The following is a 53,239-nucleotide window of genomic DNA, read 5'->3' on the forward strand; positions in this document are numbered from 1 at the left end:
TCGCCCGAACCGGTGATCAGAACCGGAATCCGGTTCAGCGGCGAAATGGCGCGAAACTCTTCGGGGATCGGAAAACCGGGTGGCGGGGCAATGATCTTGAGCGGAACGTCCTTGATGTAGGCCAGAGCCCGCACGATCGACGAATAGGGCGACAACGGCCGCGAATACAGTTTCATGACCGTCTCTCTCCCCAATGAAGCGGACTTGCCCAATAAAATGGGCTGGAATGCCCGGCTGTTTTCAAGGCGTTCGCCTCGACGACGTCAGGCGGCAATGCCGAGCGCGCTCTCGAACAGCGCGCGGCCGTCGTTGCCGCCATGCGCTGCCTCGATCAGGTTTTCCGGATGCGGCATCAGGCCGAGCACATTGCCGCGCTCGTTGATGATGCCGGCGATGTCGTTGATCGAGCCGTTCGGATTGGTGCCTTCGGCGTAACGAAACACCACTTGGCCTTCGCCTTCGAGGCGGGCAAGCGTCTCGGCATCGGCGAAGTAGTTGCCGTCGTGATGCGCGACCGGCGAGCGGATGATCTGGCCCGGCTGATAGCGGCGGGTGAACATGGTGTTGGCGTTGGCGATCTGCAGCTTGACCTGCCGGCAGACGAATTTCAGTGAAGTGTTGCGCATCAACGCGCCAGGCAGCAGGCCGGCCTCGACCAGGATCTGGAAGCCGTTGCAGACACCGATGACCATCACGCCCTTGGCAGCCTTTTCGGCGACGGCCCGCATCACAGGCATGCGCGCGGCGATCGCACCACAGCGCAGATAGTCGCCGAAGGAGAAGCCGCCCGGAATGGCGATCAGGTCGACATCGGGGATTTCGGTGTCGGTCTGCCAGACGGTGGCTGGCGCCTTGCCGGAAATCTTGGTCAGCGCCGCGATCATGTCGCGGTCGCGGTTGAGGCCAGGAAGAAGGACGACGGCTGATTTCACGTCAGGCAATCTCCACCGCGTAATTCTCGATCACCGTATTCGCCAGCAGCTTGTCGCACATGGCCTTGAGATCGGCCTCGGCCTTGGCCTTGTCGCTTTCCGCCAGTTCGACGTCGAACACCTTGCCCTGCCGCACAGCGCCGACGCCTCCGAAGCCCAGCCCGGACAGCGCGTGTTCGATGGCCTTGCCTTGCGGGTCGAGAACGCCGTTTTTGAGGGTGACGGTAATGCGGGCCTTGATCACGCTGGACATGCTCCTGTTCTGGGTATCGGGGCGCAAGCCGCTATCAGTGCGGCTTGCCTTTGACGCCTTCGGTCGAGGCGACAAGCACCGGGCCCGTGGGGCGAACGGGCTCGTTCTCGTTCATGATTCCGAGGCGGCGGGCAACTTCCTGGTAGGCTTCGACGAGGCCACCCATGTCGCGGCGGAAACGGTCCTTGTCGAGCTTGTCATGCGTGGCCACGTCCCACAGGCGGCAGGAATCCGGCGAAATCTCGTCGGCGACCACGATACGCATCATGTCGCCCTCGAACAGGCGGCCGCACTCGATCTTGAAGTCGACGAGCTGGATGCCGACGCCCATGAACAGGCCGGAAAGGAAGTCGTTGACGCGGATGGCGAGCGCCATGACGTCGTCGATCTCCTGCGGGCTCGCCCAGCCGAACGCGGTGATGTGCTCTTCCGAGACCATCGGATCGTCGAGCGCGTCGGCCTTGTAGTAGAATTCGATGATCGAGCGCGGCAGGACGGTGCCTTCCTCGATGCCGAGGCGCTTGGACAGCGAACCGGCGGCGACGTTGCGCACCACCACTTCGAGCGGGATGATCTCGACTTCCTTGATCAACTGCTCGCGCATGTTGAGCCGGCGGATGAAGTGGGTCGGAATGCCCATGCGGTTGAGGTGGTTGAAGATGTGCTCGGAAATACGGTTGTTGAGCACCCCCTTGCCGTCGACGACCTCATGTTTCTTCTTGTTGAACGCGGTTGCGTCGTCCTTGAAGAACTGGATGAGCGTACCCGGCTCGGGTCCCTCATAGAGGATCTTGGCCTTGCCTTCATAAATGCGGCGGCGATTTTTCATCTGATTTTTCTCTGGATTTCCGGACAGGCGGCAAGCGACCATTTCCTGTCCGTCTGCCTGAAATAGTGCGGCTACGGTAGGGTTCAATGCCGGGTCTATCCCAATCACACCATTTGCTCAATCGGCAAATCCTTCCAATCAACCGCTTTCGGGATCGAAATGCCGCAGCGCAGCATGCGACGAAGCGTATTGACCGGCTCGCGACCTTTTGGTTTGTGCTTCGTCAACACATATAGATCATCACCAGCGAATCGATTTCCACCGGAGGGATGCCATGAGCAGCATGAAGGACCGCGAAGAGGGCTTTGAGCGCAAATTCGCATTCGACGAGGAACTTCGGTTCAAGGCCTCGGCGCGCCGCAACAAGGCGCTCGGCCTGTGGGCCGCCGAAAAACTCGGAAAGTCGGGCGCCGACGCCGAAGCCTATGCCAAGGAAGTGGTCGTCGCCGACATCGAGGAAGCCGGCGACCATGACGTGTTCCGCAAGATCCGCAAGGATTTCGATGCGGCCGGTGTCGACCAGTCGGACCATCAGATCCGCCGCACCATGGACGAGTTGATGGCGCAGGCGATCGAGCAGATCAAGAACACCTGATCCAACGACACTCTGGACCAATCGACCGCCTGGCCTATCCGGGCGGTTTTTCTTTGCCTTTGCAGCGGTTTCCGGCTGAAACTGCTGACGTTAACGAGGAAAGACCAGATGTCCCTGAAGTCCCGCCTTGCGGCCGATGAAACGCTGTTCACCGCATGGTCCGGCGTGCCGGATGCCTTGACTGTCGAGATCGTCGCCAAGCAGGGTTTTGATGCCGTCACGCTCGACATGCAGCATGGCGGCCACCACGAGGACAGCGTCTTGCGCGGCCTCGTGCCGGTGCTCGCCACAGGCAAACCGGCGCTGGTGCGCATTCCCGTCGGCCGCTTCGACATGGCAAGCCGCGCGCTCGATTTCGGCGCCGAGGCTGTCATTGCGCCAATGGTGAATTCGGTGGCCGATGCGAAGCTGTTCGCCGCCGCCATGAAATATCCGCCGCTCGGCGAGCGCTCGTGGGGGCCGACCTATGCCTTTCCGCGCCATGGCAAGGGCGACCAGGCCGAATGGCTGCGCGACAGCAACCAGCGCACCATGGCCTTCGCCATGGTCGAGACCCGCGCGGCTCTCGACGCGCTCGACGGCATCCTCGACACGCCGGGCATAGACGGAATCTTCCTCGGGCCATCCGATTTCTCGATCGCGTGGAGCAACGGCGCCACGGTCAATTCAACGCTGGAAAGCATGATGGAGACCGTCGCCTCGGTCGCCGAACGCACCCGCAAGGCCGGCAAGCACGCCGCGATCTATGTTGTCGAGCCGGCGATCGCCGGCCGCGTCGTGTCGATGGGCTACCGGCTGCTGGCCATGGGCTCCGAACACGCTCTGATCGGGCTCGGTGCCAAAACCCTGCTGAAGAGCGTCAGGGATTCGATCGGCTCCTGAGTGAGGGAGCCCTGGCCAAACAACTCAGGCCTTTAAGTCCGTCAGGAACTTGGCGAAGGTCATCGAGCCCTCGGGCCACGGCCCGAAGCCGGAATCGACGTTGAGATGACCGGTTTCGCCGGCATCGATGAACAGCGAACCCCACGCGCCGGCAATGTCCTCCGCGACATCGAACGCGCAGAACGGGTCGTTGCGGCTGGCGATCACCATGGAGGGAAACGGCAGCGGCTCGCGCGGGTAAGGGCCGAAGGTCATCAGGTGCCTGGGCCGCATCTCGGGATTGGCAACGTCGGGCGGTGCCACGAAAAAGGCTCCCGCAACCGGTTTCTTGAAATGCGGAATGGCTTGCACCGCCGCGGCGACGCCGAGCGAGTGAGCGACGATGACAACCGGCCGCTCGGCCTCGTTGACCGCCTTGGCCACGTTCGCCGTCCAGTCGTCGCGCACCGGCTTCGACCACTCCGCCTGCTCGACCCTGCGCGCCGTTGACAATTTCGACTGCCAGCGGCTTTGCCAATGATCGGGGCCGGAATTGGTGTAACCCGGCACGATGAGAATATCTGCTTCCTTGACCTTCATGGCGCTGAGATAGCGAGCGGCGCCGCTTCATGCAACGGTCATAGCCTGCGCTCTTGATCACAATGGTGAACACGATGTTCGCTTCTTGCCATCTTGTGTGAACGATGCCGATGGACGATCTGTCATAAGGAAAAGAAACAGCCGTGTGCGAAAACCCCGATTTTTGGGACTGACACGACGTAAGATGATTGGCGGCGCGGGGCTCTTGACCTTGGGAGTTTCACCGCGGACCGGCCGAACGGAGCATTTGATGAGCGAATTGCCTTTTGCCGCCACCACCCCGGTCAGCGTTGCCCGCGTCGGGTTGAAGGCGCGCGACGCCGAAAGTCTGGCCGCCTATTATCGCAAAGTCGTCGGACTGCAGGAGCTTAGCCGTGCCGACGGCGCGATCACCTTGGGCGCCGCCAACCGGCCGTTGCTCGTCCTCGAGCCGGATCCTTCGGCGAAGCCCGACGATCCGCGCGGCGCCGGCCTGTTTCACACGGCATTCCTGTTGCCCAGCCGTGCGGATCTCGGCCGCTGGATCAACCATGCCATCGCCAACAAGATCGCCATCGATGGTGCATCCGACCATCTGGTCAGCGAAGCGCTGTACATGACCGACCCGGAAGGTAATGGCATCGAGATCTATTCGGACCGCCGTCCGCAGGACTGGAAATGGAATGGCGACAAGGTGGCCATGGCGACGGAGCGGCTGAACATCCCGGCCGTCGTTGCCGAAGTGCCGGCGGGTGACGCCGGTTGGCAAGGCGCGCCGGAAAACAGCATTGTCGGCCATGTCCACCTGCGCGTTGGCAGGCCGGAAGACGCCGAAGCCTTTTGGAACAAGGAATTCGGCTTTGACACGGTGGCGAAATACGGCAGCCAGGCGGTGTTCCTGTCGTCGGGCGGTTATCACCACCATATCGGCGCCAATGCCTGGCAGAGTGCCGGCGCCGGCCGCCGCGACGCCGCTCGCTCGGGCCTTGCCTGGGTCGAGATGCGTTCGGACAATGTGACCGGCGAAACGACCCGCGAGGACCCGTGGGGCACGGTGATCAGGACCGTTCCCGGCAAGGCCTGATCCGGCACTGGCAACACCAGGCAAAAGAGGCCCGCCGGCCAGTGGCCGGGGCGGGCCTCTTTTTTATGCTGGACGGCTCAAGCCTCCCCAAACACCCGATTGAAGATCGTGTCGACATGCTTGGTGTGGTAGCCCAGGTCGAATTTCTCGCGGATCTCGGCTTCCGGCAAGGCAGCGGTCACTTCCTTGTCTGCCAGCAGTTCTTCAAGAAAATCAGCGCCTTGCTCCCACACCTTCATGGCGTTGCGCTGCACCAGCCGGTAGGAGTCTTCCCGCGACAGGCCGGCCTGCGTCAGCGCCAGCATCACGCGCTGCGAATGCACCAGGCCGCGGAACTTGTTCATGTTCTTCAACATGTTCTCGGGATAGACGAGCAGCTTGTCGACGACACTGGTCAGCCGTGACAAGGCGAAATCGAGCGTCACGGTGGCGTCCGGCCCGATCATGCGCTCGACCGAGGAGTGCGAAATGTCGCGCTCATGCCAGAGTGCCACATTCTCCATCGCCGGCAGCGCCATGGACCGCACCATGCGGGCAAGGCCGGTGAGGTTTTCGGTCAGCACCGGGTTGCGCTTGTGCGGCATCGCCGACGAGCCTTTTTGGCCGGGCGAAAAATACTCTTCCGCCTCAAGCACTTCGGTGCGCTGCAGGTGGCGGATTTCGATCGACAGCCGCTCGATCGAGGAGGCGATGACGCCGAGAGTGGCGAAGAACATGGCATGGCGGTCGCGCGGGATCACCTGCGTCGACACCGGCTCCGGCTTGAGCCCGAGCTTTGCCGCGACATGTTCCTCGACATAGGGGTCGATGTTGGCGAAGGTGCCGACCGCGCCCGAAATCGCGCAGGTGGCAATGTCCTCACGCGCATGCACCAGCCGCTCGCGGCAGCGCGAGAACTCGGCATAGGCTTGCGCCAGTTTGATGCCGAAGGTCGTCGGCTCGGCATGGATGCCGTGGCTGCGGCCGATCGTGACAGTGTCCTTGTGCTCGAAGGCTCGGCGCTTGAGCGCCGCAAGCAGGCCATCGATGTCGGCGAGCAGGATGTCGCTGGCCCGGCTGAGTTGCACGGCAAAGCAGGTGTCGAGAACGTCCGACGAGGTCATTCCCTGGTGGATGAAGCGGGCGTCCGGTCCGACGAATTCGGCAAGATGGGTGAGGAAGGCGATGACGTCATGCTTGGTGACGCGCTCGATCTCGTCGATGGCCTCCACGTTGAATTTCGCGGCACTGCCCTTTTCCCAGATGGTTTTCGCCGCTTCCTTGGGGATGACGCCGAGCTCGGCCAGTGCGTCGCACGCATGGGCCTCGATCTCGAACCAGATGCGGAACCGGGTTTCCGGCGACCAGATGGCGACCATTTCCGGTCGGGAATAGCGTGGGATCATCGGTCGGTCCTGACGTGTCGAGGAGTTTGCCCGCGTCCTAACAGAGGCAGACAAAATGCTCAACGCCGCTGCCGCGCAAACCAGACGCTCGCGGCAAACAAGGCGACGAAACCAATCGGAAAATACAGCCGGATGCCCAGCACCACGAACTGGTAGAGCGCCACCAGCGTGGTGAAGACGAACTGGAAGGCCCAGGTGAGGGTGAAAGCGGGCGCATGCCATTCGGCATAGTAGGAGCGGTATTGCAGGGCAAACAGTCCGCCGGTGAGGCCCATGGTCGCGGCGGCAAGGCACACGAATGCCGCCGCGAAGGCGACCTCCCGGTGCCTTCCGAGCGAGAACAGCCGCGCCGCGAACAGGCCAACCGGAAAGCCGAGTGCTCCGCCGCTTGCAAACAGCAACGACACGGTGCGGATTTTCTCCGGCGTCTCCCAGGCGTCAAGGTTGACGAGCACGCTGGCGCCCATCGTCATGGCCCACAACAAGGCGCCGAAAAGAGCTGTCTGCCACCTTGGCAAGGCGCGGCGGATGCAGTTCGGGGCGCGGCTGCGGGTGGCGGCGTGCGGTGTCACAGGCGGTCAGTCACCGCGATCCAGCGAAAGTCCGGCCCCTCGAAGCCATATTGGCGCACCGCGATCAGCACCGCATAGGCGCTGAGACTATCCATTGAAAACGTCTGCACCGCGCCGATCCGGTAGCCGTTCGGGCATCCCCGGCTCTTGGGGATCGACTTGTCCTCATGCAGCAGCTTGGTCGTGCCGCCATCCTGCGCCTCGATGCGCAGCAGCCGAAAGCCGTTGATCTCGCCCTGGCTCTCGCAGCCTTCAGTGTTGTTCATGCCGATCTCGTCGAGCCGAAACTCGAGCGGTGGGTCGACCGGTGAAAAGATCGGACGCGGATTGACCACCATCCGGTGCGGATCGGCCGAAAGCTCGGTCACCGGGTTGAAACCCGCGGTGATGCCCTTGTTGGCGGTCAGCTCCGCCTCGCTGACAATGGCCTCGCCTTTCTGCCGTGCCTGAAGGCGCGCCGCGTCGAGCTTGGCATTCTCGTCGTCGAGCCGGACCCGGATCGGGGTGCCCTTGAGAAAACTGTCGGTGCTGGTGTCGATGTAGTAGCGGTTGGCGTAAGGGAAGCCAGACCCGTCCTGCACGCCATATTCCTCGAAGGCGAACACGCCGCCATCCTTGGTGAAACCGAGGATTTCGAGCGCGGCGACGTCGCCGGCATGGGCGGCGATCGACGTCGCAAACTGCGCAAGCAGGAAGACGGCAAACGGAAAAAGCAGTCGCATCGGTTCGTCACTCCGGCAGCCGGTGACCGTGTCAATCCCCTACCACGACGGAATCAAAACGTCGTGCGGTCTGAAAGCAGATGCATCCAATCGGCCCGTCATTTGTTATTGTCGGCAGTCCCAATGGAGAACCACCATGACCGACACCAGCAAAATTCGTGAGCATATGGAAGTCGTCGGCGCCGATGGCGTGCATGTCGGCACCGTCGACAAGGTCGATGGCAAGCGCATCAAACTGACCAGGGCCGACAGCGGCGAGGGTGCCCACAAGGGCCATCACCACTACATTCCCCTGAGCCTTGTTGCCGAGGTGGATGGCAAGAAGGTGTGGCTGTCCGCGAATTCGGATGTCGCGGTGACGTTCGAGGAAGAAAAGTCCGATCCGGTCTGATCGACCACTTCACCCCAGGCGTGACGACCAGACGGGAAACAGGTCGCCGTCGGCTGGCCTCGCCGCGTGGACGCCGCGGCTGATGGCGCGCGCCATGGTGGCACCGGCCGCTGCATAGAGATCGATTGCCGCGTCCGCGGTGAGTTCGATGCCACTCTGGCCGGTTGCCAGCGCGAACACGAGGTCGCCATCGGCAGGCGTATGTGTCGGCCAGATGGCGCGCACGAAGCCGTCATGCGCTGATATCGCCAGGCGTTTCGCTGCGGCCTTGGTGAGAACCGCGTCCGTGGCAATGACGGCGATGGTCGTGTTGCCACCGGTCTCCATCTGCCTTTCGACATCCTTGTCGCGGAATTTCAGCAGGATCTTTCTGGCGTCATCCGGCATTGGCGAGGGGTAGCCAAGTCCGCCGAATTCGTCACCGATTTCGAACGGAGCGGCCCAGAAATAACGGGTTCGGCCGACGGTCACCGAGCCGGTCGGGTTGACGGCCGCCAGAGCCCCGACCGTGACGCCGCTTTCCAGCAGCGTCGAGGCCGAGCCGAGGCCACCCTTCAGTCCCGCAGTCAAAGCCCCGGTGCCGGCGCCGATCGTGCCGAGCTGGAAATCGGCTGTGGCGGTTTGCGCCGCTTCATAACCGAGGTCGCGATAGGGTGGATAGCGGCCCCAATCCTTGTCGCCGCCATTGCGCAGGTCGAACAGGATCGCTGCCGGCACGATCGGCACGCGGAAGCCGCCCACCTCGAAACCGATGCCGCGTTCACGCAGCGCCGCCTGCACGCCGGACGCCGCGTCGAGGCCGAAAGCCGAACCGCCCGAAAGCACCACGGCGTGGACCGCCTCGACCGAATTGTGCGGTTCCAGCAGATCGGTTTCGCGGGTGCCCGGCGCACCGCCCAGGATTTGCACCCCGGCCACCGCCGGTTCATCGCAAAGGATGGTCGTGACGCCGGATTTCAGCCTCGCATCGGAAGCATTGCCGACGCGCAGGCCGGCAACGTCCGTGATCAGATTGCGCGGGCCGGTGCGAACCATCAGTCGCTTTCCAAGGGTAGGAAACGCGTGCCATCGAAGCGGAAGACGCGGTAGGGGCTCTGGCTGAGGTCGCCTTTCGCGTCGAAGCGGACCGGCCCGATCGCGGTGGTGAAATCCTGTCCGGTCAGGGCTTCGGTCAGCGGCTTGCCCGAGGTTTCGGACAAGCCTGATGCCGCCTTGGCGACCTCGACCGCCGCATAGGCCGGTAGCGTGTAGCCGTCCGGCACGATCTTTCGGCCAGAGAAGCTCTCCAGCACTTTTGGATCGGCGACATCGGCCCATTCAGGCGGCGCGATCATCAGCGTGCCGGTGGCATATGGAACGTCGCCGGCTGGAGTGCGCAGATTCTCTCCGCCGGCAAAGACGATGCCGGCGGAGAGTTGCGCTGCATCGCGGCCCATGATGGCGATGTCCTCGCCGTCGCCGCCGGCGAAGACATGCGTCGCGCCGGCCTTCTTCAGCCGGCCAACCATCCCGATCTGGTTGTCGAGCTGTGGCCGGAACGTGTCGATGAACACCGGCTTCAGCGCCGCTTGCTCGGCCGCCGCCCGGAGCGTCTCGGCGATCTCGCGGCCATAGATGGTGCCGTCGTCGATGATGGCGAACAACTCGTTCTGCCACAGACGGGTGAGGGCAGAGGCGACGGCATTGCGCTCATCGTCGCCACGTGGCCCGAGGCGATAGACCGGCCAGCCGGTCTTGGCGCGGCGGTCGGTCAGGCTTTCGGTTCGCACGCCAACGGTAATGACCGGAATGTTGGCATCCTTCAGGATCGGCATCGCTGCCTCGATCGCATCGGTGCAGAGAAAGCCGACCACGACATTGACCTTGGCCGCCGCGAATTCCTTCGCCGCGGCGCTGCCGCCATCGGCGGTACAGGCATCATCCATGATCTTGAGCTCGATGCCATTTGCTTCGGCCGCCAGGCTGGTGCCGGCCTCGATCTGCTTGCCCAGGATCGCCGATGGTCCGGACAAGGGTGCTGCGACGCCGACCAGCAGCGTCTGGGCGCTGGCGGCGCTGGCCAGGAGCAGCCAGACCAGTGCGGCAGATATCGTTGCCCCGGATCGCATCCTGTCGAAGAGTTCCTCCAAGCTGGCGACATCTCGCTGGCGCCAGTTCCCGCCAAGACCTAAAGGCTGGCTGGCCTTGGTGCAACACGCGAATTTCAGGAGATGGGCCAAGCACTTCGCTTGTGGCATGTCATATGTCGCCATATATAGCGGTAGGGTTCTGGCTGTGGAAAATTTCCGGTGCTGAAGAAGAACGACATTGGGCCACAGGCCTATCGCGACGCGATGAGCCATTTTGCCGGCCACGTGCACGTGGTTACCACCGACGGTCCGGCCGGCAAGCGCGGCACGACGGTCATCGCGGCCTGTTCGGTGTCGGACACGCCGCCGACCATTCTGGTGTGTCTCAACCGCGAAAATGCCAAGAATGAGCTGTTCGTGAAGAACGGCAGATTTGCCTTGAACACGCTGGCGTCACACCAGGAGCCACTGTCGGTCGGCTTTTCCGGTATCACCGGACTGCCGGTCGAGGAGCGTTTTGCGCTCGGCGAATGGGATGTGATCTCGACCGGCGCGCCAACGCTGAAGGGTGCGCTCGCCGTTTTCGACTGCGAACTGATCGACACCAAGGATCTGGCCACCCATCGTGTGCTTTTTGGCAAGGTGACAGGTCTGCGTATGGGCGATAATTTGCGGCCGCTGATCTACCACGCCCGCGGCTACCACGTTCTGGAAAGCGGAGCGGCGGCGTTCACGGAGAAAGAATGAGCGAGCTGAAACCGCGCGCCGCGCCGCGGACGATCGACGAGACACTCGATCTCCTGACCGGTGCGGACTATGTGGCGGACCGGTCCCTGGCGACCGTGCTTTTCCTGTCGCTGCGCATGAAACGGCCGCTGTTCCTCGAGGGCGAGGCCGGCGTCGGCAAGACCGAGATCGCCAAGGTGCTGGCGCAGGCGCTCGGCCGCCGGCTGATCCGCCTGCAGTGCTATGAAGGCCTCGACGTCTCGTCCGCCGTCTACGAGTGGAACTACGCCGCGCAAATGATCGAAATCCGCATGGAGGAGGCGGCGGGCAGGGTCGATCGCTCCGACATGGAGCGCAACGTCTTCTCCGAAAAATACCTGATCCGCCGTCCGGTGCTCGATGCGCTGACCGGCAAGGCTGGTGCTGCCCCGGTCTTCCTGATCGATGAGCTGGATCGCACCGACGAGGCCTTCGAAGCCTTCCTGCTGGAAATCCTGTCCGACTTCCAGGTAACGGTGCCCGAACTCGGCACCATCAAGGCGGAAGAGCCGCCGATCGTCATCATCACCACCAACCGCACCCGCGAGATTCACGACGCGCTGAAACGGCGCTGTCTCTATCATTGGGTCGACTATCCCAACGCCGAGCGCGAACTGGAGATCGTGCGCCGAAAGGTGCCGCAAGCCAACCAACGGCTTTCGGCCGAGGTGGTTTCGTTCATCCAGAAGCTGCGCCAGATCGAACTGTTCAAGGTGCCGGGTGTTGCCGAGACCATCGACTGGGCCGGCGCGCTGACCGAACTCGACAAGGTCGCACTCGATCCGGAAACCGTGTCCGACACGATCGGCGTGCTGTTGAAATACCAGGACGACATTGCCCGCATCGAACAGGGCGAAGGCCGGCGCATCCTCAACGAGGTGAAGGCCGAGCTTTCGGCGGCGGAGTAAGGCAGGGCCATGCCGGTGTCTCGCCCCGAACCCAAGGAAGCCCGGCCGGACGGACGTATCGCCGACAACATCGTCTATTTCGCCCGCACCTTGCGCAAGGCCGGCATGCGGGTCGGTCCGGCTTCGGTCAAGGACGCCATCGAGGCGGTGCTGGTTGCCGGCATCGGCTCGCGCGACGATTTCTACTGGACGCTGCACGCCGTGCTGGTTTCGCGGCACGAGGATCACGCCATTTTCGATGAAGCCTTCCGGCTGTTCTGGAAATCGCGCGAACTGATCGAAAAGATGCTGGCGATGTTTTCGCCGGTGGCGCCCGACGTCAGGGAGAAGCAGAAACCGCGCGCCGCCGAGAATCGCGTCAGCCAGGCGATGTTCGAGGGCCATCAGAAGAACCAGCCGGCCCAGGAGATCCCGGAGGTCGAGGTCGATGCCCGCTTCACCTTCTCTGGCAACGAGGTACTGCGCGGCAAGGACTTTGCCCAGATGAACGCCACCGAGATGGCGGATGCCAGGAAGGCAATCGCCCGGTTGCGCTTGCCCTTCGACATGGTGAGGACCCGGCGTTTCAAGGCCGACGCGCATGGCCGCCGCATTGACCCGCGCGCCATGATGCGCTCGGCGGCGCGAACCGGCGGCGACTTGATCCTGCCGAAATTCCGCTCACCGCGCGAAGTTCACCCGCCGCTGGTGGTGCTGGCCGACATTTCCGGCTCGATGAGCCAATACACGCGCATCTTCCTGCATTTCCTGCATGCGCTGACCGAAAAGCGGCGGCGCGTGCACACGTTCGTCTTCGGCACCAGGCTGACCAATCTGACCCGGCAGATGCGGCATCGCGATCCCGATGCAGCACTTGCCGATTGCTCGGCGGCGGTCAAGGACTGGTCGGGCGGCACGCGCATCGGCGACACGCTGGCCGAGTTCAACCGGCTGTGGTCGCGCCGCGTGCTGGGGCAGGGCGCGGTAGTGCTTCTGATCACCGACGGGCTGGAGCGCGACGACGTCGCCGGCCTGTCGGAGGAAATGGAGCGCCTGCACAAATCCTGCCGGCGGCTGATCTGGCTGAACCCGCTGCTGCGCTTCGACGGTTTCCAGGCACGCGCCCGCGGCGTCAAGGCGATGCTGCCGCATGTCGACGAATTCCGCTCGGTGCACAATCTCGATGCGCTGGCCGATCTCTGCGCGTCGCTCGACAAGAAATCGGTGCTTTCGGTCGATCCGCGCCGATGGATGGAAGCTGGCGCGAGGCACGCCGCATAACCATATTTCCCCGGGAAACGCGTGTTTCCCGGGGAAGAACGGACTCCTAGGAAACGGTCATGGAAAACAGCATCTATCTCGATGAAGCCCGCGACCCACTTGTGATAGCCGAGGGCTGGATGAAGGACGGCAAGGACGTGGCCATCGCCACGGTGGTCGAGACCTGGGGGTCGGCGCCTCGCCCCGTGGGCAGCCATCTGGTCATCGACGCCGACGGCAATTTCCACGGCTCTGTTTCGGGCGGCTGCGTCGAAGGCGCGGTGGTGACCGAAGCGATCGACGTGATCGACAGCGGCAAGGCAAGGATGCTGGAATTTGGTGTTGCCGATGAAACCGCCTGGCAGGTCGGCCTGTCCTGTGGCGGCCGCATCAAGGTGTACGTGGAAAGACTGGGCTGATCTGCGATGGATCCCTATGCGCTGAAAACCCTCAATGCCGAACGCCGCGCCCGCCGCGCGGCGATCCTTGTCACCGACCTTGGTGATGGACGCGACCGCATCGTGCGCGAGGGCGATCAGGTCGCCGGTGATCTCGGCGCCGCGATCGCCAAGGCGTTCCGCACCGGTAATTCCGGTTCGGTCGAGGCCGAAGGGCGGACCTTCTTTCTCAATGCGCATCTGCCACGGCCGCGCCTGGTGGTGATCGGCGCTGTCCATATCAGCCAGGCGCTGGCGCCGATGGCGAAAATCGCCGGCTACCCTGTCGAGATCATCGATCCGCGCACGGCCTTCGCCACGCCCGAGCGCTTTCCCGATATCGCCTTGCACGCCGAATGGCCGGAGGATGTGCTGAAGCGCCAGCCGTTCGACAGTTACACGGCGCTTGCCGCCGTCACCCATGATCCGAAGATCGACGATTTCGCGCTGAAGGCGGCGCTCGACGCCAACTGTTTCTATGTCGGGGCGCTTGGCAGCCGCAAGACGCACGCCAAGCGCGTCGAACGCCTGCTGGCACTGGGCGCGACCGCTGACCAGATCGCCCGTATTCACGCCCCCATCGGGCTCGACATTGGTGCCGCCAGCCCGGCCGAGATCGCTGTCGCCGTTCTCGCCCAGACCATCCATGCCTTCCGCTCGCGCGGCCTCGACGTCAAGGGCGCGGCGGCGTGAAATTCGGCCCGATTCCGATCGAGGCGGCTGAAGGGGCGGTGCTGGCCCATGCCACCACCGCCGGAGAAAGGCGCTTCCGCAAGGCGCACCGCCTGAGCGCGAATGATTTGTCGGAGCTGAAAGCCGCCGGGATCACCGAAGTCGTCGCGGCCGTGCTTGCCCCCGATGATCTCGGTGAGGATGCGGCAGCTGAAAAGATCGCCGCCAGCATGCGCCATCGCAATGTCGAGGCAAAGCCTGCGGCCACCGGCCGGGTCAACCTCCATGCCGAAGCGGCCGGCATCTTCACCGTCGACGCGGCGATGATCGACGCCATCAACGCCGTCGACCCGACCATCACCATAGCAACGCTTGCTCGGCATGCGCCGGTCGAAAAAGGCCAGATGGTCGCGACTGTGAAGATCATTCCCTTCGCCGTCGGCTCTGCCCTGGTCGATGCGGTCATGAAAATCTGTGCCGGCGGTGAGATCTTTGCCGTCAACGCCTACCAACCAGTGCGCGTCGGCGTCATCCAGACGGTGCTGCCGGGGATCAAGCCGAGCGTGCTCGACAAGACGCTTCGCGTTACCGAAGCGCGGCTGGCGCGCTCCGGCGGCAGGCTGACGGCGGAGCGCCGCACGCCGCATGAGATCGCGCCGGTGGCGGAGGCCGCGGCCTCGCTGGCGCGCGACAACGACTTGGTGGTGATTTTCGGCGCCTCGGCGATGAGCGATTTTTCCGACGTCGTTCCGGCGGCGATCGAAAGGGCGGGTGGTACTGTTATCCGCGCGGGCATGCCGGTCGATCCCGGCAATCTGCTGGTGCTCGGCACGCTTGGTGGCAAGCGCGTCATCGGTGCGCCCGGTTGCGCCCGCAGCCCGAAGGAGAACGGCTTCGACTGGGTGCTTGACCGGTTGGTCGCCGGCCTCGACGTCACCGCGAGCGACATCGCCGGCATGGGGGTAGGCGGGTTGTTGATGGAAATCCCGACGCGGCCGCAGCCGCGCGAACCGCTGCCGCCCAAAAGCCAGCTCAAGGTCGGGATCGTGCTTCTGGCGGCGGGGCGGTCGAGCCGCATGGGCGGGCCGAACAAGCTGCTGGCGCTGTTCGACGGCAAGCCGCTGGTGCGCCGCACCGCCGAGCGCGCACTCGGCTCGAAGGCTTCGGGCACGATTGTCGTCACCGGCCATCAGCGCGAGCGGGTGCGCGCGGCGCTGGCGGGGCTGGATGTGACCATCGCCGACAATCCCGATTTTGCCGACGGCCTGTCCACCTCGCTGAAAGCCGGCATTGCCTATCTGCCAGAAGACTCCGCCGGCGTGATGATCGTTCTCGGTGACATGCCGGGTGTCTCGTCTGATGACCTCGACAGGTTGGTCGATGCGTTCCGCAAGGCCGGAGGCAATTCGGTGGTCCGCGCCTCGCACCAGGGCAAGCGCGGCAACCCGGTGCTGTTGCCACGCTCGCTGTTTCCGGCGATCGCCCATCTCGAAGGTGATACCGGCGCGCGGCATCTGGTCGAGGCCGAGGGGCTCGATGTCATCGATGTCGAGATCGGCGAAGCGGCGTCCGTCGACGTCGATACCCGCGAAGCGCTCGAAGGTGCCGGCGGCGTGCTGCAGGATTGACAAACCCAAGCCGAATTACGCATGCCTGCTGGCATGTCTTTCCGTTTCCGATTTTTCTGTGTCCTTGCAACCGCGGCAGCATTGCTGTCGTCGGCCGCCCAAAGTCAGACGCTGTCGCTGAAACCCTTCAAGGACGATCTCTTCGCGTATCCGGCCACGCTCTCGTCCGACACCAACGGCGCCTACACGGTCATCGACTATCGCGAGATGCGCGACATCAACCAGCGCGACGAGGTGCCCGAGCGCCGCGTGCGCCCTCAATACACCGACACCGGCGTGCGCAAGGTGCAGCAGGATCTGCTGCTGAAGACCGATGCCGGCGATGTCAGACATATTGCCGTCGGCAAGATCGAGGGTGCCGGCATCATCGTGCTTTATCTGCATGGGCAGGGTGGCAGCCGCAAGCAAGGCGTCGACGACTTCACCTTCGGCGGCAATTTCAACCGCCTCAAGAACCTGATGGCCGAAAATGGCGGCCTCTATCTGTCACCTGACTTTCCGGATTTCGGCGATACGGGCGCCGCACAGGTCGCGGCGCTGATCGATCACTATGCCGAACAGTCGCCAGCCGCGAAAATCTTCGTCGCCTGCGGCTCGATGGGCGGCGCGCTGTGCTGGAAGCTCGCCGCCCGCAAGGACACCGGTGGCCGTCTCAACGGCTTGCTGCTGCTCGGCTCGCTATGGGACGAGAGTTTTTTCGCCAGTCCCGCCTTCAAGCGCCGCGTACCGGTGTTCTTCGGCCAGGGTAGCCATGACGTGGTTTTTCCCGTGGCAACCCAGGAAGCATTCTTTCGCTCGATACTGGCCAAAACAAAGAGCTACCCGACCCGCTTCGTCCGCTTCGAGACGGGCACGCACGGCACGCCGATCCGCATGACCGACTGGCGCGGCACATTGAACTGGATGCTGTCGAAGGCGCCCTGACCAACGCTGCCCGGAAGGCCCGTCCGGCCTTCAGGGCGCGGTGTTGTAGTCGACGACCGTCTGGGGGTTCTCCTCGCCGTCATAGGATGCGTCGACATCGTACTGAACCAGCGAAAAATCGCCGTTGCGGAACAGATAGGTGCCCGATGACGAGGCATCTCCGACGCCGCGCCATTTGTTGAAGGTGGTGATCGTGTGGGCATCCTGGTCATAGTCCGAATTGGTCGCCCAGCCAGTCGTCTGGAAGCCGATGACATGCATGGATTCGACCTTGCCTTCGCTGTCGTTGTTCACGTAGCGGATATCCATCTCCGGTTCGGTGAACTGCAACTGCCTTACGCCAGATACATCGTCGCCTATGTAGTAGATGGAGTTTTCATTGTAGGCGGCGGCCGAACAGGAGAAATGGAAAAGCCGCGTTTCCCTTTCGGGCGCGCTGGCAGCCGCATCCTTGTCCTTGTACTTGATCGAAAAAACATCCGGCGCATTGGCGAGAAGGTTCTTGTCGCACTGGCCACCATAGGTCGCCAGAAAGGCCTTCCTGGCCTGCTCCAGTGCCGCGTCCTTCTTCGGTGGCGGCGGCCCGTCGCCACAGCTTGATGGCAGGGCTTCCTCGAAATCGGCAGTGGAGGGTTTCAGCGCACCTTTTTCGATGTGGATCGGATCGAACGGCGGTGCCGCCTGGATCTGCGCATTCACCTGGCGCAGCGTATAGCAACCGGCAAAGATCTTTTCGCCGCCGGTCTTGTCGGTGGCACGGATGGCGACAGGCACGTTGTAGAAGATACTGCCGGCCGCACCTTCGTCGGAGACGCTGCCGGTCTCGACCTCGACCTTGTCGGTGCCGTCATAGCCCTTGACGAAACTGTCGAAATCCTTCGCCGGCTTCGTATCGCCGAAATAACCCCAGGCGCGAGCGAATTCGTGCCGGTTGATGGCGCTGTAGAGCGAGCGGATGACCGCGTCGGCGCTCGATCGATCGTCGACATAGGGTGCTTCGGGAGTATCGTCGGCGGCCAGTGCCGTCTGGCCGGTCGGGGCAAGGGAGAGAAAGGCAGTCGCTGCGAATAGGGCGCGTCTCATCGGGAATCTCCGCTCGATGGGGAGATTCTACTATGGCGATTGCGGCAGCGTGGTGACGCTGTGTCAGGGCGCTTGAAGAATCGTGCACGAAGGCGCTAGGTCCTGTCCTCCGGCGTTCCGGCCGGATGGGAGATTTGACGTGACGATATCGATGTACGAGGCCTCCGTGCCCGTGTTTTCGGCAAGACTGAAAGCGCTTTCCAGCGTGCTGGCGGCAGCCGAGCAGAATGCGCTTGACCGCAAGATCGACCCACAGGTGTTTCTGACGGCGCGGCTCGCGCCCGACATGTTCGCCCTGACCAGGCAGGTGCAGATCGCCACCGACCATGCCAAGGGGGCACCGTCGCGGTTGGCTGGCCGCGAAGTGCCGAAATACGAGGACAATGAAGCGAGCTTCGCCGATCTGGAGGCGAGGATCGCCAAGACGGTCGCGCATCTGGCGACTTTTTCGGCCGCCGACATCGACGGCTCCGATAACAAAGTGATCGAGCTGAAGCTTGGCGGACGCGAAACCTCGATGGCTGGCATGCAGTATCTGCTGCATCTGGCCATGCCCAACTTCTATTTCCACCTCACCACCGCTTACGACATCCTTCGCCACAATGGCGTACCGCTGGGCAAGGCCACATTCCTGGGCACGCGCTGACGATTGCGGGCCGTCGAGGTTTCCCGGCTGTTGCCGGGAAACCCTGGCAAGCGTCTAGCGAATGGACATTTCGCGTGCGATGCGCGGAAAATCGGCGGGTTTGATGCCGATGTCGGCACGGTCCGCATTGCTCGTCGAATGAAGCAACGCGAGTGCCGTTCTATACCTAAGATGTTCCTGCGGGCGCGGCCGGGCGAACATTTCAGTGAAGAAACCCATGATTCAGGCTCCTGATTGGTCCTCCACGACTACCAATATAGGTGAATCGTGACAATTGTGCAGTGCAGCATTTGCATGCCTGCCATGTGCTGGTGATTTTTTTGGCCGTATTTGCGCGGCCGGGTGAAACTTTTGCCCGGCGCGGACCGTATCGTTGAACGCTGGCACATGGCCGGCTTTTCCTCGCCACTCCTGGCGAATTCCGGACTGCATGAAAATGCAGTCCGGCTTTTTGTTCAAGTGTTCAAGGATGGCAGCTGCCCGAGAAGCGGTCTGGGGAACGGCTAAATTCATCAAGATCGATGGCATGCATTTTTAACGAGCCGGTTCTATGCTCTGAAGCCTGCATGGTCGGGCAAGGGGAGGCTGACATCGTTACCAGCGCCAAGCGGGATTTCGCTTCTTTGCTCGACGACCTCTTCGTCGCCTCCGACAAGAGCGACGAGGGCGACGAGGCCGGCGCTCGTCCGTCCATCCCGTTCGACTATCTCTCCGTTGCCGACGAGCTCCATTCCGGCCGCATCAAGGTTTCGGGCAGCGGCTTTACCACCGAGTATCGCGAGGCTGGTGCTGATCTGGCGACCGAATTCGCCGCTTTGCTCGACCACGCCAAGCTGGCTCTCGCAGGCGAAGAGCCAAAGCCTGAGGAGAAATTGCCGCCGATCGATCCGGAATCGATCGCCGTCGAACTCGGCCTTGATCAGCCGAAACAGGTCGCCGATTTTGGCCGCATGCGCCGCAGCTTTGCCTTCGCCAACCACCCTGATCGTGTCGCTCCGCATCTGCGCCAGCGCGCCATGATCCGGATGCAGGTGGCCAACATGCTGATCGACGAGGCCAAGCGCCGCGCGCTGGCTGGCGCTCGCCGCTAAACACCTCCGGTTCACGCAAAAGTCGGCCCGCCAAGGCTTGGAGAGCGCCTCTGCTTTCCCTATAGATGCGAATTCCTCCCCGCGCAGCCGCGCCAGCTTTCCCTCCGGAGCAGAATTCCATGCACAAACGCCGTCTCGGTCGGACCGATCTTCTTGTTACCCAGATCTGCCTGGGTTCGATGACCTGGGGCCAGCAGAACACCGAGGCCGAGGGCCACGCCCAGATGGATCTGGCCTTTTCGCGCGGCGTCAACTTCATCGACACCGCCGAACTCTACCCGATCCCGCCCAAGGCGGAGACGCAAGGGCGAACGGAAAGGATCATCGGCAGCTGGATGAAGGCCAAGGGCAATCGCGACAAGGTGATCCTTGCCTCCAAGGTCGTCGGCCGCACGGCCAACAGTTGGTTTCGCGGCGACAGGCCGTCGCAATTGGTGCGCGCCGATATTCTTGACGCCATCGACAAATCGCTGGCCAAGCTCGGCACGGACTATCTGGACCTCTACCAGATCCACTGGCCGGAACGGGACATACCCTGGGGCGCCAATCCGACGCGCGTCGGGGCGGTGGCTCGGCGCGCCGATGCCGACGGCGCCCCGACCAACGAAACGCCGATCGCCGAGACGCTTGCCGTCTTCGATGAATTGGTGAGGGCGGGAAAAATCCGTCATTTCGGCCTGTCGAACGAAAGTTCTTGGGGCGTGATGCGGTTCCTTGCCGAGGCCGACAAAGGGATCGGTCCCCGCGTCGCGTCGATCCAGAACGCCTACAATCTCGTCAATCGTACCTTCGAGGTGAATCTTGCCGAAGTCTGCGAGCGCGAGCAGGTGTCGTTGCTCGCCTACTCGCCGCTGGCGCAAGGCTATCTGACCGGCAAATACGACCATGGCGCGCGCCCGCAGGGCTCGCGTTCGCAGCTGTTCAACCGCGGCCAGCGCTACGAGACGCCAAATGCCGCCGAAGCGCTGCTCGAATACAATGAACTGGCGCGCTCATTTGGCCTGGAGCCGGCGCTGTTCGCCAATGCCTATGTGTCGAGCCGGCCCTTCGTCACGTCGAACATTGTCGGGGCCACGTCGGTTGCACAACTGGACATGGCGCTGTCCTCGGTGGACGTCGCCTGGACCGAAGAGATGCAGAAGGCGGTGGATGCCATTCACCAGCGGGTAGGCAATCCCTGTCCCTGATCGGACCAGAGTGCAGAATTGACGAGGAATAACAAAGGGGTGGAGATGATGGTGGACTTTCCTATCGAGGCAGTGCGTGGAAAGTTTCCCGCTCTCTCCCTGAACGATAAGGGGCGGCGACGCATCTATCTCGACAATCCCGCCGGCACGCAGGTGCCACAGGCGGTGGCCGATGCGGTGTCGCGTTGTCTGCTCACCACCAATGCCAATCTCGGCGGCTATTTCGAAACGACGATCGCCGCTCAAGCGGTCGTCGACGAGGCGCACCAGGCGATGGCCGATTTCCTCGGCGCGGCGAGCCCCGAGGAAATCATCATCGGCGCCAACATGACGACGCTGACCTACCATATGTCGCGCACGCTCGGCCGGACGATGAAGCCGGGCGACGAGATCATCCTCACTCGCATGGACCATGAGGGCAATGTGTCGCCCTGGCTGCAACTGGCCGAGGACCTTGGTCTCGTCGTGCGCTGGCTGCCGTTCGACGAAAAGAGCTGGCAGGTCGAGGAGGCGGCGCTGGCCAGGCTGCTGTCGCAGAAGACGCGGCTGGTCGCTTTGAATTATGCCAGCAACCTGACCGGCTCGATTAACCGGGTCAGGTCGCTGACTGCCATCGCAAAACAAGCCGGCGCCCTGGTCTATGTCGACGCCGTGCAGTTCGCGCCGCATGGCCTGATCGATGTGCAGGACCTCGGCTGCGATTTCCTGATCTGCTCGGCCTACAAATTCTTCGGTCCGCACATGGGCATTTTGTGGGGCCGGCGTGACGTCATCGATGATCTGAAACCCTACAAATGCCGCTGCTCGTCGAATGGCCTGCCCGAGCGTTTCGAACTCGGAACACCGCAGATCGAACTGATGGCCGGCCTCACGGCCGCGGTCGACTATTTTGCCGAGCTGGGCGCGGCGGCAGGCGAGAGGGGATCGCGAAGGCAGAAGATTGCCAACGCGTTCGCAGTATCGATCGCCTACGAGAACCCGCTGGCGCAACAGCTGATCAATGGCCTGTCGGATATTTCAGGCCTGTCCATCCATGGCATCACCGATCCGAAGCGGGTCAGTGATCGCGTGCCGACGGTTTCCTTCACCGTCGACGGCATCGTGCCGGAAACGATCGTTCGGCAGATGAACGCCGAGAACATCTTCCTGTGGTCCGGCCACAACTACGCCTGGGAAATCGTCCACCAGCTCGGCATCCCGGCCGAACAGGGCGTCGTGCGCATCGGCATCGCCCATTACAACACGGCGGCTGAGATCGGCGAGACACTGGAGAGCGTGCATCGGGTCATCGCCATGCTCAGGCAGCAGCGTTCCTGAGGCCAGCCTGGATCTTCACCGCGCCTTGCCGCCGAAGCCGGTGAGGAATGCGGTGAGATTGTCGCCGAGTTCGTCGCAGAGATAGCCACCCTCCTGCACGATGACCGTCGGCAGGCCGAGCTTGGCGATGGCCTCGCCGATGCGCGAGAAGCCTGGCGTGGTTACGGAAAGCCCGCCGAACGGGTCACCCTCGAACGCGTCGAGACCAAGCGCCACGACCAGCGCGTCTGGCGAGAAGGCACGGATGCGCTGGAACGCAACCTCAAGCGCCCCGAGAAACGCGGCGTCGGCGGATTTGCGCGGCAGGGGCAGGTTGAAATTGTAACCGAGGCCCGGGCCTTCGCCGCGCTCGTCGGCATGGCCCCAGAAGAACGGGTAGAAGCGCACCGGGTCGGCATGCAGCGACACGGTGAGCACATCGGGCCGCGCATAGAAGATGCCCTGCGTGCCGTTGCCATGATGCAGGTCGACATCGAGGATCGCCACGCGCGCAGCCTGCTTGCGCAGGACCTGAGCCGCAACCGCCGAATTGTTGATGAAGCAGAAGCCGCCAGCGACATCGGCAAAGGCATGGTGTCCGGGCGGGCGGCACAGCGCATAGGCGGCCGGTGCGCCTGCCATCACGGCTTCAGCGGCTTCGACCGCGCTCCAGGCGCTCCAAAGCGCGCTTTGCCAGGTTTCGCCCGAGATCGGACAAGCGGTGTCGGCCATGTGATAGCCGGCCTGGCCGACCGCCGAGGCAGGGTAGGAGCCGCTGCGCGCGATCGGATGGATGTTGGGGATCACTTCGGCCGACGCGCCCTCGATGCGCTGCCAGCGCGCATAAATGTGTTCGAGGAAATCGAGGTACTCCGGCGTGTGCACGGCGGCGACCGGACCGAGCCCATGATTGCGCGGCCGCTCGATCGTGCAACCCGCTGACTTTGCGCCGGCTAACAATCTTTCGACGCGCTCCGGTTTTTCCGGATTGGGCTGCGCGGCCCCGCTCGAAAGGAACGCCTTGGGGTCATGGCGCTTCTGTTCCTCGGCATAGAAGGCTTTCATTCCTGCTCCCCATTCTCCGGCGCGTCGGCGAAGGCAAAAAAGGCCTCGCCGATGATTTTCTGCGTCTGCTCGTAGCTCGACCAGGCGATGCCCAGCCTTTCATAAAAGGCCTTGGCGCCCTCATTGTCGCTGTCGACGGACAGTCGGAGATAGACGCCGCCTTGCTCCCGGCACTGGGCCGCGACACGCCGCAACAGGCGCTCGCCGATCTTGCGGCCGCGAAACCGGTCCTCGACATAAAGGTCCTGCACATAGACGCCAGGCCGCCCCATCCAGGTCGAAAAGATCGGGAAATAGAGGCACAGGCCAGCGAATTCGCCGCCGACTTCGGCGATCAGGGTCGAGAAGGCAGGCTTTTCGCCAAAGCCGTAGGTTTTGAGATCGTCCGCTGTCGAGATGATTTCCTCGGGCGCGCCGATGTGCGTGCCGAGTTTCAGGATCGCCGCGTGGATGGTGTCGACGTCATCGATCCGGCCGGGCCTGATCAGGACGTCATTGGATGTTGGATTGATCACGGTCGCATCTCAGAACGCCACCCGGTCGCCACCCTTGAGGGCCAGCATGTCGCGCGCCTCGGTTGGCGTGGCAACCTCCAGCGACAGCCCATCGAGAATGCCACGGATGCGGCGCACTTGATCGGCATTGGATTTCGCCAGCTGGCGGCCGTCATAGAGACTGTCCTCCAGCCCGACACGGACATTGCCGCCCATTGCCGCGGCGATCGAGATCAGCGGCATCTGATTGCGGCCGGCGGCCAGCACAGAGAACTGGTAGCTGTCGCCAAACAGTTTGTCGGCAATCCGCTTCATGTGGACGAGATTGTCCGTGTCGGCGCCGATGCCGCCCAGAATGCCCAACACGAACTGGATGAACAGCGGTCCCGCCACCAGCCCCCGGTCGCGGAAATGCGCCAGCGAATAGAGGTGGCCGACATCGTAGCACTCGAATTCGAAGCGCGTGCCGCAGCCCTTGCCCAGCCTCTCGAGAACGCCTTCCATGTCGGCGAACGTGTTCTTGAAGATGGTGTCGCGCGTGGCTTCCAGCAGTTTCGGCTCCCACTCGTGCTGCCACTCCCTTGGCTTGTCGAGCATCGGAAACAGCGCGAAGTTCATCGAGCCCATGTTAAGCGAGCACATTTCGGGCTCGGCCCGCAGCGGCGCCGCAAGCCGCTGGTCCAACGTCATCAGCGAGGAGCCGCCGGTGGTGATGTTGATCACCGCGTCGGTAGCCTGCTTGATGCGCGGCAGGAATTGCATGAACACGTCCGGATCGGCGGTCGGCCGCCCATCCCTGGGGTCTCGGGCATGAAGATGCAGGATGGAGGCACCGGCTTCGGCGGCGGCGATCGCCTCGGTGGCGATCTGGTCCGGCGTCACCGGCAGATAGGGCGACATCGACGGTGTATGCACCGAGCCGGTAACGGCGCAGGTGATGATGACTTTACGCGGTGCCATTTCTTACCCCTGGCCTGCGACCGGCAGATCGAGCTCGGCGGCCAGAACTTCCAGCGAGTCGCCGATAATGGAAACGATCTCGCCGACCTGCTCCCTGGTGACGATCATCGGCGGCGCGACCATGAAATTGTCGCCGTCGACACCACCCTTGACCCTGCGCCCGTAGATGATCAGTCCGCGCTCATAGGCGAGGTCGAGCAGCCGCTGCGTGGCTTTCTTGTTCTGGTCGATCGGTCTCAGGGTCTCGGGATCGGCAACCATCTCGGCGCCCGTGAGCAGGCCCTTGCCGCGCACGTCGGCGATAAATGGAAACCGCTTCGCCAGCCCCTTCAGCCCGTCCATCAGCACGTCGCCCATGGCGGCCGCATTGGCGATCAGGTCGAGCCGATCCATTTCGCCGAGCACGGCAAGCCCGGCGGCGCAGGCGAGCGGGTTGCCGGCATAGGTGTGGCCGTGCTGGAATCCGCCCGAGGCGAGCAGCGGCTGCACCAGCCGCATCGGCGCGGCGAGCGCGCCAAGCGGCGCGTAGCCCGAGCCCAGCCCCTTCGACAGCGCGACGATGTCGGGTTTGCAGTTCCAGTGGTCGCCGCCGAGGAATTTTCCGGTGCGGCCGGCACCGCACATCACTTCGTCGTGGATCAGCAGGATGCCATAGCGGTCGCAGATCTCACGAATGCGCGGATAGTAGCTGTCCGGCGCCACCAGCGCCGCGGTGGCCGCACCGCCGATCGGTTCCATGATGAAGGCGACCACGCTGTCTGGACCCTCGGCCAGGATCTTCTCCTCCAGCATGTCGGCATAGCGGATGCCGCGCTGCTCCATCGAAAGATTGTCGCGGTCGCGCCATGCGGTTGGCGCCGGCACGGTCGGCATTACGCGCATCATCGGCGTGAAGGTCTCGGCCAGCGCATCGTCGCCGGTAATGGAGAGCGAACCCAAGGTGCCGCCATGATAAGAGGGGAAGCGCGTGATCACTTTCCAGCGGCTTGCCTGGCCGGTGGCGACCGCCCACTGCCGCGCCAGCTTGATGCAGGACTCCGTCGCTTCCGAGCCACCCGAGACGAAGAAGATGCGGTCCATGCCCTCCGGCAGCTTGCCGGCCAGTTCCCGCGCCAACTCTTCCGCCGGCTCGTTTTCAAAATGCAGCCGGTAGGCGAAGGTGGCGCGGTCCATCTGCCGTTTCATCGCGTCGAGCACGTTGCGGTTGGAATGGCCGATATTGGCGACCATCGGGCCGCTCGAGCCGTCAATGAAGCGACGGCCGTCCTGCGTCCACATATAGATGCCTTCGGCGCGGTCGATCAGCGGCCGGCGCAGGCTGGACAGGTAGAACAGATGCGATGGTGGCCGAGCGTCAGTGTTGGCAGCGGCGGTCTGAGGAAGGGCTTTCGACATGTCAGGACTTTCTGAGGTAACGATCAAGGACATTCCGGGTGACGCGTTCGACCATCGGGTCTTGTCTTAGCAGGCCGGCCACCCATTCGCAGCTTCCGGCGTGGAACACCTCGCCCTTGCCGCGCGGGAAATTGACGATCATGCCATTGCCGCGTTTGACTTTTTCCAGGTTGGCGTCGCTCGCCTCACCGAACAGCGTTTCGGCGGTGAAGCGGCCATCCTCGTCGGTGAGGAACTGGTCCTCGATCGGGATATCGGCGCTTTCCTCCACCTGGCTGGCCATGCCGACGGCGAGAACCTGCAGGCCATCCGGCGCGCCGCTGGTGGCGGTGGGGTAGGGCAGGCCGCCGCGTATCTCGAAGTCGAGCCCGTCAACCTCATAGCCATAGACATGGCTGTCGGAGCCGAGCAGGTCGCCATAATAGATGCCGGTGCCGGCGAAGGCCCAATGCTCCGGCCTGTAGACCGGAAAGCCGCGCACGCCGCGCGGCGCACAGCCGCCCCAGCCGGTGTAGACGCCACGCGTCGCGTTGAGTCCGAAGGTCGCCGAACCCGGCCGGCCGATTTCGGGCGCCTCCCAGGAGTTGGTGGCCCGGGTGACGTCGCCGCCGCGGAGATAGGCTGGGTCCTCGGCGCGGGCGCGGTATTTGAAGCAGACCTGCCGGCGGCCTTCGTCCTCCAGCCGCGTCTGCCACATGAAATTGCCGGCAAAGCGCGCCGCATGGCCGCCGCGTTCGACATAGTGGTCGACGGCATCACGCATCTCCCAGGTCCAGTATTCGTCGTGGCCGACGAAAGCCGCGCAGTCGTAGCCGTCGAGAATATCAGGCGAGAACTGCAGATCGTGCTGGCTGGCGAGATCGACGGCATAGCCGGCCCGTTCGGCGAAGCGGAAGAAGTGGCTGTCGTAGCTGGCCCAGCCCGACGAGGCGTATTTCTTCGAATGACCGGTGGCGAGCGCCCACTCCATATGCGGATAGCGCGGTATCGTCTTTGGCGGCACGGCGACTTCCAGCGGCACACGCGGTGCGTCTTTCGGCAGCACGACAAAACCACGGCACCACGGGCGTTGCGTCGACACGACGGGCGAATACTGGTTGCGATCCGGTCCGGTAATGCCCTGGTAGTGATTGGAGCCGCCCCAGGTGTTGTAGGCAAGCCAGGTTCCCGTCGCCGCCACTTGCAGCACACGGCCGGGTTTCTTGCCGGGCACGGGAGCGACGATAAAAATATGGTGGCATTGGATCGGCTTGCCGTCACGGCCATCGGCGGTCAGCGTCACCCGGTAGGCGCCGGACGGCCAGTCGCTCCCGACACGGAATTCGAACGAAGCTTCCCAGCCGCAACCCTCGGCCGAGCACTGGTCGGGCGTGTCCTGCCAGCGCGCGGCGATGCCCGATTTCTCGAACACCCTGGTTTCGCTGCCGCCGTCGCGGGTGATCGTCATGCTGAACGCCGGTGCCGTTGAACTGACATGCAGAACAACCGTTTCGCTGGCCCGATAGGAAAAGCGGTTGCTGTAGCACCAGATCTCGCCGCGCTCGCCATCCATGCCCGGCCATTCATAATAGTGGCCGCGTACCGCGTGCCGGCGCTGCTCCGGCGTCAGTCCGAAATCGGGAAATTCCGTGATCAATCTGGTCATCATCGTGCTCAGGCGGAAAGGTATTTCTTGAGGAAGGTGCGGGTGCGTTCTTTCTGCGGCGCGCGGAAGATGTCGGCCGGCGGGCCTTCTTCCACCACCACGCCGCCGTCCATGAACAGCACTCTGTCCGCCACTTCGCCGGCAAAGCGCATCTCATGCGTTACGATGAGCATGGTCATGTGTTCGGCGGCAAGCTGTTTCATCACCGCGTTGACCTCGTCGACGAGTTCGGGATCGAGCGCCGAGGTGGCTTCGTCGAACAGCATCACCTTGGGCTGCATCGCCAGCGCGCGGGCAATAGCCACACGCTGCTTCTGGCCGCCCGAAAGCCGCGAGGGATAGGCGTCGATCTTGTCGGCGAGCCCGACCTTGGACAAGAGAGCAACCGCCAGCGCCCGGGCTTCGGCTTTCGGCATGCCTTTCAGGATCACTGGCCCCATGGTGATGTTCTCGATCACGGTCAGATGCGGGAACAGGTTGAAGTGCTGAAACACCATGCCCATCTGCTGGCGCACCTTGTTGATGTGCCGTTCGAAGGCCTGGCCATGAAGCGGCTGGTTGACCTGCACGCCGTCGAGCCAGACTTCGCCACCGTTGAGCGATTCCAGATGGTTGATGGACCGCAACAACGTGCTCTTGCCGGAGCCGCTCGGCCCGATGATTGCCACGATCTGCCCGCGCTCGACCGATAGGTCGATACCTTTGAGGACTTCGACGGCGCCGAACGATTTGCGCGCGCCGCGAACCTCGACCATTGGCTGGCGCAAGCTCATCGGGAAACCTCCACGTTCCGTTCGAACCGACGCAGACCTGCTTCGAGCACGAGGTTGAGAATATAGTAGAGCGCCGCCGCCGTGATGTAGAATTCGAACGGCCGGAACGTTTCGCTGATCGCCAGCTGGGCCGAATGGACCAGTTCCGCGATGCCGATGACCGAGACGATGGAGGATTCCTTCAACAGCGCGATCAGGTTGCTTCCGATCGGCGGAGCCGTGTTGCGGATAGCCTGCGGTATCACGACGTAGCGCAGCGTCTGCCACTTGCCGAAGCCGATGCTGCGCGCGCCTTCCGTCTGGCCGGTATCGACGGCGACGATACCGGCGCGGATGACGTCTGCATTGTAGACGGCAAAATGCAGACCAAGCCCGACGATGCCGGCGGCAAGGGCTGGAATATCGATGCCGATCTGCACTAGGCCGAAATAGATCAGGAAGAGCTGCAGCAGCAGCGGCGTGCCCATGAAAATCCACATGAAGACACGCACGGGATAGGCGATGATCGCCGGCGCGTAGAGCACTGTGACCGCGAACAGAATACCGAAGACGAAGCTGAGCGCTCCTGCCGAGACCGTGAGCAGCGTGGTCCACCAGGCGCCAGTCAACAAGAGGCCCCAGTAGGGCGCGACGACGGTGAAATCGAGACCTTGCATCGCGCTCTCCGATCAGACGATTGCGAAGCGCTTGTCGAGCAAATCGACGATGCGGGCGACGGCGTAGACCATGATCATGTAGAGCAGGGCGGCAACGCCGAAGATCTCGAACGGCTTATAGGTGGAACCGATGAAGCGTTGGGCCGTGTAGGTGAGTTCGACGACCGAAATTGTCGACACCAGTGCCGATCCCTTCAACAGACCGACCGTATTGACGCCGAGCGGCCTTATCATCAGCCGCGCCGCCTGCGGCAGCACGACCTTGCGCAACGTCTGGAAACGGCTGAACCCGATTGTGCGCGCGGCTTCGGTCTGGCCTCTGTCGACCGCGACCAGCGCGCCGCGGATCGATTCCGCCATATAGGCGCCGATGTTGAGGCCGAGGCCGATGACGCCTGCCGCGAACGGATCCAGGTTGATGCCGATTTGCGGGCCGCCGAAATAGAGCACGAAGAGCTGGATCAGGCAGGGCGTGCCGCGAAACAGGCTGACATAGAGTGTGCCGATGGCCCGCGGGATCGCGGACCTCGACATCTTGCCGGCCGCGGCCAGTGCCGCGGCCGCGAGGCCCAGGATCAGGGCCAGCACTGTGATCTCGATCGTTACCAGCGCGGCTTCCACGAAGAACGGGAAGACGCGCTGCATCAAGGAGAAGTCCATGGAATAGCCCAGCAAGAGGAGTGCTCCAGGCGGCTTTGGGGCCGCCAGGAGCCCATAGGGGTCAGCGGATGTCGCTGCCGACCCACTGCGTGGAGATCTTCTTGTAGGTGCCGTCAGCCATCATGTCGTCCAGCGCCTTCTGCATGGCGGCCTTCAGTTGCGGGTTGTCCTTGCGGATGGCGATGCCGATGGCGACGCTGCCGCCTTCAATGTTCGGTGTGTCGAGCTTGCGGACCTTCTCGCCCGTCTCCTTGACCGCGACCATGACCGGAATGTTGTCGACGACGATGGCGTCGACGCGACCGGCCTTCAATTCGAGCAGAAGTTCCGGCAAGCCCTTGTAGGTGCGGATGTCCCAACCGCCCTGTTCGCGGGCCCATTTCTCATGCGTCTCGCCCAGCGTCACACCAAGGGTCTTGCCCTTGAGATCGTCGAGGCTCTGCACCTTGGAATCCTCGTTCACGAAAACGGCGCGGCCGGCGTGGTAGTACGGGCCGACGAAATCGACCACCTTCTCGCGCTCTGGCGTAATCGTCATCGAGCCGACGACGGTGTCGTATTTGTTGGCAAGCAACCCGGCGATGATGCCGTCCCACGCCGTGGTGATGATGGTGCCCTTGACCCCGATGCGCTCGGCGATGGCCTTGCCGATATCCGCGTCGAAGCCGACGACCTCATTCTGGTCGTTGACGAAGTTGAACGGCGGATACTGCCCGCTCATTGAAATCTTCAGCTCGCCCGCCGCCTTGATCTTCTCAAGGTCGTCGGCCCTGGCCGACGCGGTCGTGAAGGTCGACGCAAGCAGCAGTGCCGCAACCGCGATGCCGGAAAATACTCTGTTCATCTGGTTTCCTTGTCCTCTGGATGGAGCGCGAAGTCTTGTTCTTGGGAGGCGCGGGGACGCTTTCCTGACTTCAATGATTGCCTTTGCGCATGCATTGCGCAAATAGATAATGGGAATAGGGAGCATAGATATCAGGAATGGCTTTGCCTCGCCCCGAACGGCTGGTCTGGGATCTGGACTGGAACCTCTTGCGGACATTCGTTGTCATCGCCGAGGTGAAGAGCATCACGCGCGCCGCCGAGCGGCTGAACCTCAAGCAGCCAAGCGTCAGCAACGCGTTACGGCGGCTGGAAGACCGGGTTGGCCGGCGGCTGGTCGAGCGCGATGCGACACGCTTCGAGCTCACCGAGGTCGGGCGGCTTCTCTATGAGCAGAGCGTCGAGGTGTTCGGCACCATATCGCAGCTGCCGCTGCTCATGCGCGGCATCAGCGACGACGTCACCGGCCACGTCATGATCGCCACCGCGAGCCATGTCGTTTCGCCACTGTTCGACCAGGCGCTTTCGGAGTTTCACCGCAACTACCCGCGCGCCAGCATCACCATCTCGGTCGCGGCAAGCACCGAAGTGGCCAAGCAGGTGAGGGAGCGCCGCGCCTCCTTCGGCATCTGCCTGGTCAGCCAGCGCGATCCGGCGCTGGAATACGCGATGGTCTATCGCGAGTTCTTCGGCTTCTTCTGCGGTCCCCAGCACAGGCTCTACGGGCAAACCGGACTGACGCTGGCGGATCTGCGGGGCGAGCCCTCCGTATCGTTCCAGACCGACCATATTTCGGACGCGCTGCGGCCAGTCGCGCTGCTGCGCAGCGAGGCCCGGCTGAGCGCCGATGTCGTCGGCGTGTCTTCCAGCCTGGAGGAGGTACGGCGCATGATCGTCGCCGGGCTCGGCATCGGTCCGCTGCCGTTGCATGTCGCGCGGCGCGACGTGGCGGACGGGACGCTGTGGCGGCTGCCGCCCTACGACGCACCACCGGCCATCGACATCTTCCTGCTGGTCAATCCCGACAAGGCGATGAATCGCGCCGAGAAGGCGCTGCTTTCAGGGTTACAGGCGCTGATCGCCGAGACGCCGCTCGGGGACCGCGTCTACAACGGCTGACCGGCCGAAACTTATGGCTGTTCAACCAGGAAGGCCGCGGCGCGGCCTCGCATCGGCTCGTCCAGCGCGACCGAGGCGCGCGCGGCGAGATCGAAACGCACGCAAATCGTCCGGCTCGAGGCATGGACAATGCCGTCGAGCGATCCCGACATCACCTGTTCGAAAGTGACGGACGTGCGGCCGATCTTGACGACATGCGAACGGATGGTGATGAGCGAGCCGGCCTTCGTTTCATGCCGATAGTCGATCTCGGTGCGCACATCGGCCCATCCGGTTTGCGACGGCTGGTTGCCGTCCTGGCCGGCGATATGGCCGAGAAGCTGGAAGCTGGCATCGTCGAACATCGCCGCGTAGTGACGCACATTCATGTGCCCCATTACGTCGCACATCCAGGGATGAGCGACGCCGACGAAGGTGACGAGAGATTTGCTCATGGGGATTGCTCCGTGGCCATGCCGGATCGTGCCGTCCGCGATTGCGGACACGCAATATCGAAATGCGCGACGGCAGGCAAACCGGCTATGTGCCCGGTATTCGTTAGCCGCGCCCTTGGCCGGCTTCAGCAAACGGACTATCTCAGGGGGGCGGCGTTTTCCGCCACGGGGATAGGCATGCTCAGAGTCCAGAAGGTCAAGGTCGACGACATCTACGTGCCGACAGCGCGCAAGAAGACGCTGCACCCGGAGACGGTTCGGCACCTGGCCGAGGATATACTGGAGAATGGCATGAAGACGCCGATCCAGGTCCGCCATGACGGCAAGCGCCATATCCTCGTCGAAGGCCTGCATCGGCTGGAAGCGGCCAAGTGGCTCGGCGAGGCCGAGATCGACGCTTACCTGGTGCAAGCCAAGCGCCACTGACGCTTCCCGGCGCGACGCGGTTGCCTGAGATGTTTGATGCCACTCATCTCGACGAAATTCGTCGCCGAGTCCCAGAGATAGTCGCCATAGAGAAACGGCTCGAAGGGCTCCGTGTCGCTTAGCGGCAACGGCGCGATCTCGGCGTCGACGCGCGGTTCGTAGAAGAATGGGATCGAGAACCTCACCGTCTTCGGCGCAATTACCCGGTGCCGCGTTGCCCGGACACGCCCGCCGGTCCAGCGCTCCAGCAGCTGGCCGAAATTGACCGTCAGCGTGCCGTCGGCCGGCGGCACGTCGATCCATTCGCCGGCCAGGTTCTTTGCCTGCAAACCCTCGACGCCGTCCTGCGCCAGCAATGTGACGAAGCCGGAATCGGCATGCTCGCGGCCGATGATGGTGCGCGTCTCGCCTTTGTGGACGATCGAAAATTCCGGCCCGCTGGTATCGACGCCCGCATTGGCGTCACGCAGGGGATAGCGGATCAGCCGCAGCGTCGAGATGCCGTGCTCGAAATAGCCATCGAAGATCGGTTCCGGCAGGCCAAGCCCGCGGGCGATCGAGCGCATCAGCGCGTTGCCGACCGCTTCCATCGCGCGATAGTAATCCGCCGCCGCCCTACGCCAGCCCGGCAGGGCCTCCTCGGCCGGCAATGGCGTAGGCTCGCGGAGCGGATCGTCACACGCCGAGATATCAGCCGCATGGGCAAGATCCGGTCCCATGTCGATGCCTTCCTTGTAGGAAACGGCTGTCGGCTGCAGCGGGAACCAGCCGCGATAGACGTTCTTCTTCGTGCGGTCGAAATTCCAACGCAGCAATTTCTGCTTCTCCGCGTCGGGAAGCGCGAAGATGCGCAGCAATTGTGCTCGTTTGTCCGGCGTCAGCCAGTCATCGCCGGGAAAATTCCGGACCGCCATGAAGCCGATGCCGGCGGCGGCAGCCATGATCCTGGCGTCGGTGTGATCGCGGGCGGGCGAGGGCGGCCCGAACAGGGCTGCGATGCCCAGGGTTTCGATGTCTGGCGTCATGGCTTCAGGTCCACCGCATCACGATAATCGATGACGTTGTATCAAAGCTTTTCAATTGACCCAATCGGCCCCGCCGCTACCTTGCCGCTCATTCACTCCACCAATGGATCCGGGCGATGGCAAGATATGAGGGCGGATGCCTGTGCAAGGCGGTGCGCTATCGCGCGGACGCCGACCCCATCAACGAACGCATATGCCACTGCCGGCTGTGCCAGAAGGCGATCGGCGCGGCCTTCAACGCCCGCGTGCTGTTTCGCATCGACGATGTGACGATCGAGGGGCAACTGGCGACGGTCAACACGTCGCCGGACCTCCAGCGGGGCTTTTGTCCAAGCTGCGGCACGACGATGTTTTCCCGGCGCGATTCCGCCGGCGTCATCGGCATCACCACCGGTTCGCTCGACGATCCGTCAGCCTTCAGGCCGCAAATGCATATTTTCACGGCTTCGAAGCAGCCTTGGGTGATGCTCGATGACGGCCTGCCGCAATATGACGGCGCACCGCCGCCGAACTAGGGTTTTCGTTCTCTCGCAAGGGGAGAGCGGAGCGCGCAAGTCTGAACAAAATTTGATCCAAAGAGACACGAGATAGCCGGCAAAGCGTCATTGGCGGGCCATCATTGTCTCCCTATCTAGGAGGTGCGGGCCCGGCATTCGAGGAGACGACGGATGAACGACAGCATCAGCACCCTGGACGAGCTTTTGAGCGATCCGATGGTCCTGCTTGTGATGGAGCGCGACCGTGTGCGCCCGGAACAGGTGCGCATGCTGCTCGAACGGGTTCGCCGGCCTTCCGTTGATGAGCCTGTTGTGCCGCCGGCGCATGTAATCGCCAGGACCTGCCAGAAACTCTGGCTGTGCCCGTAATCGCGCTGCGATTGTCCCCTGTGAAGACACAGACCGGCAGTGGGCCTTCGCTGTGGAATGGCGCGTATTTCAGCGCGGCGGCGCCAAGCTTACAAATCCGTAAATTGATTCTCCACCGCATGAGGGTAAGGCTCCCGCGGGACTGACCGGCACCGGTTGGTCCTGCGCAAGTTCGATCTCTCGCATGGAATTCGACATGGCCGGAATGTGTACTCAAGGCGTGGACACCGGCTTCGTCGGTTTGGGATTCGCCAAGGTGGCGTTTCTCGGCGTGGTGCAGGGCATCACCGAATTGCTGCCGATTTCGTCGACCGCCCATATGCGCATCGTGCCGGCCGTGCTCGGCTGGCAGGATCCGGGTTCCGCCTTCTCCGCCGCCATGCAGCTTGCGGCCCTTGCCGCGGTGGTCAGCTATTTCTGGAGCGATGTCAGGGACATCCTGTTCGGTTCGCTCGAGGCCGTGACGCGACGCGATTTCGCCAACCAGCATTTCAGGCTGGCGCTGTGGATCGTGCTGGCGACCATTCCGATCGTCGTTGCCGGGGTGGCGCTGTCGGGCGTGCTCAACGCCTGCAATTCGCCGCTGCGCAGCTTGACGGTCATCGGCTGGGCCTGCATCGTGATGGCGATCCTGCTGGCGCTGGCCGAGATTTTTGCCCGCCACCGGCGCACCATCGGCGAAGCGTCGATGGCCGATGCGCTGCTTGTCGGCGTCGCCCAGATCGGAGCGCTGATACCCGGCGTCTCACGCTCGGGCTCGACCCTGACGGCAGCACTGGGGCTTGGCTTCAAGCGGGCCGAGGCGGCGCGTTTCTCGTTCCTCCTCGGGTTGCCCGCCATTGCACTCGCCGGTCTCAAGGAACTTTGGGAACTGCACAAGATCCATCTCGACGCCCACGGCTGGTCGGTGCTGGCTGTGGGATTGGTCGTCGCCTCGGTTTCCGCCTTCTTCGCCATATGGGGCCTGATGCGCGTGCTGGAGCGCTTCTCGGCCTGGCCGTTCGTCATCTATCGCGGTGTGCTTGGTGTCGTCCTGCTGTTGAGCGTCGCCATGGGATGGCTTTCCTGAGGGCTTCCACAGTCTCGCTTGAAACGGTCTATACCCGTACCGGACCCTGAAGTTCGATTCCGGTACGCGCATGAATATCTTGACCCTCCTCCAATCGGTGCCGCTGCTGCTGGCGCTGGCCAAGGGCGCGCTGCCGTCGGTCGCGGCACTCGGCATGGGATTTGGCCAATGGGTTACCTCGCTGCCGCCATGTCGGGACTTCGCCTTTGAGGCGACCAGCTATCTTGTTTGCGAGGTCGACCCGAAACGCTATGCGATCGAACTGTTCTGGAAGGATCCGGCGGGCAAACCCTTTCAGTCGCTGCACAATCTCCATGCCTCGCAACAGGCGGCAGGGCGCACGATGCTGTTTGCCATCAATGCCGGCATGTATCACCCGAACCTCGATCCGGTCGGTCTCTATGTCGAGCATGGCCGGGAAGTCACATCCGCGAAGGTCGGTTCGGGAAGCGGCAATTTTTCCATGCAGCCGAACGGCATTTTCTACGTGGGCGGCGGCAAGGCCGCGGTCCGTTCGACCAGGGATTTCCTGAGAGCGCGGCCGCCTGTCGACTACGCGACGCAATCCGGACCGATGCTGGTGATCGATGGCCGGCTGCATCCGAAATTCCTCGCCGACAGCACCTCGCGCAAGACCCGCGACGGTGTCGGAGTGCGCAAGGACGGTGTCGCCGTCTTCGCGATTTCGAACGGCACGGTGACCTTCCACGCGTTCGCCCGCCTGTTTCGCGATGCGCTCGGCTGCGACAACGCGCTGTTCCTCGACGGCTCGATATCGAGCCTGCTTGCGCCGGCGATCGGCCGCAACGACGACTACTGGGACCTGGGGCCGATGATCGGTGTCTTCAGGAAGGGCTAGTGACGCGCGTCGCGCCTGCCGCGGAGCTTGACGACGGCGACGGCGACGATGATCACCGCCAAGACCGCGATCGCCGACATGCTGAACAGGCTGGTCGCACCGGGCTGCGCGAAACTGCCGGCGCCCTTGGCCACCAGCCATCCGGGCGACAGCACGACCGGCGCCCAGATGATCGCCGACACGATGTTGGCGATCTGGAACAGGCGGCTGTTCATGCCCATCATGCCCGCGACCAGCGGCACGGTGGCGCGCACCGGTCCGAAGAAGCGCCCGGCGAAGATGGCTGCGAAGCCATAGCGCCGGAAGAACAGGCGTGCCCTGGCGATCTCGCGGCGGTAGCGGTTGAGAGGCCATCCATGGACGACACCGCGTCCCAGCCATCTGCCGAGAAAATAGGAGACGGTGTCGCCAAGCGCCGCCCCGATCATCGCGGCGAGCAAAACGGGCAGCGGCTGGACGATGCCCGCGCCAACCAGGCCGCCGACGATCGCCAGCACGGCGGTGCCAGGCAAAAGGATGCCGATCAGGATCAGCGATTCACCGAAAGCCAGCAGCCCGACGATGACACCGGCCCAGGCCTGATGCGTCTCGATGAAAGAAACACTTTGATCGATGAAGGATTGCACGCCGGCTCCGTGATAAAAACGCTACTCAGCTGCCGCTGTCGAGCGGCTCCTGCAGGGGATGGCGAGCCGGAAGACAAGGGAGCAGTCGCTGCAATGCAATCATCGGATGCCTTTACGGGGATTGTGTCGGAGGCAAGCGCTGGCGCGTATCGTCTCAACAGGGACATCGTGGCGCTGTCAAGGCTGGCCTGGCCGTTGGTGCCGAATGCCGGATTTCACCGCCCGGCATGTACGAAAAAAACTTGATTCAAACTTTATTGGTAATTTCTCGTTCATAACTCGATCTGGTTTGTCCGTCGGCTGCCGTTTTGCCCTCGGTCTGTTGTGTTTTGAGTACAGGTCCAGATGCGGATACCAGGCGTCATCAGTTTCTTGATCGCATCGCTTTGCCTTGCCGGGTGCACATCGACGGCTGGCATCGACGCGCTGGATTTGCAGAAACCGTCGAGCGAGACCACCAGTTCCGTGGTGCGCCCGCCGGCACCGGTGGCGGCAGTCCCGGCGGCGATGGCCAGCAGGGCGCCGAGGGCCGAAAAGGCGCCGGTGGCCGACAATCCCCGGCCTTTCGGCCTGGCGGAGGAAGAGACGGTGGCGTTTCCGGCGCCTGAAGTGCCGGATGTCGGCGGGCTGCCGGTCGAGCCGGCAGCGCTGGTATCGAAGCCAAGGCTGTTGAGCCGCGCCGCCCCGCCGATGCTTGCCGGGCCGCTCACCCGCTACGGCTTTCGCGACGCCAAGCCGATCAATTTCGGCAAGGCTTCGCCCCGGCACCTTGCCGTTCATGGCGTCGACGTCTCGCGCTGGCAAGGCAACGTCAACTGGGAAAAGCTGCGCGCCCAGGGCGCCAACTTCGCCTACATCAAGGCGACCGATGGCGGCGATCATCTCGATCCGATGTTCATGAAGAACTGGCGCAATGCCGACGCCGCCGGCCTGAAGCGCGGCGCCTATCACTTCTTCTACTGGTGCCGCACGGCGGGCGAGCAGGCCGACTGGTTCATCCGCAACGTGCCGAAGATGGATGGCGCGCTGCCGCCGGTGATCGACGTCGAGTGGAACGGCGAATCCAGCTGCAAGCGCCGGCCGTCGCGCGAAAAGGTGCTGGAGAAGATGCAGGTGTTCATGGACAAGCTGGAGCGCCACTACGGCCAGCGGCCCATCATCTATACCTCGCCCGATTTCTATCGCGACAACCTCAGGGGCGAATTCCTCGATTACCCGTTCTGGCTGCGCGCGGTGGCGGCGCACCCGTCAAAGGTCTATCCCGGCCGCAAATGGCTGTTCTGGCAGTATTCCGGCTCCGGACTGTCGCATGGCGTCACCGGCCGCATCGACCTCAACGTCTTCCAGGGCGATGAGCGACAATGGCGGGCTTTCGCCGGCGGTCGGCAGATGGTGGCCGACGCGGATTAGGCCGCGTGGACAAATTAGCCTCTGACAGATTCAGCGATATTGCGAAAAGAGGTCTCTCTGGGCTTGGTTGATCGAACCATCATCCCAGTCGACCTCGCGCTTTGATTGCGGGATGTGTCCCCGCCGATATCCGTTGTTGTAGAACAGCGTCCCATGGATCCCGAGCGCATCGCGCTTCAGGATGGGACGGCCCCAAAGTGGCGCCAGCACACGGCCTGCCTCGTCATCACCAAGCCGTTCGAATAAGTCTTCGGCCAGTTCCATGTCTCGTCCATCCGGGAAGATGGCGGCGTACTCCTCCTCGGTTGCCTGGAACACACTGAAGGTTGCGTTTAAGGCGCCGTCGATGATCTGGATATTCTTCATGTCGCGTGTTCTGGCATTCAACAGCAACGGCGGCAATGGAGCGTAAGTCAGACTTATTGGAGCTGATTGCGGCCCATTCCGTTCCTCGCTCAGCCGCAGCCTCGTCCTCAAGCCCATGATTTCGGCAATCGCGGCACCAATCATGGTGAGAAGCGTAAGCGTGTCGTGCTGGCTTCGATCGGCTCTGACCTAGGCGAATGGCCTCCGGATCGCCCATCCGCTTCAGCCGCCGGCTGCTATCTTGGTTGCCGGCGGCGCGACTCTTCGATGGTGGCATGGGCCAGGACGCCGGAAAATGTCCCGAAATAGAGCAGGACCATGGTGGTAACCATCAGGCTGTAAGTCGACACGTTATTCTCCCTCCGATGATTGCCGAGGAGACAGGACGAACGCTGGATGCGCGTTGACCTGGATCAACCGGAGAGCGCGGCTTTGCGAATGGACAAGACATTGCCGTCGCCTTGATATCTATGTGCGGGTTCCCGCACTCTGTGGCATTGGAGACGAGGTGGAGCTCAAGGTCCTGTTGGTCGGCTTTGCCTGCGCGGTCGCCGGCATGCTGTCGATTGTCACTTTCCTGAAATGGCGGGAGGTGAAGGCGGTCAGCCGCTGGTTGCCGGCGCCGGGAAAGATCATCTCCTCGCGCGTCGAGGCGCGCGAGGTCAGAAGCTCGGGCACCGGTTCGGAGAGCAGCGATGCCACCGAGATCAGGAATTTTCCGGCGATCACCTACGAATACAAGGTGGGCGGCAAGACATTCCAGAGTTCGCACTACAGCGTGCAGGAGAACCTCGGGAATTTCGAAGTCACCGAGACCCTGGCGCGGTTTCCACGCGGCGCCAAGGTGACTGTCTTCTACAACCCGTCCGATCCGGCCAAGGCCGTGATCGAGCGCACCATGCCCGACGGCGCCTTCAAGTTCATGGTCCAGCTTTCGGCGGGGCTGGTGGTCGGCGCGCTGGTGCTGGTGTTCTCCGTCGGCGGCGTGCTGGAGGCCATCGGCCCGCATTTGCCCAAACCACAAAACCTCGGCGCGGCAGCGCTGCTGCTGTTCATGGGCCTGTTCGTGCTGCGCATGGGCTTCGTGCAGAAAGCGATGGCCGAGCAGGCGGCGAAATGGCCGGTCGCCGCCGGCCACATCGATGCGTCAGGCCTGCGGGCAATCAAGACCCGCGACCGGTTCGAGTCCTACCGGCCCTGGCGCACTGTTTTCAAGTCCCGCGTCGTCTACAGCTATGGCGTCGCCGGCCAGCGCTACAGCGCCGATCGCGTCGCCTTCGGCGCCACCGTGACGGCTTCGCTGCCTGGCCTCGTCGGCGGCCAGGCGGCGCGCTATGTCGAGGGCGGCAAGGTCGACGTGCACTATGATCCCGCCAACCCCGCCTCGGCGGTGCTCGAATGCCGGGTGCGCGGGCTCTGGGTTCTGTGGGCCTGTTCCGTTGGCTTTCTCGGCGGCGCCGCTTTGCTGATCGGGCTGGTCTGAGGCGCCGGATGCCTTCAGCAGCGGGCGAGGGGCCCGCTGTCGAAGCCAGGCCAGGTGAACCGCACTTTGACGCCGTGCCTGACCATATGGACGACACGGGAAAACGGCTCCGCGAGCGACGGGTCCGCGCCGTAGCACTGGCTCGCATGCACCACCCAGCCGGTGGCGGATTTGTGGAATGTCGCGTGCTCGCAGCCGAATTGGGGAAGCGACAGGGCCGACTGATCCACGGTGAAGACAGTCTGGCGCTGGACATCCGCGGCCGCGCTGCAGTTCAGGCGTTCGCTGGACCACGTCCCGACATAGGGCGCCGCCGCCAGTGCCGTGCCACCCGCGAACGCGGACATTGCCATCGTCATCACCAAACGCCGCATCATTTGTCTCCTTGGGCACCGTGCTCGACCATACAGATTGTGGGGGCGGCGCGGGGCAAGTTTTCGTTCGAGGTGCGATAAAGGCAGCTGTCTGGAATTTCGCTTATGGTTTTGTGCGGATGATTCGCAAACTGGCCTTCGTTCGCCCGGGGCTGCTCGGCAGCGGCGGGCGCCAAGGAATGCCTGCTGAGCCACGCCACCTATCGCGCAAATCCTGTAGGGATTATCCTACGCGCCTTGAACGCTCCGAGACCCAGCGATGAGCAAGCGCATCGAAGACATGAGAAATCTCGGACCAGCCACGGCGCGGATGCTGGCGGAAATTGACATTCTCTGTGAGGAGGATTTGCGCAGTTTCGGCGTGGTCGAAGCTTACCACGGACTGAAATTCCGCTTCGGACAGCATGTGACGATCGTCGCGCTCTATGCGATGGAGGCAGCAATTCGCGGTTGCGACTGGCGGGCGCTTGATACCGAAACCAAGGAGCATCTGCGTGAGCAGGCGCGCCAGAACAGGCATTAGGTACCAAACTGCAGCTTGTCATATTGCGAGCAGCTCTTGTTCAGACCCAATCCTGACACAGATCGGGAGGCTCACCGGCCTCAGCGGACATTGCCATCGTCAAACGCCGCATCGCCAAGGAGCAAAACGCAGCCGCTCCGGATTTCGCTTATGCTTTTGCGCGGATGATGCGACTGTGCGGGCCCGCACGCACCCAGGCTTTGGCTTGCACAACACTTTCCCAGGGACGTTTGATGATCACCCGCAAACTGGCCTTCGTTTTCCTGGGGCTGCTCGGCCCGATGCAGGCAGCGGGCGCAAAGGAATGCCTGCTGAGCCACGCCACCTACCGGGAGCTGCGCTCTGGCGCGGTGATGCAGTTCCGGCCGATCGACAACGAGCCGGCGGCGCTGACGGCCGAGGTGTTTTCGCTGACCGTGCCGCATACCGACATCCGCCTGCCGGCCGACATCACCTGGACCAATGGCAAGAATTCGTTTCCGCTCGGCACCATCCGCCACGCCTGCACCGACGACGACCGCGAAGCGGGGCTGGAGGACGGCAGCGGGCTGTGCAGGATATGGGATGGGCAGGTCTATGCCTTGACCGGAGGCGGCGCCGAGCAGTTGAATTCCCGCGAAGCGACACCGGCGCCGAAAGGGCTGCTGCTTCCTGATTTCGGTGCGGCCTTCACCGAAGGAGCCGATTTCGCCAAAGCCAATCCCGAGGGCTCGGCGTGGGATGCCTTCACCTTGACGGGATGCAGCGATGAATAGCGCCATGAGATCGATCGTCTGGGCCTGCGCCCTGTTGGCATCCCTGACGGTATCCGCCGTGGCACGTGTGGACGAGCCGGCGCCGTCGCGCCCGCCCATCGACAAATGCGCCTGGGAAAGACTGGCCGACAAGACGATCGGTCTTGCCGCGTGGGTGCAGCGCTGCGATTTCGGCTTCCGCCAGATCCATTTCGAGTTCGCCGGCAACGCTCTCGCCATCAAATACAGCGATGGCGGCGTGGCCGATCCACTTGTCGAGGTGTTCGATATCAAGCCTGGCGAAACCGCCGAGGCCGCATTGCAGCGGCTGTTCCTGGAAAAGACCGACAAGGCCGTCAGCGCCCGTTGCGTGAGGGCGCCTTACATGGAAGGAACCGTGCCCGACGGCGTCAAGCGCTACATTTTCAGCCCCGACGCCGCCTACGCGAAAGAACTGAAAGCACTCGCCAACCCCAACGAGGTTCCCGACCCGCCCTGCGGCGGCTGGGGTGAAATGCCGGATGGCATCCAGTATTTCGAGGTGCCTGCAGGTGGAGCGCACAAGGTGCTGTTCGTCCGCATAGGCCAGGACGAGCCGTTGTTTGATGAGCAGACGTTGAGGGTGTTGCTGGCGGGGTAGGTGTCGGATCAGAAGTTAGGATCGGTTTGGATCGCGTGATCCAGTTCTGCCCCTCCGCTTATCTACCTTCTACATCAGGTCTCGTTGTTAACTCGGGTAACGCATCCCATGCCAAGTTTCTCCGGGGTCCTTCGGAATCGGCTTCGGGCGCCACGTTATCGAGGAAGTCGGATCGAGCCCCTTTGAAAGCGTCGCATCTGCTCGTTCTAGAAGATAGTCCGGAGACTCGCCGACAAAGGCTCTGCCTTCCCAAAGAGCGCCACTCTCAAACGGATGGAATTGAATGCGAAATACCGGCCAACTTTTCTTCTTCGCGCGCATTAATTGGGTGGCCTGATTGTATTCACGCGATTCATAGATATGCATACAGTGGCAGAGGATGTCGTCAATCGATGTTCGCCCTGAAAATATAGCTATGAACTCGGCTCCATTTAACGTGGCCTTAGATAAGACCCAGCAATTTCTTATTGTAGAGTATTGGCTCCCAAAGTAGGAGCGAAATAGACCAATTTGATACTTAATAAACTCCTGCGCAGATTTTCTATCCTGAAAGTATTTTTCAATCTCGCGCTCTATTTCTGTTTTCGACGCGCCTGAACGGATCGCATTTGAGATGGCAGTCCGTGCTCGGCGTTCGTCGTTTGGGTGTACGGCGAAGGGGGCGCTGTCAAATGCAAACGCCCCCTTCAATTGTCTACGCCAATCGGCCATAGCAAATGTGAGTTCTCAGCTGCACCCGCTCGTCGCGCCGCACGTGTCGCACTTCTCACAGGTCCCGTTGCGCACCATCGTAAAGTTCTGGCACTCGGAGCAGGAATTGCCGGTGTAGCCTTGCAGCAGTGACCTGGCGCGGCGGTCGGCGGCGAGTTTCTTCGCTTCGGCCGCTTCATTGGCTGCGGCGTCGGTGAACAGCGCCGCCGTGGCGTCCGAAGCCTCGGAAGCAGCGCCCGCCGCTCCCTCGAAGGCGATCTCCTCGGCCAATTCCCTGGCCCGCTCCTCATAGTCGCGCTTGTAGGCGACCGCCTCGTCGCTGGCCGGTTTCAGCGCCAGCACGTTGGAGCCCGAGAAGGCGGTCGGTGCCGAGCGGGCAGGGGCGCCGGAGGGAGCCGAACCGGCAAACCCCTTCGGATCGTTGCCGCTGACGCGCGACACCAGCTTCACCGGCGAGGCGCCACGGGTCAGGCCCTTGGAGACGGCGTCGGTCTTGCCTTCGCTGATGTTGCGGCCAAGTGCGGTGTTGGAGAAGTCCGACTGGTCGACATGGGCGAGGTCGTTGCGGCCGAGATAGGAGATGGCAAGCTCGCGGAACACATAGTCGAGGATCGACGTCGCGCTCTTGATGGCGTCGTTGCCCTGCACCATGCCGGCCGGCTCGAACTTGGTGAAGGTGAAGGCGTGCACATATTCGTCGAGCGGCACGCCATATTGCAGGCCGAGCGAGATGGCGATGGCGAAGTTGTTGAGAAGGCCACGCAGGGTCGCGCCTTCCTTGTTCATGTCGATGAAGATCTCGCCGAGGCGGCCATCGTCATATTCGCCGGTGCGCAGGAAGATGGTGTTGCCACCGATCTTGGCCTTCTGGGTATAGCCCTTGCGGCGGCCAGGCAGCTTTTCCTGCTCGCGCGACACGCGCTCGATGATGCGCTCGACGATCCGTTCGGTGATCTGCACCGCGCGCTGCGCGGCGGGCGCGGCGATCAGCTGTTCGACGGCTTCCTCCTCGTCTTCCTCGCCATCGGCGAGCAGCGAGGAATTCAGCGGCTGCGACAGCTTCGAGCCGTCGCGGTAGAGCGCGTTGGCCTTCAGCGCCAGCTTCCACGACAGCATGTAGGCGCCCTTGGCGTCTTCCACCGTCGCATCGTTCGGCATGTTGATGGTCTTGGAGATGGCGCCGGAGATGAAGGGCTGTGCCGCCGCCATCATCTGGATGTGGCTGTTGATCGACAGCGAGCGCTTGCCGATCTTGCCGCACGGGCTGGCGCAGTCGAACACGGCAAGGTGTTCGGCCTTGAGGAAGGGCGCGCCTTCCAGCGTCATGGCACCGCAGACATGGATGTTGGCGGCCTCGATGTCCTTCTTCGCGAAGCCGAGCGCCGGCAGCATCTCGAACGAGAAGTCGTTGAGCTGCTCGTCGGTGAACCCGAACGTCTCCTTCACCCAGTCGGCGCCCAGCGTCCACTGGTTGAAGACGAACTTGATGTCGAAGGCCGACTTCAGCGCCGCGTTGAGCGCCGCGATCTTGTCGTCGGTGAAACCCTTTGCCTTGAGCGAGCCGGGATTGACGCCGGGTGCCTGGTTGAGATTGCCGTGGCCGACCGCATAGGCCTCCATCTCGGCGATCTGGGCTTCCGAATAGCCGAGCGTGCGCAGCGCTTCCGGCACGGCGCGGTTGATGATCTTGAAGTAGCCGCCGCCGGCCAGCTTCTTGAACTTCACCAGCGCGAAGTCGGGCTCGATGCCGGTTGTGTCGCAATCCATGACCAAGCCGATCGTGCCGGTCGGCGCGATCACGGTCGCCTGCGCATTGCGGTAGCCATGCTCCTCGCCGAGCTCGATGGCGCGGTCCCAGGCGGCTTTCGCATGCTCGGCAAGCGCCTGCTGCTTGAGGTCGGAAGCGACCAGCGGCACCGGGTTGACGGCCAGCTTCTCGTAGCCGTCCTTGTCGCCATAGGCGGCGCGGCGATGGTTGCGCATGACGCGCAGCATGTTCTGCGCGTTGCGGTCGTAATCGGCGAAGGCGCCGAGCTCGGAAGCCATCTCGGCGGAGGTGGCATAGGCGGTGCCGGTCATGATCGCGGTAAGCGCTGCGCAGATGGCGCGGCCCTCGTCGGAATCATAGGGGATGCCCGAGGTCATCAGCAGGCCGCCAATATTGGCATAGCCGAGGCCGAGCGTGCGGTATTCGTAGGAGAGCTTGGCGATCTCCTTCGACGGGAACTGCGCCATCATCACCGAGATCTCGAGCACGATGGTCCACAGCCGCACGGTGTGCTCATAGGCGGCGATATCGATCGTGCCGTCGGCATTGCGGTAGGGCAGGAGGTTGATCGAGGCGAGGTTGCAGGCGGTGTCGTCGAGGAACATGTATTCCGAGCACGGGTTGGACGCCCGGATCGCACCGGCGGAGGCGCAGGTGTGCCAGTCGTTCATCGTCGTGTTGAAATGCAGGCCCGGATCGGCCGATGCCCAGGCGGCGTAGCCGATCTTTTCCCACAGATCGCGCGCCTTCAGCGTCTTCAGGACCTTGCCGTCCTTGCGGGCGGTGAGGTGCCAGTCGGCATCATCCTCGACGGCGCGCAGGAAATTGTCCTTCAGCGACACCGAATTGTTGGAGTTCTGGCCCGAAACCGTGAGGTAGGCGTCCGAATCCCAGTCGGTGTCGTAGGTCTTGAACGACATCGAGGTGTAGCCCTGCTTGGCGAACTGGATGACGCGGTAGATGTAGTTCTCCGGCACCGCGTCCTTCTTGGCTGCCTTGATCTCGCGCTTCAGCGCGGTGTTGATCGACGGGTCGAAGCAGTCGTCGCCATTGCCTTCGCAGTTGACGCAGGCCTTCATTATCGCTTCGAGATGCTTCTTGACGATCTTGGAGCCGGTCACCAGCGAGGCGACCTTCTGCTCTTCATTGACCTTCCAGTCGATGAATTCCTCGATATCGGGGTGGTCGGCGTCGACTATGACCATCTTGGCGGCGCGGCGCGTGGTGCCGCCCGACTTGATGGCGCCCGCGGCGCGGTCGCCGATCTTGAGGAAGCTCATCAGGCCGGACGAGCGGCCGCCGCCGGACAGTTTCTCGCCTTCGCCGCGCAGCAGCGAGAAATTGGAGCCGGTGCCCGAGCCGTATTTGAACAGGCGCGCTTCACGCACCCAAAGGTCCATGATGCCGCCCTCGTTGACGAGGTCGTCCTGCACACCCTGGATGAAGCAGGCATGCGGCTGCGGGTGCTCGTAGGAGGATTTCGACTTGGTCAGCTTGCCGGTGAAGGGATCGACATAGAAGTGGCCCTGGCTCGGGCCGTCGATGCCGTAGGCCCAGTGCAGGCCGGTGTTGAACCATTGCGGCGAGTTCGGCGCCACGCGCTGGGTGGCCAGCATGTAGGCAAGCTCGTCGCGGAAGGCGCGCGCGTCTTCCTCCGATGACTTGAAGTAGCCGCCCTTCCAGCCCCAATAGGTCCAGGTGCCGGCCAGCCGGTCGAAGACCTGGCGGGCGTCGATCTCGGAGCCGTAGCGCTCGGCTTCCGGCAGCTTGGCCAGTTCGGCCTCGTCGGCGACGGAGCGCCACAGGAAGGAGGGGACGTCGTTCTCCTCGACCTTCTTCAGGCGCGCGGGGACACCGGCCTTGCGGAAATACTTCTGCGCCAGGATGTCGGCGGCGACCTGGGAGAACTGCGCCGGCACATCGATATTGTCCAAGCGGAACACCACCGAGCCATCCGGATTCTTGATCTCCGAAAGCGCCTTGCGGAATTCGATCTCCGCGTAAGCCGATTGCCCCTGCTTGGTGAAACGCCGCTCGATGCGCATTGGTCCTGTCCCTTTTGTCTATATATAGCGCTTTTCCCCGGGGATTTCTGCCCCCAATGCGAAACGCGCATGTCCGCCGTCCGCCGGCGTTCGAAAACGGCCGGCTCTCCATTTCGCAGCCTTCGTCCGCCCTGCTGGTCAAACTCCTTGCGAAGCGCCTGTCCAACTCGCCGACGAACCCCGCGGGTCCCTCAAAACTGAATTTTTTCCGATTCCCTCGACCGAGGGAAATTCACACTATCTAGCGTCGAACCTAGCTGCAAACACTAAATATAGTATTAACAGACAATTTATTCCAGTCCGACAATTCTCCCTATCGTCCCCCAAGCCGCCACAATTCCAACGCTTCCGCCGGCCTCGTAAACAGGCGGAAATGCGGGCAAAAACACACATAATCCGGGAAAAAAGACCGGGCTCAGAACTTTCCGGTCGCACTCTCAACAGGAGCACATGGCCTATAAAAGGCGACTCGTTTTGCGCCGTCAAGGATTCGTTTGCGTAGGTTTTGTGACCCCAACATCTTGTGTGTCACATATGTGGATAACGGGGAAAGAATTGCGGTGCGGCGATGGCGATTTGCCGCCTGCGCGGCCGACGATCCGGCCGAGCGCGAGCTTGCCAAGCCCGACCGCCGCGCTCAGCCGTAATGCAGCCTGGGTTTTGGTTCGGTGCCGGTGAACCGCACCCCGATCCGGTCATTGCGGCGCCAGCGAACCTCGCAGCGATAGGCAATGCCGTCGACCGGCACATAGAGCAGAAAGCGATCCGGCACCCGGGCTTCGACCGTGATCTTCAGTTCGGCACCGTCTTCATGCTGATTGCGCAGCGTGCAGCTGACTTCCGAATTCGAAATTCCGGTGATGATGGCGCCGCCCTTGAGGACACGCTGGCGGTGCTCGCGCCGGTGCTCATCGGAATCGTCGGGAATTGGTTTTGCAGGGGTTACCATCGATGACTTTGCCAAAGCAGCCGAGTCATATTCTCGATTCGTTAGCAAGGCATTCACGTTGATGGGTGTTTTTCCTCGCAATGCAGCGCGGCGCGACCGCCTGGCGTGCGGTCAGGGAAAGCCGTGCGGATCGGCGCAAAAATAGGCGATGATCTGGCAAAGGTCGGGTTCGTTGATCATGCGCACCGCTTCGCTGGAACTCACCCATTTGCGGGTGCGGGAGCGCTTTTCCTTCCAGCGGTCGGCGATCCTGTCGACCTGCAGGGGAAACACAAGAACTTCACAGGGGACTTGTTCGCCGGAGGCCAACACCTTGGCATAGAAATAGCGGCCGGCCTCGAGATGGGAGACACTTCCGCGCAGTCCGGCTTCCTCGCCGGCCTCGCGCGCCGCGGCCTCGCAGAGCGGCTCCCTGGCCTCCGGCCAACCCTTGGGAAGCACCCAGCGACCGGTATCGCGGCTGGTGATCAGCATGACCTCGACGCCGTTCCCGGTATCGCGCCAAGGCAGGGCGGCAACCTGCAGGCGGCACGGCGCCGTGCCGAAGAGCCGTCGGACCCTTTCGGCCAGATGATTGTGCGTCGTTGGCCTGGTCAACATCGGAGAAGCTAGCCCCAGCCTCCAGAATCGTTTGCCGTCTCACGAATCTTACGGCCAATTGTCGGCAATAAAAGTAAAAACTTTCACTTATCTCGCCGAATACCGCCAATAGACGTCGATTTCGCAAAATATCTGGCCTGCCGGGGCCGTTTGCGAAAGCAAATGATGCCCAACGGCGGCAGCTGATCTGGAACAGGCAGGGGGCTACGAATCAGCCAGGGTGGTCGTCGGCGATCGGCTTCTGATAGGTGAAGCCCATGTCCCATGGAAAATAGATCCAGGTGTCCTGGCTGACTTCGGTGACGAAAGTATCGACCAGTGGCCGGCCCTTCGGCTTGGCGTAGACGGTGGCGAAATGCGCCTTCGGCATCATCGCGCGCACGATTGCCGCTGTCTTGCCGGTATCGGTCAGGTCGTCGATGATCAGCACGCCGGCGCCGTCGTCAGCCAGCAATGCCGGCGTCACCTCCTTCAGCACCTGAAGCTGCCCCTGGCTGGTATAGTCGTGGTAGGAGGCGACACAGACCGTCTCGATGATGCGGATGCCAAGCTCGCGCGAGATGATCGCCGCGGGAACCAGGCCGCCGCGGGTGATGCAGACGATCGCTTTCCATTGCCCCTTGTTGGTGCCCGCAAGCCGCCAGGCGAGCGCTCGGGCGTCGCGGTGGAACTGGTCCCAGGAGACCGGAAAGGCTTTTTCGGGAAGGGACATTTCGCGCACTCCGCACCGCGCGAGAGGGCCGCGCGCGAGAAAACAGGGGAATGCGCGCGGAATTAACTGGAAAGCCTCGGCCTTGGCAAGGCCGGCCTGAGCGATCGCTGTGGACTTAGCGCGACAGGAAGGCTGCTATCGGCGCCGTGCGCAGCACAGTGCGCGTTACCCCGCCGAACAGAAGCTGGCGCAGCCATGAGTGGCTGTAGGCGCCGAGCACCAGCAGATCGGCGCCGGTCTCGGTGATCCGGGTCTGGATGATGTCATCGACCGAACTGCCCCCCGATCTCTGCACGGAGACGCTGACGGTGGCGCCGTGGCGCGACAGGGCGGAAGCGATCTCGGCGCCGGCGGCCTCCGGGCTGTCTTCGAGCGTGTCGGGTGGGCCAATGACCAGTATGTCGGTTTTTTCTGCTTCGATGATGAAGGGCAGGGCGTCGAAGGCGGCGCGGGCCGCTTCCTTGCTGCCGTTCCAGGCGAGCAGCACGCGCTTGTAGGTGGTGACCAGCGGGCCCGCATGCGGCACCACCAGCACCGGCCTGCCTGCGTCGTAGACCAGCGTGTCGACATCCGCGCTCGGGTCACCGCCCGTCTCGCGCTGCGCGGCGATGATCAGATCGGCGGCGCGGACGGTCGAAATGCCGGTCAGCGCGCTGTCGCCCGAAAAACTCTCCAGGCTGCGCCACTCGAAGGAAAGGCCGGAATTCTCGATATATCTGAGAAAAACGGCCTGCAGCTTCTCGGCTCGCTCCCGGTTCATGTCGGCCGAGACCTGCAGGAACTCGGTGTCCGGAAAGCCCGTGGCCGAAGTGTAGGGCACCGGAAGCGTTTCGGCATGGATGCCGATCAGGTGGCTCTCGAACCGGCTGGCGAGCGGAATGGCGCAGTCCAGCACGCGCTCCGCATCCTGTTCGTTCTGCAGAATGGCGACGATGGTTTTGAATCGCATGGTAATCCCTCGGTTTACGGCGATAGAACTCGCGCGGACGAAACGTTGCGGCGTCGGGCTTGGTTCCGGGCTGATCAGCCGGGATTGCTTGCGAAGCCGGCCACCATTGCCTCGACATCGGCGCGCGCCGCGTCCAGCGCGTCCTGGCTGCGGGCACGCACGACCAGTTCGGTCCAGAACTTGCCATCGCCATATTTCGGGTAGGAGCCGATGATCGTGTCCGGATGCGCCTTCTGGATGTCGCCCAGCGGCCCGCCGATGAGGCCTTCGCCGAACGGACAGTGCACGGTTGCCGACAGCATCTTGGTGCCGGCCTTCAGCGTCGGCACGACATTGTCGAGCATGGCCTGGAAAATCGACGGCACGCCGGCCATGACATGGACGTTGCCGATCCGGAAACCGGGCGCGACGGACACCGGATTGACGATGAGATCGGCGCCGCGCGGCATCCGCGCCATGCGCTTGCGGGCCTCGGTGTATTCGATGCCGCGCGCGGCGTAGCTTGCCTCCAGCAAGGCATAGGCCTTGGCATGGTACTCGCAAGGCACGCCGAAGGCCTTGGAAATCGAATCGGCGGTGATGTCGTCGTGGGTCGGGCCGATGCCGCCGGTGGTGAACACATAAGTGTAGCGTGCGCGCACGGCATTCACCGCCGCGACGATCTCGTCTTCCTCGTCCGGAACGATGCGCACCTCCTTCAGGTCGATACCGATCGCCGTCATGATGTCGGCAAGATGGCCGATGTTCCTGTCCTTGGTGCGGCCGGACAGAATCTCGTCACCGATGACGAGCATGGCGGCGGTAACGATTTCGGGCATGGAAGGCTCCGGAGGGACGGTCCAAGTCAGATAGCGCGCCAAGGCGGCGGCCGCAATGCCGCCCGTTTCGATGCAAGGTTGCGGCACGACCGGATGCGGCTAAGCTGACGCCGGTTCTGGCCCGGGTGAACAATGCTGTTTTCGATTCTGTCGTGGCTGCTGGCCGTGCTCTTCCTGCTGGCGGTCCTTGGGATCGCCGCTCTGGTGCTGGCGACGCGGTGGATCGCGGCGAAGGCCGAAAGACTGGTGCCGCCGGTCGGAAAATTCATCGAGATAGACGGCAACCGCATCCACTATGTCGATGTGGGCGAGGGGCGGCCGATCGTCTTCCTGCACGGGCTCGGCGCCCAACTTCATCACTTCACGTCCACCCTGTTCGGGCGGTTCGACCCGGGCTACCGGTTGATCGCGCTCGATCGTCCGGGGTCGGGCTATTCGGTGCGGGCGAGCGGCGCCACGGGCCGGCTGCCGGAACAGGCCGAGATCGTGCGGCGCTTCATCGAAACGCTGCGGCTGGAAAAGCCGCTGGTGGTCGGTCATTCCCTCGGCGGCGCCATCGCGCTGACCCTGGCCGTGGAACACCCCGAGGCGATTTCCGGCATCGCCCTGCTGGCGCCATTGACCCATCTGGAAGATGGCGCGCGCGAAAAGTTCGGCCCGCTCTACATTCCCTCACGCCTGCTGCGCCGGGTCATGGCCCATACGATGGCGGTCCCGACAGGCCTCAGATATGCGCGGCCGACCATGGAATTCATCTTCGCGCCGCAAGTGCCGCCCGCCGACTACATGGTCGCGGCAGGCGGGTGGCTCGGGCTCAGGCCGGCCCATTTCTATGCCACGTCCTCCGATGTCGTGGCGATCGAACGCGATCTCGGCCGCATCGAGGGCCGCTATGGTGAGATCGCCATGCCGGCCGGCATTCTCTTCGGGGCGGCCGATCGCGTCATCGACATCCGCATCCATGGCGAGCCGATGCAGGACAAGATCGAAGGGCTCGATTTCGAAGCTGTCGACGGTCTCGGCCACATGCCACAATTCGTCTGGCCGGAACGGGTCATTGCCTTCATAGAGCGCATTGCGGCCCGCGCGTTTTCCGCGCGGACACGGCCTCACGACAATTTCACTGAACCACTCGGCTGATTGCCGTGTTGTCGGCGCCCTGCCTGTCCGTCGCCGAAACCGGTCGCGGATCTCGGATTCAGTCGGAGATCTCTGTCTGCGGGCGGTCCCGGCCATCGGCCAGTTCGTCGTGCCATTTGCCGTCCGCATCCTCGTACTGGATGCCGTCAGTGGCCCCGGCGACCTGCTGCTCGGCCGAAGCGATTTCGGCGGCGCGCAATGCGTCGTGATGGGTGGGAAACGTCTCCGAGAAAGTCGCTCCGACCTTGTAGGCCCAGCCGCCGTCATGCTCGACGATCTTGTAAGTCAGCTTCGCCATGAAAACCTCCGGTTGAAAGGTCCGTCTGCTCAATGCAGCCGGTCGTCGGGCAGTCTGTCGTCGGGCACCAGCACTTCGGATTCCTTGGCGGCTTCAATCAGCGCCCGGCGCGCATCCGCTGTGGAACGATAACCTTCCAGCACTTTGAGGCAAGTGTCGAGGGCATCACGATGTCGCTGGCCACGATTGAGCGGCCACACCGTCATCAGGCACTCCGCCGCCTCCTGGGTGCTGCGTATATGGCGATATTTGCCGACATGGCCGAGCTCGACCACGACTGGCGTTTCAAAGGGCTTTTTGTCCATCATGGCCGCAACGCAAAGCAGCCAATTTGGTTGCAACCATGTCCTTCAGCCTGCGCCCAAACGTCTCAGTAGCCGCAATCGTTGCGCAGCCAGCGTGCGTTTGCCCAACCGGTCGTGCCGCCGATCTCGACTTGATACCAGTTGCCGCGCCTGTCGAAGATCTCGGTATGATCGCCATTGAACAGCTGTCCGATCATCCGCGACGACGAATTCGGCCGTGCCCGCACGGCGAGAAAACCGCTGCCAGTGGCCAGATTGTAGCGGCCGGAAAGGCCGTGCACCGTGCCTTCGCAATATTGCGCGCCGGCCGGCGTCGCCGCGCCGATCCAAAGCCCAGCCACGGCCGTCAGCGCTGCAACCGGCAAGAATGTC

The 53,239-nt window shown here is 63.0% G+C and carries 63 protein-coding genes (2 of these 63 only partly in view); 27 read left to right on the top strand and 36 right to left on the bottom strand.

Annotation, left to right across the window (positions count from 1 at the left end; translation table 11 throughout):
• The 4 genes from OOJ09_RS13830 to purC all read right to left on the bottom strand — a co-directional run.
• Positions 1 to 176 carry the 5' portion of a glutathione S-transferase family protein gene (locus OOJ09_RS13830; protein WP_269905749.1) on the bottom strand. It extends 490 nt beyond the left edge of the window, so the window shows 176 of its 666 coding nt (coding positions 1-176); it begins with the start codon at positions 174 to 176; the stop codon falls past the left edge of the window.
• An 87-nt stretch (positions 177 to 263) separates the two neighbouring features.
• A complete protein-coding gene (purQ, locus tag OOJ09_RS13835) occupies positions 264 to 932 on the bottom strand; it encodes a phosphoribosylformylglycinamidine synthase subunit PurQ (RefSeq protein WP_269905750.1) in 669 nt (222 codons plus the stop codon).
• A gap of 1 nt (position 933) precedes the next feature.
• Positions 934 to 1,176 (bottom strand): phosphoribosylformylglycinamidine synthase subunit PurS, encoded by a 243-nt coding sequence (purS, locus tag OOJ09_RS13840; protein ID WP_023810342.1) that lies wholly within the window; start codon positions 1,174 to 1,176, stop codon positions 934 to 936.
• A 43-nt stretch (positions 1,177 to 1,219) separates the two neighbouring features.
• Entirely contained in the window at positions 1,220 to 2,014 is a 795-nt protein-coding gene (purC, locus tag OOJ09_RS13845) for a phosphoribosylaminoimidazolesuccinocarboxamide synthase (RefSeq protein ID WP_256750894.1), read from the bottom strand.
• A 274-nt stretch (positions 2,015 to 2,288) separates the two neighbouring features.
• Here purC and OOJ09_RS13850 point away from each other — a divergent pair, with 274 nt between their 5' ends.
• Complete coding sequence (locus OOJ09_RS13850; protein ID WP_269905751.1) at positions 2,289 to 2,609, top strand: DUF1476 domain-containing protein; 321 nt, start codon at positions 2,289 to 2,291, stop codon at positions 2,607 to 2,609.
• A gap of 108 nt (positions 2,610 to 2,717) precedes the next feature.
• Positions 2,718 to 3,491 carry an HpcH/HpaI aldolase family protein gene (locus tag OOJ09_RS13855; RefSeq protein WP_269905752.1) on the top strand — a complete coding sequence of 258 codons (774 nt, stop codon included), beginning with the start codon at positions 2,718 to 2,720 and terminating at the stop codon, positions 3,489 to 3,491.
• 24 nt (positions 3,492 to 3,515) lie between these two features.
• On the opposite strand, the gene OOJ09_RS13860 is transcribed toward OOJ09_RS13855, so the two are convergent.
• Positions 3,516 to 4,070 carry an RBBP9/YdeN family alpha/beta hydrolase gene (locus tag OOJ09_RS13860; protein ID WP_269905753.1) on the bottom strand — a complete coding sequence of 185 codons (555 nt, stop codon included), beginning with the start codon at positions 4,068 to 4,070 and terminating at the stop codon, positions 3,516 to 3,518.
• Positions 4,071 to 4,320: 250 nt separating this feature from the next.
• On the opposite strand from OOJ09_RS13860, the gene OOJ09_RS13865 reads away from it, so the two are divergent.
• Positions 4,321 to 5,133, top strand: coding sequence for a VOC family protein (locus OOJ09_RS13865; RefSeq protein ID WP_269905754.1), 813 nt, complete (start codon positions 4,321 to 4,323; stop codon positions 5,131 to 5,133).
• Positions 5,134 to 5,210: 77 nt separating this feature from the next.
• On the opposite strand, the gene purB is transcribed toward OOJ09_RS13865, so the two are convergent.
• The 3 genes from purB to OOJ09_RS13880 are packed head-to-tail and all read right to left on the bottom strand — an operon-like array spanning position 5,211 to position 7,812.
• Positions 5,211 to 6,518 (bottom strand): adenylosuccinate lyase, encoded by a 1,308-nt coding sequence (gene purB, locus OOJ09_RS13870; RefSeq protein WP_269905755.1) that lies wholly within the window; start codon positions 6,516 to 6,518, stop codon positions 5,211 to 5,213.
• Between the two features lie 59 nt (positions 6,519 to 6,577).
• Positions 6,578 to 7,090: a hypothetical protein gene (locus OOJ09_RS13875; RefSeq protein ID WP_269905756.1), complete on the bottom strand. Its 513-nt coding sequence runs from the start codon at positions 7,088 to 7,090 to the stop codon at positions 6,578 to 6,580.
• Positions 7,087 to 7,812 carry a DUF2259 domain-containing protein gene (locus OOJ09_RS13880; protein WP_269905757.1) on the bottom strand — a complete coding sequence of 242 codons (726 nt, stop codon included), beginning with the start codon at positions 7,810 to 7,812 and terminating at the stop codon, positions 7,087 to 7,089. Before OOJ09_RS13880 ends, OOJ09_RS13875 begins: the two co-directional genes overlap by 4 nt.
• A gap of 136 nt (positions 7,813 to 7,948) precedes the next feature.
• On the opposite strand from OOJ09_RS13880, the gene OOJ09_RS13885 reads away from it, so the two are divergent.
• Positions 7,949 to 8,203 carry a DUF2171 domain-containing protein gene (locus OOJ09_RS13885; protein ID WP_269905758.1) on the top strand — a complete coding sequence of 85 codons (255 nt, stop codon included), beginning with the start codon at positions 7,949 to 7,951 and terminating at the stop codon, positions 8,201 to 8,203.
• 9 nt (positions 8,204 to 8,212) lie between these two features.
• Here the strand turns inward: OOJ09_RS13885 and OOJ09_RS13890 are convergent, their stop codons facing one another.
• Positions 8,213 to 9,238, bottom strand: a complete 1,026-nt coding sequence (locus OOJ09_RS13890; protein ID WP_269905759.1) for a P1 family peptidase — start codon at positions 9,236 to 9,238, stop codon at positions 8,213 to 8,215.
• Positions 9,238 to 10,311, bottom strand: a complete 1,074-nt coding sequence (locus tag OOJ09_RS13895) for a branched-chain amino acid ABC transporter substrate-binding protein (protein ID WP_269905760.1) — start codon at positions 10,309 to 10,311, stop codon at positions 9,238 to 9,240. The genes OOJ09_RS13890 and OOJ09_RS13895 overlap by 1 nt, the downstream gene beginning before the upstream one ends.
• Positions 10,312 to 10,491: 180 nt before the next feature.
• Between OOJ09_RS13895 and OOJ09_RS13900 the strand changes: the two genes are divergently transcribed.
• From OOJ09_RS13900 to OOJ09_RS13930, 7 genes are read left to right on the top strand one after another with little or no spacing between them, the layout of a single operon-like run.
• Positions 10,492 to 11,019 (top strand): flavin reductase, encoded by a 528-nt coding sequence (locus tag OOJ09_RS13900; RefSeq protein ID WP_027036962.1) that lies wholly within the window; start codon positions 10,492 to 10,494, stop codon positions 11,017 to 11,019.
• Positions 11,016 to 11,945 carry an AAA family ATPase gene (locus OOJ09_RS13905; RefSeq protein ID WP_269905761.1) on the top strand — a complete coding sequence of 310 codons (930 nt, stop codon included), beginning with the start codon at positions 11,016 to 11,018 and terminating at the stop codon, positions 11,943 to 11,945. Before OOJ09_RS13900 ends, OOJ09_RS13905 begins: the two co-directional genes overlap by 4 nt.
• A 9-nt stretch (positions 11,946 to 11,954) precedes the next feature.
• A complete protein-coding gene (locus OOJ09_RS13910) occupies positions 11,955 to 13,205 on the top strand; it encodes a vWA domain-containing protein (protein WP_269905762.1) in 1,251 nt (416 codons plus the stop codon).
• Positions 13,206 to 13,264: 59 nt separating this feature from the next.
• The gene (locus OOJ09_RS13915) at positions 13,265 to 13,603 is read left to right on the top strand and encodes an XdhC family protein (protein WP_091578308.1); all 339 of its coding nucleotides are present in this window, start codon (positions 13,265 to 13,267) and stop codon (positions 13,601 to 13,603) included.
• 6 nt (positions 13,604 to 13,609) lie between these two features.
• A complete protein-coding gene (locus tag OOJ09_RS13920; RefSeq protein ID WP_269905763.1) occupies positions 13,610 to 14,314 on the top strand; it encodes an XdhC family protein in 705 nt (234 codons plus the stop codon).
• Positions 14,311 to 15,921, top strand: coding sequence for a molybdopterin-binding/glycosyltransferase family 2 protein (locus OOJ09_RS13925; RefSeq protein WP_269905764.1), 1,611 nt, complete (start codon positions 14,311 to 14,313; stop codon positions 15,919 to 15,921). The genes OOJ09_RS13920 and OOJ09_RS13925 overlap by 4 nt, the downstream gene beginning before the upstream one ends.
• A gap of 33 nt (positions 15,922 to 15,954) precedes the next feature.
• On the top strand, positions 15,955 to 16,845 hold the full coding sequence (locus OOJ09_RS13930) for an alpha/beta hydrolase family protein (RefSeq protein WP_269905765.1): 891 nt from the start codon (positions 15,955 to 15,957) through the stop codon (positions 16,843 to 16,845).
• 30 nt (positions 16,846 to 16,875) lie between these two features.
• On the opposite strand, the gene OOJ09_RS13935 is transcribed toward OOJ09_RS13930, so the two are convergent.
• Complete coding sequence (locus OOJ09_RS13935; RefSeq protein WP_269905766.1) at positions 16,876 to 17,928, bottom strand: DUF1176 domain-containing protein; 1,053 nt, start codon at positions 17,926 to 17,928, stop codon at positions 16,876 to 16,878.
• A gap of 139 nt (positions 17,929 to 18,067) precedes the next feature.
• Between OOJ09_RS13935 and OOJ09_RS13940 the strand changes: the two genes are divergently transcribed.
• On the top strand, positions 18,068 to 18,574 hold the full coding sequence (locus OOJ09_RS13940; protein ID WP_269905767.1) for a DUF1993 domain-containing protein: 507 nt from the start codon (positions 18,068 to 18,070) through the stop codon (positions 18,572 to 18,574).
• Positions 18,575 to 18,628: 54 nt separating this feature from the next.
• On the opposite strand, the gene OOJ09_RS13945 is transcribed toward OOJ09_RS13940, so the two are convergent.
• Positions 18,629 to 18,793 (bottom strand): hypothetical protein, encoded by a 165-nt coding sequence (locus OOJ09_RS13945; protein ID WP_269905768.1) that lies wholly within the window; start codon positions 18,791 to 18,793, stop codon positions 18,629 to 18,631.
• A 347-nt stretch (positions 18,794 to 19,140) separates the two neighbouring features.
• Between OOJ09_RS13945 and OOJ09_RS13950 the strand changes: the two genes are divergently transcribed.
• The 3 genes from OOJ09_RS13950 (at position 19,141) to OOJ09_RS13960 (ending at position 22,169) form a co-directional block, all read left to right on the top strand.
• Entirely contained in the window at positions 19,141 to 19,665 is a 525-nt protein-coding gene (locus OOJ09_RS13950) for a hypothetical protein (protein WP_269905769.1), read from the top strand.
• 119 nt (positions 19,666 to 19,784) lie between these two features.
• A complete protein-coding gene (locus OOJ09_RS13955; protein WP_269905770.1) occupies positions 19,785 to 20,852 on the top strand; it encodes an aldo/keto reductase in 1,068 nt (355 codons plus the stop codon).
• Between the two features lie 48 nt (positions 20,853 to 20,900).
• Positions 20,901 to 22,169 carry a cysteine desulfurase-like protein gene (locus tag OOJ09_RS13960; protein WP_269905771.1) on the top strand — a complete coding sequence of 423 codons (1,269 nt, stop codon included), beginning with the start codon at positions 20,901 to 20,903 and terminating at the stop codon, positions 22,167 to 22,169.
• Positions 22,170 to 22,184: 15 nt separating this feature from the next.
• Here the strand turns inward: OOJ09_RS13960 and OOJ09_RS13965 are convergent, their stop codons facing one another.
• The 9 genes from OOJ09_RS13965 to OOJ09_RS14005 all read right to left on the bottom strand — a co-directional run bounded on the left by OOJ09_RS13965 (position 22,185) and on the right by OOJ09_RS14005 (position 30,640).
• Entirely contained in the window at positions 22,185 to 23,213 is a 1,029-nt protein-coding gene (locus OOJ09_RS13965) for a histone deacetylase family protein (protein WP_269905772.1), read from the bottom strand.
• Positions 23,210 to 23,725 (bottom strand): GNAT family N-acetyltransferase, encoded by a 516-nt coding sequence (locus OOJ09_RS13970; protein WP_269905971.1) that lies wholly within the window; start codon positions 23,723 to 23,725, stop codon positions 23,210 to 23,212. The genes OOJ09_RS13965 and OOJ09_RS13970 overlap by 4 nt, the downstream gene beginning before the upstream one ends.
• Positions 23,726 to 23,737: 12 nt before the next feature.
• A complete protein-coding gene (locus tag OOJ09_RS13975; protein WP_269905773.1) occupies positions 23,738 to 24,667 on the bottom strand; it encodes a 3-keto-5-aminohexanoate cleavage protein in 930 nt (309 codons plus the stop codon).
• Positions 24,668 to 24,670: 3 nt separating this feature from the next.
• Positions 24,671 to 26,062: an aspartate aminotransferase family protein gene (locus OOJ09_RS13980; protein ID WP_269905774.1), complete on the bottom strand. Its 1,392-nt coding sequence runs from the start codon at positions 26,060 to 26,062 to the stop codon at positions 24,671 to 24,673.
• 1 nt (position 26,063) lies between these two features.
• The gene (locus OOJ09_RS13985; RefSeq protein ID WP_269905775.1) at positions 26,064 to 27,707 is read right to left on the bottom strand and encodes a N,N-dimethylformamidase beta subunit family domain-containing protein; all 1,644 of its coding nucleotides are present in this window, start codon (positions 27,705 to 27,707) and stop codon (positions 26,064 to 26,066) included.
• 8 nt (positions 27,708 to 27,715) lie between these two features.
• Positions 27,716 to 28,480, bottom strand: coding sequence for an amino acid ABC transporter ATP-binding protein (locus tag OOJ09_RS13990; RefSeq protein ID WP_269905776.1), 765 nt, complete (start codon positions 28,478 to 28,480; stop codon positions 27,716 to 27,718).
• On the bottom strand, positions 28,477 to 29,136 hold the full coding sequence (locus OOJ09_RS13995; RefSeq protein WP_269905777.1) for an amino acid ABC transporter permease: 660 nt from the start codon (positions 29,134 to 29,136) through the stop codon (positions 28,477 to 28,479). The genes OOJ09_RS13990 and OOJ09_RS13995 overlap by 4 nt, the downstream gene beginning before the upstream one ends.
• 12 nt (positions 29,137 to 29,148) lie before the next feature.
• Positions 29,149 to 29,796 carry an amino acid ABC transporter permease gene (locus OOJ09_RS14000; RefSeq protein ID WP_269905972.1) on the bottom strand — a complete coding sequence of 216 codons (648 nt, stop codon included), beginning with the start codon at positions 29,794 to 29,796 and terminating at the stop codon, positions 29,149 to 29,151.
• A 61-nt stretch (positions 29,797 to 29,857) separates the two neighbouring features.
• Positions 29,858 to 30,640, bottom strand: a complete 783-nt coding sequence (locus OOJ09_RS14005; RefSeq protein WP_269905778.1) for an ABC transporter substrate-binding protein — start codon at positions 30,638 to 30,640, stop codon at positions 29,858 to 29,860.
• A gap of 137 nt (positions 30,641 to 30,777) precedes the next feature.
• Here OOJ09_RS14005 and OOJ09_RS14010 point away from each other — a divergent pair, with 137 nt between their 5' ends.
• Positions 30,778 to 31,737 (top strand): LysR family transcriptional regulator, encoded by a 960-nt coding sequence (locus tag OOJ09_RS14010; protein ID WP_269905779.1) that lies wholly within the window; start codon positions 30,778 to 30,780, stop codon positions 31,735 to 31,737.
• Between the two features lie 11 nt (positions 31,738 to 31,748).
• On the opposite strand, the gene OOJ09_RS14015 is transcribed toward OOJ09_RS14010, so the two are convergent.
• The gene (locus tag OOJ09_RS14015; RefSeq protein WP_269905780.1) at positions 31,749 to 32,171 is read right to left on the bottom strand and encodes an acyl-CoA thioesterase; all 423 of its coding nucleotides are present in this window, start codon (positions 32,169 to 32,171) and stop codon (positions 31,749 to 31,751) included.
• Positions 32,172 to 32,348: 177 nt separating this feature from the next.
• Between OOJ09_RS14015 and OOJ09_RS14020 the strand changes: the two genes are divergently transcribed.
• Positions 32,349 to 32,597, top strand: coding sequence for a ParB N-terminal domain-containing protein (locus OOJ09_RS14020; RefSeq protein ID WP_269905781.1), 249 nt, complete (start codon positions 32,349 to 32,351; stop codon positions 32,595 to 32,597).
• Here OOJ09_RS14020 and OOJ09_RS14025 read toward each other — a convergent pair.
• The gene (locus OOJ09_RS14025; protein ID WP_269905782.1) at positions 32,570 to 33,622 is read right to left on the bottom strand and encodes an isopenicillin N synthase family dioxygenase; all 1,053 of its coding nucleotides are present in this window, start codon (positions 33,620 to 33,622) and stop codon (positions 32,570 to 32,572) included. The genes OOJ09_RS14020 and OOJ09_RS14025 overlap by 28 nt on opposite strands.
• Before the next feature lie 116 nt (positions 33,623 to 33,738).
• Here OOJ09_RS14025 and OOJ09_RS14030 point away from each other — a divergent pair, with 116 nt between their 5' ends.
• From OOJ09_RS14030 to OOJ09_RS14045, 4 genes are all read left to right on the top strand, one after another.
• A complete protein-coding gene (locus OOJ09_RS14030) occupies positions 33,739 to 34,137 on the top strand; it encodes a GFA family protein (protein ID WP_269905783.1) in 399 nt (132 codons plus the stop codon).
• Positions 34,138 to 34,290: 153 nt separating this feature from the next.
• The gene (locus OOJ09_RS14035) at positions 34,291 to 34,488 is read left to right on the top strand and encodes a hypothetical protein (RefSeq protein WP_111542483.1); all 198 of its coding nucleotides are present in this window, start codon (positions 34,291 to 34,293) and stop codon (positions 34,486 to 34,488) included.
• Between the two features lie 196 nt (positions 34,489 to 34,684).
• Positions 34,685 to 35,557 (top strand): undecaprenyl-diphosphatase UppP, encoded by an 873-nt coding sequence (gene uppP / locus OOJ09_RS14040; protein WP_269905973.1) that lies wholly within the window; start codon positions 34,685 to 34,687, stop codon positions 35,555 to 35,557.
• A 70-nt stretch (positions 35,558 to 35,627) separates the two neighbouring features.
• A complete protein-coding gene (locus OOJ09_RS14045; RefSeq protein ID WP_269905784.1) occupies positions 35,628 to 36,416 on the top strand; it encodes a phosphodiester glycosidase family protein in 789 nt (262 codons plus the stop codon).
• Here OOJ09_RS14045 and OOJ09_RS14050 read toward each other — a convergent pair.
• Positions 36,413 to 37,042 (bottom strand): DedA family protein, encoded by a 630-nt coding sequence (locus OOJ09_RS14050; RefSeq protein ID WP_269905785.1) that lies wholly within the window; start codon positions 37,040 to 37,042, stop codon positions 36,413 to 36,415. The genes OOJ09_RS14045 and OOJ09_RS14050 overlap by 4 nt on opposite strands.
• 345 nt (positions 37,043 to 37,387) lie before the next feature.
• On the opposite strand from OOJ09_RS14050, the gene OOJ09_RS14060 reads away from it, so the two are divergent.
• Positions 37,388 to 38,452: a GH25 family lysozyme gene (locus OOJ09_RS14060; RefSeq protein ID WP_420107511.1), complete on the top strand. Its 1,065-nt coding sequence runs from the start codon at positions 37,388 to 37,390 to the stop codon at positions 38,450 to 38,452.
• Positions 38,453 to 38,482: 30 nt separating this feature from the next.
• Here the strand turns inward: OOJ09_RS14060 and OOJ09_RS14065 are convergent, their stop codons facing one another.
• Positions 38,483 to 38,818 carry a hypothetical protein gene (locus OOJ09_RS14065; protein ID WP_269905788.1) on the bottom strand — a complete coding sequence of 112 codons (336 nt, stop codon included), beginning with the start codon at positions 38,816 to 38,818 and terminating at the stop codon, positions 38,483 to 38,485.
• 508 nt (positions 38,819 to 39,326) lie between these two features.
• Here OOJ09_RS14065 and OOJ09_RS14070 point away from each other — a divergent pair.
• Complete coding sequence (locus tag OOJ09_RS14070; RefSeq protein ID WP_269905789.1) at positions 39,327 to 40,301, top strand: DUF3592 domain-containing protein; 975 nt, start codon at positions 39,327 to 39,329, stop codon at positions 40,299 to 40,301.
• A gap of 14 nt (positions 40,302 to 40,315) precedes the next feature.
• Here OOJ09_RS14070 and OOJ09_RS14075 read toward each other — a convergent pair whose 3' ends face one another.
• On the bottom strand, positions 40,316 to 40,675 hold the full coding sequence (locus OOJ09_RS14075) for a hypothetical protein (RefSeq protein WP_269905790.1): 360 nt from the start codon (positions 40,673 to 40,675) through the stop codon (positions 40,316 to 40,318).
• A gap of 259 nt (positions 40,676 to 40,934) precedes the next feature.
• Between OOJ09_RS14075 and OOJ09_RS14080 the strand changes: the two genes are divergently transcribed.
• The 3 genes from OOJ09_RS14080 to OOJ09_RS14090 all read left to right on the top strand — a co-directional run bounded on the left by OOJ09_RS14080 (position 40,935) and on the right by OOJ09_RS14090 (position 42,572).
• Complete coding sequence (locus OOJ09_RS14080; protein WP_269905791.1) at positions 40,935 to 41,198, top strand: TfoX/Sxy family DNA transformation protein; 264 nt, start codon at positions 40,935 to 40,937, stop codon at positions 41,196 to 41,198.
• Between the two features lie 233 nt (positions 41,199 to 41,431).
• Entirely contained in the window at positions 41,432 to 41,953 is a 522-nt protein-coding gene (locus tag OOJ09_RS14085) for a hypothetical protein (RefSeq protein WP_269905792.1), read from the top strand.
• Positions 41,954 to 41,957: 4 nt separating this feature from the next.
• Positions 41,958 to 42,572: a hypothetical protein gene (locus OOJ09_RS14090; RefSeq protein ID WP_269905793.1), complete on the top strand. Its 615-nt coding sequence runs from the start codon at positions 41,958 to 41,960 to the stop codon at positions 42,570 to 42,572.
• A gap of 87 nt (positions 42,573 to 42,659) precedes the next feature.
• On the opposite strand, the gene OOJ09_RS14095 is transcribed toward OOJ09_RS14090, so the two are convergent.
• From OOJ09_RS14095 to OOJ09_RS14125, 7 genes are all read right to left on the bottom strand, one after another.
• On the bottom strand, positions 42,660 to 43,283 hold the full coding sequence (locus OOJ09_RS14095) for a hypothetical protein (protein WP_269905794.1): 624 nt from the start codon (positions 43,281 to 43,283) through the stop codon (positions 42,660 to 42,662).
• A 15-nt stretch (positions 43,284 to 43,298) separates the two neighbouring features.
• Positions 43,299 to 47,096 carry a vitamin B12-dependent ribonucleotide reductase gene (locus OOJ09_RS14100; protein WP_269905795.1) on the bottom strand — a complete coding sequence of 1,266 codons (3,798 nt, stop codon included), beginning with the start codon at positions 47,094 to 47,096 and terminating at the stop codon, positions 43,299 to 43,301.
• Between the two features lie 637 nt (positions 47,097 to 47,733).
• Positions 47,734 to 48,045 carry a PilZ domain-containing protein gene (locus OOJ09_RS14105; RefSeq protein WP_269905796.1) on the bottom strand — a complete coding sequence of 104 codons (312 nt, stop codon included), beginning with the start codon at positions 48,043 to 48,045 and terminating at the stop codon, positions 47,734 to 47,736.
• Between the two features lie 111 nt (positions 48,046 to 48,156).
• Positions 48,157 to 48,645 (bottom strand): NUDIX hydrolase, encoded by a 489-nt coding sequence (locus tag OOJ09_RS14110; protein WP_269905797.1) that lies wholly within the window; start codon positions 48,643 to 48,645, stop codon positions 48,157 to 48,159.
• A 211-nt stretch (positions 48,646 to 48,856) separates the two neighbouring features.
• Positions 48,857 to 49,357: a xanthine phosphoribosyltransferase gene (gene gpt, locus OOJ09_RS14115; protein ID WP_269905798.1), complete on the bottom strand. Its 501-nt coding sequence runs from the start codon at positions 49,355 to 49,357 to the stop codon at positions 48,857 to 48,859.
• 115 nt (positions 49,358 to 49,472) lie between these two features.
• The gene (locus OOJ09_RS14120; protein WP_269905799.1) at positions 49,473 to 50,306 is read right to left on the bottom strand and encodes a universal stress protein; all 834 of its coding nucleotides are present in this window, start codon (positions 50,304 to 50,306) and stop codon (positions 49,473 to 49,475) included.
• A 74-nt stretch (positions 50,307 to 50,380) separates the two neighbouring features.
• A complete protein-coding gene (locus tag OOJ09_RS14125; protein ID WP_269905800.1) occupies positions 50,381 to 51,124 on the bottom strand; it encodes a competence/damage-inducible protein A in 744 nt (247 codons plus the stop codon).
• A gap of 132 nt (positions 51,125 to 51,256) precedes the next feature.
• On the opposite strand from OOJ09_RS14125, the gene OOJ09_RS14130 reads away from it, so the two are divergent.
• Positions 51,257 to 52,264 carry an alpha/beta fold hydrolase gene (locus OOJ09_RS14130; RefSeq protein WP_269905801.1) on the top strand — a complete coding sequence of 336 codons (1,008 nt, stop codon included), beginning with the start codon at positions 51,257 to 51,259 and terminating at the stop codon, positions 52,262 to 52,264.
• Between the two features lie 58 nt (positions 52,265 to 52,322).
• Here OOJ09_RS14130 and OOJ09_RS14135 read toward each other — a convergent pair whose 3' ends face one another.
• The 3 genes from OOJ09_RS14135 to OOJ09_RS14145 form a co-directional block, all read right to left on the bottom strand.
• A complete protein-coding gene (locus OOJ09_RS14135) occupies positions 52,323 to 52,562 on the bottom strand; it encodes a DUF2188 domain-containing protein (protein ID WP_091578370.1) in 240 nt (79 codons plus the stop codon).
• A 29-nt stretch (positions 52,563 to 52,591) separates the two neighbouring features.
• A complete protein-coding gene (locus OOJ09_RS14140) occupies positions 52,592 to 52,870 on the bottom strand; it encodes a DUF982 domain-containing protein (RefSeq protein WP_091578371.1) in 279 nt (92 codons plus the stop codon).
• A gap of 62 nt (positions 52,871 to 52,932) precedes the next feature.
• Positions 52,933 to 53,239, bottom strand: the 3' portion of a protein-coding gene (locus OOJ09_RS14145) for an SH3 domain-containing protein (protein WP_269905802.1). The gene runs 11 nt beyond the window's last position; the window shows 307 of its 318 coding nt (coding positions 12-318); its start codon lies off the right edge, out of view; its stop codon occupies positions 52,933 to 52,935.

Source organism: Mesorhizobium qingshengii (assembly GCF_027563465.1).
Taxonomy (GTDB): domain Bacteria; phylum Pseudomonadota; class Alphaproteobacteria; order Rhizobiales; family Rhizobiaceae; genus Mesorhizobium; species Mesorhizobium qingshengii_A.

Bases quoted from the DNA above. Each gene is read 5' to 3' on its own strand.
- OOJ09_RS13955 (WP_269905770.1), top strand. From the start codon at position 19,785: ATGCACAAACGCCGTCTCGGTCGGACCGATCTTCTTGTTACCCAGATC.
- OOJ09_RS14065 (WP_269905788.1), bottom strand. From the start codon at position 38,818: ATGAAGAATATCCAGATCATCGACGGCGCCTTAAACGCAACCTTCAGT.
- OOJ09_RS14135 (WP_091578370.1), bottom strand. From the start codon at position 52,562: ATGGCGAAGCTGACTTACAAGATCGTCGAGCATGACGGCGGCTGGGCC.
- OOJ09_RS14030 (WP_269905783.1), top strand. From the start codon at position 33,739: ATGGCAAGATATGAGGGCGGATGCCTGTGCAAGGCGGTGCGCTATCGC.
- OOJ09_RS13915 (WP_091578308.1), top strand. From the start codon at position 13,265: ATGGAAAACAGCATCTATCTCGATGAAGCCCGCGACCCACTTGTGATA.
- OOJ09_RS14025 (WP_269905782.1), bottom strand. From the start codon at position 33,622: ATGACGCCAGACATCGAAACCCTGGGCATCGCAGCCCTGTTCGGGCCG.
- OOJ09_RS14140 (WP_091578371.1), bottom strand. From the start codon at position 52,870: ATGATGGACAAAAAGCCCTTTGAAACGCCAGTCGTGGTCGAGCTCGGC.
- OOJ09_RS13880 (WP_269905757.1), bottom strand. From the start codon at position 7,812: ATGCGACTGCTTTTTCCGTTTGCCGTCTTCCTGCTTGCGCAGTTTGCG.
- OOJ09_RS13990 (WP_269905776.1), bottom strand. From the start codon at position 28,480: ATGAGCTTGCGCCAGCCAATGGTCGAGGTTCGCGGCGCGCGCAAATCG.
- OOJ09_RS13980 (WP_269905774.1), bottom strand. From the start codon at position 26,062: ATGTCGAAAGCCCTTCCTCAGACCGCCGCTGCCAACACTGACGCTCGG.
- OOJ09_RS13920 (WP_269905763.1), top strand. From the start codon at position 13,610: ATGGATCCCTATGCGCTGAAAACCCTCAATGCCGAACGCCGCGCCCGC.
- OOJ09_RS13890 (WP_269905759.1), bottom strand. From the start codon at position 9,238: ATGGTTCGCACCGGCCCGCGCAATCTGATCACGGACGTTGCCGGCCTG.
- OOJ09_RS13860 (WP_269905753.1), bottom strand. From the start codon at position 4,070: ATGAAGGTCAAGGAAGCAGATATTCTCATCGTGCCGGGTTACACCAAT.
- OOJ09_RS13960 (WP_269905771.1), top strand. From the start codon at position 20,901: ATGGTGGACTTTCCTATCGAGGCAGTGCGTGGAAAGTTTCCCGCTCTC.
- OOJ09_RS14125 (WP_269905800.1), bottom strand. From the start codon at position 51,124: ATGCCCGAAATCGTTACCGCCGCCATGCTCGTCATCGGTGACGAGATT.
- gpt (WP_269905798.1), bottom strand. From the start codon at position 49,357: ATGTCCCTTCCCGAAAAAGCCTTTCCGGTCTCCTGGGACCAGTTCCAC.
- OOJ09_RS13935 (WP_269905766.1), bottom strand. From the start codon at position 17,928: ATGAGACGCGCCCTATTCGCAGCGACTGCCTTTCTCTCCCTTGCCCCG.
- OOJ09_RS14075 (WP_269905790.1), bottom strand. From the start codon at position 40,675: ATGCGGCGTTTGGTGATGACGATGGCAATGTCCGCGTTCGCGGGTGGC.
- OOJ09_RS13985 (WP_269905775.1), bottom strand. From the start codon at position 27,707: ATGACCAGATTGATCACGGAATTTCCCGATTTCGGACTGACGCCGGAG.
- OOJ09_RS13895 (WP_269905760.1), bottom strand. From the start codon at position 10,311: ATGCGATCCGGGGCAACGATATCTGCCGCACTGGTCTGGCTGCTCCTG.
- OOJ09_RS14080 (WP_269905791.1), top strand. From the start codon at position 40,935: ATGAGCAAGCGCATCGAAGACATGAGAAATCTCGGACCAGCCACGGCG.
- OOJ09_RS14000 (WP_269905972.1), bottom strand. From the start codon at position 29,796: ATGGACTTCTCCTTGATGCAGCGCGTCTTCCCGTTCTTCGTGGAAGCC.
- OOJ09_RS13855 (WP_269905752.1), top strand. From the start codon at position 2,718: ATGTCCCTGAAGTCCCGCCTTGCGGCCGATGAAACGCTGTTCACCGCA.
- OOJ09_RS13850 (WP_269905751.1), top strand. From the start codon at position 2,289: ATGAGCAGCATGAAGGACCGCGAAGAGGGCTTTGAGCGCAAATTCGCA.
- OOJ09_RS13865 (WP_269905754.1), top strand. From the start codon at position 4,321: ATGAGCGAATTGCCTTTTGCCGCCACCACCCCGGTCAGCGTTGCCCGC.
- OOJ09_RS14100 (WP_269905795.1), bottom strand. From the start codon at position 47,096: ATGCGCATCGAGCGGCGTTTCACCAAGCAGGGGCAATCGGCTTACGCG.
- OOJ09_RS14110 (WP_269905797.1), bottom strand. From the start codon at position 48,645: ATGTTGACCAGGCCAACGACGCACAATCATCTGGCCGAAAGGGTCCGA.
- OOJ09_RS13975 (WP_269905773.1), bottom strand. From the start codon at position 24,667: ATGGCACCGCGTAAAGTCATCATCACCTGCGCCGTTACCGGCTCGGTG.
- OOJ09_RS13930 (WP_269905765.1), top strand. From the start codon at position 15,955: ATGTCTTTCCGTTTCCGATTTTTCTGTGTCCTTGCAACCGCGGCAGCA.
- OOJ09_RS14020 (WP_269905781.1), top strand. From the start codon at position 32,349: ATGCTCAGAGTCCAGAAGGTCAAGGTCGACGACATCTACGTGCCGACA.
- uppP (WP_269905973.1), top strand. From the start codon at position 34,685: ATGGCCGGAATGTGTACTCAAGGCGTGGACACCGGCTTCGTCGGTTTG.
- OOJ09_RS13885 (WP_269905758.1), top strand. From the start codon at position 7,949: ATGACCGACACCAGCAAAATTCGTGAGCATATGGAAGTCGTCGGCGCC.
- purB (WP_269905755.1), bottom strand. From the start codon at position 6,518: ATGATCCCACGCTATTCCCGACCGGAAATGGTCGCCATCTGGTCGCCG.
- OOJ09_RS14085 (WP_269905792.1), top strand. From the start codon at position 41,432: ATGATCACCCGCAAACTGGCCTTCGTTTTCCTGGGGCTGCTCGGCCCG.
- OOJ09_RS14095 (WP_269905794.1), bottom strand. From the start codon at position 43,283: ATGGCCGATTGGCGTAGACAATTGAAGGGGGCGTTTGCATTTGACAGC.
- OOJ09_RS13965 (WP_269905772.1), bottom strand. From the start codon at position 23,213: ATGAAAGCCTTCTATGCCGAGGAACAGAAGCGCCATGACCCCAAGGCG.
- OOJ09_RS13950 (WP_269905769.1), top strand. From the start codon at position 19,141: ATGGTCGGGCAAGGGGAGGCTGACATCGTTACCAGCGCCAAGCGGGAT.
- OOJ09_RS14035 (WP_111542483.1), top strand. From the start codon at position 34,291: ATGAACGACAGCATCAGCACCCTGGACGAGCTTTTGAGCGATCCGATG.
- OOJ09_RS14060 (WP_420107511.1), top strand. From the start codon at position 37,388: ATGCGGATACCAGGCGTCATCAGTTTCTTGATCGCATCGCTTTGCCTT.
- OOJ09_RS14130 (WP_269905801.1), top strand. From the start codon at position 51,257: ATGCTGTTTTCGATTCTGTCGTGGCTGCTGGCCGTGCTCTTCCTGCTG.
- OOJ09_RS14105 (WP_269905796.1), bottom strand. From the start codon at position 48,045: ATGGTAACCCCTGCAAAACCAATTCCCGACGATTCCGATGAGCACCGG.
- purC (WP_256750894.1), bottom strand. From the start codon at position 2,014: ATGAAAAATCGCCGCCGCATTTATGAAGGCAAGGCCAAGATCCTCTAT.
- OOJ09_RS14045 (WP_269905784.1), top strand. From the start codon at position 35,628: ATGAATATCTTGACCCTCCTCCAATCGGTGCCGCTGCTGCTGGCGCTG.
- OOJ09_RS14120 (WP_269905799.1), bottom strand. From the start codon at position 50,306: ATGCGATTCAAAACCATCGTCGCCATTCTGCAGAACGAACAGGATGCG.
- OOJ09_RS13905 (WP_269905761.1), top strand. From the start codon at position 11,016: ATGAGCGAGCTGAAACCGCGCGCCGCGCCGCGGACGATCGACGAGACA.
- OOJ09_RS14090 (WP_269905793.1), top strand. From the start codon at position 41,958: ATGAGATCGATCGTCTGGGCCTGCGCCCTGTTGGCATCCCTGACGGTA.
- OOJ09_RS14015 (WP_269905780.1), bottom strand. From the start codon at position 32,171: ATGAGCAAATCTCTCGTCACCTTCGTCGGCGTCGCTCATCCCTGGATG.
- OOJ09_RS13910 (WP_269905762.1), top strand. From the start codon at position 11,955: ATGCCGGTGTCTCGCCCCGAACCCAAGGAAGCCCGGCCGGACGGACGT.
- OOJ09_RS14005 (WP_269905778.1), bottom strand. From the start codon at position 30,640: ATGAACAGAGTATTTTCCGGCATCGCGGTTGCGGCACTGCTGCTTGCG.
- OOJ09_RS13995 (WP_269905777.1), bottom strand. From the start codon at position 29,136: ATGCAAGGTCTCGATTTCACCGTCGTCGCGCCCTACTGGGGCCTCTTG.
- OOJ09_RS14010 (WP_269905779.1), top strand. From the start codon at position 30,778: ATGGCTTTGCCTCGCCCCGAACGGCTGGTCTGGGATCTGGACTGGAAC.
- OOJ09_RS13945 (WP_269905768.1), bottom strand. From the start codon at position 18,793: ATGGGTTTCTTCACTGAAATGTTCGCCCGGCCGCGCCCGCAGGAACAT.